Source organism: Bacillus sp. SYZHCR11 (genome assembly GCF_057196865.1).
The window spans coordinates 170,906-226,799 of sequence record NZ_JBXUND010000004.1 but is presented as its reverse complement, the minus strand read 5'-3'; the positions used below and the strand labels follow the sequence as shown (position 1 = coordinate 226,799).

59 protein-coding genes (2 of these 59 cut by a window edge) are annotated in these 55,894 nt (G+C 49.0%); 38 read left to right on the top strand and 21 right to left on the bottom strand.

What is annotated here, in order from left to right; genetic code table 11:
* The 3 genes from srfAC to AC2CGA_RS15965 form a co-directional block, all read left to right on the top strand.
* Window positions 1-488, top strand: partial view of a surfactin non-ribosomal peptide synthetase SrfAC gene (gene srfAC / locus AC2CGA_RS15975; protein ID WP_484480229.1) — the 3' end only. It extends 3,349 nt beyond the left edge of the window; the window shows 488 of its 3,837 coding nt (coding positions 3,350-3,837); its start codon lies beyond the left edge, outside the window; its stop codon occupies window positions 486-488.
* Between the two features lie 19 nt (window positions 489-507).
* Entirely contained in the window at window positions 508-1,239 is a 732-nt protein-coding gene (gene srfAD, locus AC2CGA_RS15970; RefSeq protein ID WP_014304324.1) for a surfactin biosynthesis thioesterase SrfAD, read from the top strand.
* Window positions 1,240-1,360: 121 nt separating this feature from the next.
* Window positions 1,361-2,671 (top strand): aminotransferase class I/II-fold pyridoxal phosphate-dependent enzyme, encoded by a 1,311-nt coding sequence (locus AC2CGA_RS15965; RefSeq protein ID WP_046559339.1) that lies wholly within the window; start codon window positions 1,361-1,363, stop codon window positions 2,669-2,671.
* A gap of 36 nt (window positions 2,672-2,707) precedes the next feature.
* Here AC2CGA_RS15965 and AC2CGA_RS15960 read toward each other — a convergent pair whose 3' ends face one another.
* From AC2CGA_RS15960 to bsdA, 6 genes are all read right to left on the bottom strand, one after another.
* Complete coding sequence (locus AC2CGA_RS15960; RefSeq protein ID WP_484480228.1) at window positions 2,708-3,382, bottom strand: 4'-phosphopantetheinyl transferase family protein; 675 nt, start codon at window positions 3,380-3,382, stop codon at window positions 2,708-2,710.
* Between the two features lie 98 nt (window positions 3,383-3,480).
* On the bottom strand, window positions 3,481-4,128 hold the full coding sequence (locus tag AC2CGA_RS15955) for a YczE/YyaS/YitT family protein (RefSeq protein ID WP_077723128.1): 648 nt from the start codon (window positions 4,126-4,128) through the stop codon (window positions 3,481-3,483).
* Between the two features lie 74 nt (window positions 4,129-4,202).
* Complete coding sequence (gene tcyC, locus AC2CGA_RS15950; RefSeq protein ID WP_484480227.1) at window positions 4,203-4,946, bottom strand: cystine ABC transporter ATP-binding protein TcyC; 744 nt, start codon at window positions 4,944-4,946, stop codon at window positions 4,203-4,205.
* A 12-nt stretch (window positions 4,947-4,958) separates the two neighbouring features.
* Complete coding sequence (locus tag AC2CGA_RS15945) at window positions 4,959-5,663, bottom strand: amino acid ABC transporter permease (protein ID WP_003156375.1); 705 nt, start codon at window positions 5,661-5,663, stop codon at window positions 4,959-4,961.
* On the bottom strand, window positions 5,650-6,447 hold the full coding sequence (gene tcyA / locus AC2CGA_RS15940; protein ID WP_024084878.1) for a cystine ABC transporter substrate-binding lipoprotein TcyA: 798 nt from the start codon (window positions 6,445-6,447) through the stop codon (window positions 5,650-5,652). Before tcyA ends, AC2CGA_RS15945 begins: the two co-directional genes overlap by 14 nt.
* A gap of 128 nt (window positions 6,448-6,575) precedes the next feature.
* Complete coding sequence (gene bsdA / locus AC2CGA_RS15935) at window positions 6,576-7,448, bottom strand: transcriptional regulator BsdA (RefSeq protein ID WP_003156371.1); 873 nt, start codon at window positions 7,446-7,448, stop codon at window positions 6,576-6,578.
* Window positions 7,449-7,541: 93 nt separating this feature from the next.
* Between bsdA and AC2CGA_RS15930 the strand changes: the two genes are divergently transcribed.
* From AC2CGA_RS15930 to AC2CGA_RS15915, 4 genes are read left to right on the top strand one after another with little or no spacing between them, the layout of a single operon-like run.
* A complete protein-coding gene (locus tag AC2CGA_RS15930; protein ID WP_152514784.1) occupies window positions 7,542-8,159 on the top strand; it encodes a non-oxidative hydroxyarylic acid decarboxylases subunit B in 618 nt (205 codons plus the stop codon).
* A complete protein-coding gene (gene bsdC / locus AC2CGA_RS15925) occupies window positions 8,159-9,580 on the top strand; it encodes a phenolic acid decarboxylase BsdC (protein WP_003156369.1) in 1,422 nt (473 codons plus the stop codon). The genes AC2CGA_RS15930 and bsdC overlap by 1 nt, the downstream gene beginning before the upstream one ends.
* 17 nt (window positions 9,581-9,597) lie before the next feature.
* Window positions 9,598-9,825: a non-oxidative hydroxyarylic acid decarboxylases subunit D gene (locus AC2CGA_RS15920; RefSeq protein WP_003156368.1), complete on the top strand. Its 228-nt coding sequence runs from the start codon at window positions 9,598-9,600 to the stop codon at window positions 9,823-9,825.
* Window positions 9,825-10,286, top strand: coding sequence for a hypothetical protein (locus AC2CGA_RS15915; protein ID WP_014304330.1), 462 nt, complete (start codon window positions 9,825-9,827; stop codon window positions 10,284-10,286). The genes AC2CGA_RS15920 and AC2CGA_RS15915 overlap by 1 nt, the downstream gene beginning before the upstream one ends.
* Before the next feature lie 42 nt (window positions 10,287-10,328).
* Here the strand turns inward: AC2CGA_RS15915 and AC2CGA_RS15910 are convergent, their stop codons facing one another.
* Window positions 10,329-11,807, bottom strand: a complete 1,479-nt coding sequence (locus AC2CGA_RS15910; RefSeq protein WP_043866830.1) for a peptide MFS transporter — start codon at window positions 11,805-11,807, stop codon at window positions 10,329-10,331.
* 278 nt (window positions 11,808-12,085) lie between these two features.
* On the opposite strand from AC2CGA_RS15910, the gene AC2CGA_RS15905 reads away from it, so the two are divergent.
* On the top strand, window positions 12,086-13,831 hold the full coding sequence (locus tag AC2CGA_RS15905) for a right-handed parallel beta-helix repeat-containing protein (protein ID WP_014304331.1): 1,746 nt from the start codon (window positions 12,086-12,088) through the stop codon (window positions 13,829-13,831).
* 92 nt (window positions 13,832-13,923) lie between these two features.
* On the opposite strand, the gene AC2CGA_RS15900 is transcribed toward AC2CGA_RS15905, so the two are convergent.
* Window positions 13,924-14,145, bottom strand: coding sequence for a YczF family membrane protein (locus tag AC2CGA_RS15900; protein ID WP_003156362.1), 222 nt, complete (start codon window positions 14,143-14,145; stop codon window positions 13,924-13,926).
* A gap of 121 nt (window positions 14,146-14,266) precedes the next feature.
* Here AC2CGA_RS15900 and gerKA point away from each other — a divergent pair, with 121 nt between their 5' ends.
* From gerKA to AC2CGA_RS15850, 10 genes are all read left to right on the top strand, one after another.
* The gene (gerKA, locus tag AC2CGA_RS15895) at window positions 14,267-15,907 is read left to right on the top strand and encodes a spore germination protein GerKA (RefSeq protein WP_003156360.1); all 1,641 of its coding nucleotides are present in this window, start codon (window positions 14,267-14,269) and stop codon (window positions 15,905-15,907) included.
* Window positions 15,894-17,120, top strand: a complete 1,227-nt coding sequence (locus AC2CGA_RS15890) for a Ger(x)C family spore germination protein (RefSeq protein ID WP_003156359.1) — start codon at window positions 15,894-15,896, stop codon at window positions 17,118-17,120. The genes gerKA and AC2CGA_RS15890 overlap by 14 nt, the downstream gene beginning before the upstream one ends.
* 24 nt (window positions 17,121-17,144) lie before the next feature.
* Window positions 17,145-18,263, top strand: a complete 1,119-nt coding sequence (gene gerKB, locus AC2CGA_RS15885; RefSeq protein WP_003156357.1) for an endospore germination permease GerKB — start codon at window positions 17,145-17,147, stop codon at window positions 18,261-18,263.
* A gap of 168 nt (window positions 18,264-18,431) precedes the next feature.
* Complete coding sequence (locus tag AC2CGA_RS15880; RefSeq protein ID WP_088005478.1) at window positions 18,432-19,757, top strand: LLM class flavin-dependent oxidoreductase; 1,326 nt, start codon at window positions 18,432-18,434, stop codon at window positions 19,755-19,757.
* A 13-nt stretch (window positions 19,758-19,770) separates the two neighbouring features.
* Entirely contained in the window at window positions 19,771-20,262 is a 492-nt protein-coding gene (locus tag AC2CGA_RS15875) for a GNAT family N-acetyltransferase (RefSeq protein ID WP_015388710.1), read from the top strand.
* Between the two features lie 28 nt (window positions 20,263-20,290).
* On the top strand, window positions 20,291-21,082 hold the full coding sequence (locus AC2CGA_RS15870) for an amino acid ABC transporter substrate-binding protein (RefSeq protein ID WP_014304333.1): 792 nt from the start codon (window positions 20,291-20,293) through the stop codon (window positions 21,080-21,082).
* A gap of 22 nt (window positions 21,083-21,104) precedes the next feature.
* Window positions 21,105-21,779, top strand: coding sequence for an amino acid ABC transporter permease (locus AC2CGA_RS15865; protein ID WP_003156350.1), 675 nt, complete (start codon window positions 21,105-21,107; stop codon window positions 21,777-21,779).
* Between the two features lie 13 nt (window positions 21,780-21,792).
* On the top strand, window positions 21,793-22,542 hold the full coding sequence (locus tag AC2CGA_RS15860) for an amino acid ABC transporter ATP-binding protein (RefSeq protein ID WP_003156349.1): 750 nt from the start codon (window positions 21,793-21,795) through the stop codon (window positions 22,540-22,542).
* Window positions 22,543-22,559: 17 nt separating this feature from the next.
* On the top strand, window positions 22,560-23,711 hold the full coding sequence (locus tag AC2CGA_RS15855; protein WP_024084883.1) for a M20 peptidase aminoacylase family protein: 1,152 nt from the start codon (window positions 22,560-22,562) through the stop codon (window positions 23,709-23,711).
* Window positions 23,708-25,054: an MmgE/PrpD family protein gene (locus AC2CGA_RS15850; protein ID WP_014304336.1), complete on the top strand. Its 1,347-nt coding sequence runs from the start codon at window positions 23,708-23,710 to the stop codon at window positions 25,052-25,054. Before AC2CGA_RS15855 ends, AC2CGA_RS15850 begins: the two co-directional genes overlap by 4 nt.
* Before the next feature lie 103 nt (window positions 25,055-25,157).
* Here AC2CGA_RS15850 and AC2CGA_RS15845 read toward each other — a convergent pair whose 3' ends face one another.
* Together AC2CGA_RS15845 and AC2CGA_RS15840 are read right to left on the bottom strand one after the other, a co-directional pair.
* Window positions 25,158-25,841 carry an ABC transporter ATP-binding protein gene (locus AC2CGA_RS15845; RefSeq protein ID WP_484480226.1) on the bottom strand — a complete coding sequence of 228 codons (684 nt, stop codon included), beginning with the start codon at window positions 25,839-25,841 and terminating at the stop codon, window positions 25,158-25,160.
* 14 nt (window positions 25,842-25,855) lie between these two features.
* Entirely contained in the window at window positions 25,856-27,292 is a 1,437-nt protein-coding gene (locus AC2CGA_RS15840) for an ABC transporter permease (protein WP_484480225.1), read from the bottom strand.
* Window positions 27,293-27,504: 212 nt separating this feature from the next.
* On the opposite strand from AC2CGA_RS15840, the gene yclJ reads away from it, so the two are divergent.
* The 4 genes from yclJ (at window position 27,505) to phrC (ending at window position 31,012) form a co-directional block, all read left to right on the top strand.
* Window positions 27,505-28,188 carry a two-component system response regulator YclJ gene (gene yclJ, locus AC2CGA_RS15835; RefSeq protein ID WP_003156341.1) on the top strand — a complete coding sequence of 228 codons (684 nt, stop codon included), beginning with the start codon at window positions 27,505-27,507 and terminating at the stop codon, window positions 28,186-28,188.
* Entirely contained in the window at window positions 28,175-29,608 is a 1,434-nt protein-coding gene (yclK, locus tag AC2CGA_RS15830; RefSeq protein WP_162130794.1) for a two-component system sensor histidine kinase YclK, read from the top strand. The genes yclJ and yclK overlap by 14 nt, the downstream gene beginning before the upstream one ends.
* Window positions 29,609-29,760: 152 nt before the next feature.
* Window positions 29,761-30,909: a Rap family tetratricopeptide repeat protein gene (locus AC2CGA_RS15825; RefSeq protein ID WP_014304340.1), complete on the top strand. Its 1,149-nt coding sequence runs from the start codon at window positions 29,761-29,763 to the stop codon at window positions 30,907-30,909.
* Window positions 30,893-31,012, top strand: a complete 120-nt coding sequence (gene phrC, locus AC2CGA_RS15820) for a phosphatase RapC inhibitor PhrC (RefSeq protein ID WP_003156334.1) — start codon at window positions 30,893-30,895, stop codon at window positions 31,010-31,012. Before AC2CGA_RS15825 ends, phrC begins: the two co-directional genes overlap by 17 nt.
* 149 nt (window positions 31,013-31,161) lie before the next feature.
* Here the strand turns inward: phrC and AC2CGA_RS15815 are convergent, their stop codons facing one another.
* Together AC2CGA_RS15815 and AC2CGA_RS15810 are read right to left on the bottom strand one after the other, a co-directional pair.
* Window positions 31,162-31,272, bottom strand: coding sequence for a YjcZ family sporulation protein (locus tag AC2CGA_RS15815; protein WP_369719092.1), 111 nt, complete (start codon window positions 31,270-31,272; stop codon window positions 31,162-31,164).
* A gap of 79 nt (window positions 31,273-31,351) precedes the next feature.
* Window positions 31,352-32,716: an aspartate kinase gene (locus AC2CGA_RS15810; RefSeq protein WP_014304341.1), complete on the bottom strand. Its 1,365-nt coding sequence runs from the start codon at window positions 32,714-32,716 to the stop codon at window positions 31,352-31,354.
* Window positions 32,717-33,130: 414 nt separating this feature from the next.
* Between AC2CGA_RS15810 and AC2CGA_RS15805 the strand changes: the two genes are divergently transcribed.
* From AC2CGA_RS15805 to AC2CGA_RS15790, 4 genes are read left to right on the top strand one after another with little or no spacing between them, the layout of a single operon-like run.
* Window positions 33,131-34,084, top strand: coding sequence for an ABC transporter permease (locus AC2CGA_RS15805; RefSeq protein WP_046559346.1), 954 nt, complete (start codon window positions 33,131-33,133; stop codon window positions 34,082-34,084).
* Window positions 34,074-35,021: an iron chelate uptake ABC transporter family permease subunit gene (locus AC2CGA_RS15800; protein ID WP_003156331.1), complete on the top strand. Its 948-nt coding sequence runs from the start codon at window positions 34,074-34,076 to the stop codon at window positions 35,019-35,021. Before AC2CGA_RS15805 ends, AC2CGA_RS15800 begins: the two co-directional genes overlap by 11 nt.
* Window positions 35,015-35,773, top strand: a complete 759-nt coding sequence (locus AC2CGA_RS15795) for an iron ABC transporter ATP-binding protein (RefSeq protein WP_003156330.1) — start codon at window positions 35,015-35,017, stop codon at window positions 35,771-35,773. Before AC2CGA_RS15800 ends, AC2CGA_RS15795 begins: the two co-directional genes overlap by 7 nt.
* A 21-nt stretch (window positions 35,774-35,794) precedes the next feature.
* Complete coding sequence (locus tag AC2CGA_RS15790) at window positions 35,795-36,739, top strand: siderophore ABC transporter substrate-binding protein (RefSeq protein WP_003156329.1); 945 nt, start codon at window positions 35,795-35,797, stop codon at window positions 36,737-36,739.
* A gap of 41 nt (window positions 36,740-36,780) precedes the next feature.
* Here AC2CGA_RS15790 and AC2CGA_RS15785 read toward each other — a convergent pair whose 3' ends face one another.
* The 4 genes from AC2CGA_RS15785 to AC2CGA_RS15770 all read right to left on the bottom strand — a co-directional run bounded on the left by AC2CGA_RS15785 (window position 36,781) and on the right by AC2CGA_RS15770 (window position 40,309).
* Window positions 36,781-38,205 (bottom strand): MDR family MFS transporter, encoded by a 1,425-nt coding sequence (locus AC2CGA_RS15785; RefSeq protein WP_015388705.1) that lies wholly within the window; start codon window positions 38,203-38,205, stop codon window positions 36,781-36,783.
* A gap of 17 nt (window positions 38,206-38,222) precedes the next feature.
* Window positions 38,223-39,098, bottom strand: coding sequence for a TetR/AcrR family transcriptional regulator (locus AC2CGA_RS15780; RefSeq protein ID WP_003156326.1), 876 nt, complete (start codon window positions 39,096-39,098; stop codon window positions 38,223-38,225).
* Between the two features lie 160 nt (window positions 39,099-39,258).
* Window positions 39,259-40,005: an oxygen-insensitive NADPH nitroreductase gene (gene nfsA / locus AC2CGA_RS15775; protein ID WP_003156324.1), complete on the bottom strand. Its 747-nt coding sequence runs from the start codon at window positions 40,003-40,005 to the stop codon at window positions 39,259-39,261.
* 16 nt (window positions 40,006-40,021) lie between these two features.
* Entirely contained in the window at window positions 40,022-40,309 is a 288-nt protein-coding gene (locus AC2CGA_RS15770; RefSeq protein WP_003156323.1) for a putative quinol monooxygenase, read from the bottom strand.
* Window positions 40,310-40,450: 141 nt separating this feature from the next.
* Here AC2CGA_RS15770 and AC2CGA_RS15765 point away from each other — a divergent pair, with 141 nt between their 5' ends.
* Window positions 40,451-40,765, top strand: coding sequence for an ArsR/SmtB family transcription factor (locus AC2CGA_RS15765; protein ID WP_003156322.1), 315 nt, complete (start codon window positions 40,451-40,453; stop codon window positions 40,763-40,765).
* 27 nt (window positions 40,766-40,792) lie between these two features.
* Here AC2CGA_RS15765 and gabR read toward each other — a convergent pair whose 3' ends face one another.
* The gene (gabR, locus tag AC2CGA_RS15760; RefSeq protein ID WP_024084887.1) at window positions 40,793-42,202 is read right to left on the bottom strand and encodes a MocR-like transcriptional regulator GabR; all 1,410 of its coding nucleotides are present in this window, start codon (window positions 42,200-42,202) and stop codon (window positions 40,793-40,795) included.
* 107 nt (window positions 42,203-42,309) lie between these two features.
* On the opposite strand from gabR, the gene gabT reads away from it, so the two are divergent.
* The 4 genes from gabT (at window position 42,310) to gdh (ending at window position 46,935) form a co-directional block, all read left to right on the top strand.
* On the top strand, window positions 42,310-43,617 hold the full coding sequence (gene gabT, locus AC2CGA_RS15755; RefSeq protein WP_003156320.1) for a 4-aminobutyrate--2-oxoglutarate transaminase: 1,308 nt from the start codon (window positions 42,310-42,312) through the stop codon (window positions 43,615-43,617).
* Window positions 43,618-43,722: 105 nt separating this feature from the next.
* On the top strand, window positions 43,723-45,111 hold the full coding sequence (gene gabD / locus AC2CGA_RS15750) for a succinate-semialdehyde dehydrogenase (RefSeq protein WP_003156319.1): 1,389 nt from the start codon (window positions 43,723-43,725) through the stop codon (window positions 45,109-45,111).
* A 154-nt stretch (window positions 45,112-45,265) separates the two neighbouring features.
* A complete protein-coding gene (locus AC2CGA_RS15745; RefSeq protein WP_003156317.1) occupies window positions 45,266-46,129 on the top strand; it encodes a RhaT/GlcU family sugar-proton symporter in 864 nt (287 codons plus the stop codon).
* A 20-nt stretch (window positions 46,130-46,149) separates the two neighbouring features.
* Window positions 46,150-46,935 (top strand): glucose 1-dehydrogenase, encoded by a 786-nt coding sequence (gdh, locus tag AC2CGA_RS15740; protein ID WP_003156315.1) that lies wholly within the window; start codon window positions 46,150-46,152, stop codon window positions 46,933-46,935.
* Between the two features lie 45 nt (window positions 46,936-46,980).
* On the opposite strand, the gene AC2CGA_RS15735 is transcribed toward gdh, so the two are convergent.
* From AC2CGA_RS15735 to AC2CGA_RS15725, 3 genes are read right to left on the bottom strand one after another with little or no spacing between them, the layout of a single operon-like run.
* On the bottom strand, window positions 46,981-47,592 hold the full coding sequence (locus AC2CGA_RS15735; RefSeq protein ID WP_117614491.1) for a YcnI family copper-binding membrane protein: 612 nt from the start codon (window positions 47,590-47,592) through the stop codon (window positions 46,981-46,983).
* 12 nt (window positions 47,593-47,604) lie between these two features.
* Complete coding sequence (locus tag AC2CGA_RS15730) at window positions 47,605-49,233, bottom strand: copper resistance CopC/CopD family protein (protein ID WP_014304348.1); 1,629 nt, start codon at window positions 49,231-49,233, stop codon at window positions 47,605-47,607.
* Between the two features lie 32 nt (window positions 49,234-49,265).
* On the bottom strand, window positions 49,266-49,838 hold the full coding sequence (locus AC2CGA_RS15725) for a DeoR family transcriptional regulator (RefSeq protein ID WP_014304349.1): 573 nt from the start codon (window positions 49,836-49,838) through the stop codon (window positions 49,266-49,268).
* Between the two features lie 176 nt (window positions 49,839-50,014).
* Here AC2CGA_RS15725 and AC2CGA_RS15720 point away from each other — a divergent pair, with 176 nt between their 5' ends.
* The 5 genes from AC2CGA_RS15720 to AC2CGA_RS15700 all read left to right on the top strand — a co-directional run bounded on the left by AC2CGA_RS15720 (window position 50,015) and on the right by AC2CGA_RS15700 (window position 54,015).
* Entirely contained in the window at window positions 50,015-50,356 is a 342-nt protein-coding gene (locus AC2CGA_RS15720) for a hypothetical protein (RefSeq protein WP_003156306.1), read from the top strand.
* Window positions 50,357-50,530: 174 nt separating this feature from the next.
* Window positions 50,531-51,970, top strand: coding sequence for a PTS mannitol transporter subunit IIBC (locus AC2CGA_RS15715; RefSeq protein ID WP_139885543.1), 1,440 nt, complete (start codon window positions 50,531-50,533; stop codon window positions 51,968-51,970).
* Between the two features lie 25 nt (window positions 51,971-51,995).
* Entirely contained in the window at window positions 51,996-52,427 is a 432-nt protein-coding gene (locus AC2CGA_RS15710; protein WP_003156302.1) for a PTS mannitol transporter subunit IIA, read from the top strand.
* A 1-nt stretch (window position 52,428) separates the two neighbouring features.
* Entirely contained in the window at window positions 52,429-53,550 is a 1,122-nt protein-coding gene (locus tag AC2CGA_RS15705) for a mannitol-1-phosphate 5-dehydrogenase (protein ID WP_015388702.1), read from the top strand.
* A gap of 69 nt (window positions 53,551-53,619) precedes the next feature.
* Window positions 53,620-54,015, top strand: a complete 396-nt coding sequence (locus tag AC2CGA_RS15700; RefSeq protein WP_079005217.1) for a 3-hydroxyacyl-ACP dehydratase FabZ family protein — start codon at window positions 53,620-53,622, stop codon at window positions 54,013-54,015.
* A gap of 38 nt (window positions 54,016-54,053) precedes the next feature.
* Here AC2CGA_RS15700 and AC2CGA_RS15695 read toward each other — a convergent pair whose 3' ends face one another.
* On the bottom strand, window positions 54,054-54,218 hold the full coding sequence (locus tag AC2CGA_RS15695) for a hypothetical protein (RefSeq protein ID WP_003156294.1): 165 nt from the start codon (window positions 54,216-54,218) through the stop codon (window positions 54,054-54,056).
* A gap of 127 nt (window positions 54,219-54,345) precedes the next feature.
* Between AC2CGA_RS15695 and AC2CGA_RS15690 the strand changes: the two genes are divergently transcribed.
* Window positions 54,346-55,095, top strand: a complete 750-nt coding sequence (locus tag AC2CGA_RS15690; RefSeq protein ID WP_003156292.1) for a Cof-type HAD-IIB family hydrolase — start codon at window positions 54,346-54,348, stop codon at window positions 55,093-55,095.
* A gap of 205 nt (window positions 55,096-55,300) precedes the next feature.
* Window positions 55,301-55,894 carry the 5' portion of a 5-oxoprolinase subunit PxpA gene (locus AC2CGA_RS15685; protein ID WP_484480224.1) on the top strand. 171 nt of this gene lie beyond the right edge of the window, so 594 of the gene's 765 nt are visible here — the first part of the coding sequence; it begins with the start codon at window positions 55,301-55,303; its stop codon lies beyond the right edge, outside the window.

Below are 55,894 nucleotides of genomic sequence, written 5' to 3'. Positions count from 1 at the left end.
TCGGATACTCGGCAGGCTGCACGCTCGCCTTTGAAACGGCCAAACGGCTTGAAGCCGAAGGACGTAAAGTGGAGCGGCTGATCATGGTTGATTCCTATAAAAAACAAGGCGTCAGCGACTTGGAAGGCCGCACCGTAGAAAGCGATGTCCAGGCGCTGATGAAGGTAAACCGGGATAACGAAGCGCTGAATGACAAAACCGTCAAAGAAGGTCTCGCCAAAAAAACAAACGCGTTTTATTCTTATTTCGTGCATACCGTCAGCACCGGCACGGTCAATGCGGATATAGATCTATTAACGTCAGAACCGGACTTTGCGATGCCGCCGTGGCTCGCTTCGTGGGAGGAAGCCACGACAGGTGAATACCGTGTGAAAAAAGGCTGCGGCAGTCACGCAGAAATGCTTCAGGGAGAATGTCTCGAAAGGAATGCGGCATATTTGCTCGAATTCCTAAGGAAGGAACATCCGAAGCTGACAGCTTCACGATAGAAAAGGAGGAAGCCCGCCAATGGTCCAGCTCTTTAAATCGTTCGATACCACGGAAAAAACGCAGCTTATCTGTTTTCCGTTCGCAGGAGGCTATTCCGCATCATTCCGCCCGCTCCACACCTATCTTCAAGGTGAGTGTGAGATGCTTGCCGCGGAACCGCCGGGACACGGAACAAATCAAATGTCCGCCGTTGAGGATTTTGAACAGCTTGTCAGTTTATACAAGCAGGAGTTGAATCTCCATCCTGACCGCCCGTTTGTGCTGTTCGGCCACAGTATGGGAGGCATGGTCGCTTTCAGGCTGGCGCAAAAGCTGGAGCGGGAGGGGATTTACCCGCAGGCCGTGATCATCTCAGCCATTCAGCCGCCGCATGTTGAAAGGAAAAAAGTGTCTCATCTTGATGATGAAAAATTTCTCGCCCATATTATCGAGCTGGGCGGAATGCCGCAGGAGTTAGTGGAGAATAAGGAGGTCATGTCATTTTTCCTGCCTTCTTTCAGATCCGACTACCGCGCGCTTGAAAGCTTCCGTCCGTCTGATTCTCACATGATTCAATCACCCGTCCATATTTTTAACGGGCGGAAAGATAAAAAATGTATCAAAGATGCGGACGGATGGAAAAAATGGGCCGACAATCCCGTATTTCATGAGTTTTCGGACGGCCACATGTTCATATTAAGTGAAACTGAAAAAGTGGCGGAACGAATATATGAGATTATTAACAGGAGCACTGCAGGCCAATTGTTATAGGAGATGACAGACAGCATTCGCTGTCTGTTTTTTGTAACAAAATCTGCCCGTGAGTTTTCTCATTTATCAAAAATTTTATGTTATGATTTGATGGAATATAATTTTGAAGGGATTGTCGTACATGAATGATGCAGCAAAAGAGCTGAACAGAACATTATCTGAAGAAAACCCGCACGTGCTTCATATGCTTTCTGATTTGGGCAGAGAGTTGTTTTATCCGAAAGGGGTGCTGACACAATCGGCGGAAGCGAAAGCCAAGGCCGGAAAGTATAATGCCACGATCGGGATTGCCACCTCACAAGGCGAGTCCATGCACTTTTCCCATATTCAAGAGACACTGTCCGCCTATAACCCCGATGATATCTACGATTATGCTCCGCCGCAGGGAAAAGAGCCGCTCAGACAGGAATGGCTGAAAAAAATGCGTCTCGAAAATCCTTCATTAGCCGGCAAAGACATCAGCACGCCGATCGTGACAAACGCTTTAACACACGGGCTGAGCATTGCCGCCGACTTGTTCGTCAATGAAGGGGATGCGCTGCTTCTGCCGGATAAATATTGGGGAAATTACAATTTTATTTTCGGTGTCCGGCGCAAGGCATCCATTGAGACGTACCCGCTTTTTCAGCAGGATGGGCGTTTTAATGCGGCGGGGCTGTCCGAGCTGCTGAAAAAGCAGGAAGAAAAGGCGATTGTCGTGCTGAATTTCCCGAATAATCCGACAGGCTATACGCCGGGGGAAGAGGAAGCGTCAGAAATCGTCAGCGTGATCCTGGAGGCAGCGGAGGCCGGCAAAGAGATTGTCGTGCTCGTAGACGATGCGTATTACAATCTGTTTTACGATGAAACGGCCATTCAGGAATCCATCTTCAGCAAACTCGCCCAAGTGCACGACCGGGTGCTTTGCGTGAAAATAGACGGCGCGACGAAGGAAAATTACGCGTGGGGCTTCCGCGTCGGTTTTATTACGTACAGCACAAAAAGCGAAAAAGCGCTGCGCGTGCTCGAGGAAAAAACAAAAGGGATTATCAGGGGAACGATTTCAAGCGCCCCGCATCCGTCCCAAACGTTTATGCTGCGGGCGATGCAGTCACCGGAATACGAGAAAGAAAAATCGCTGAAATATAATATCATGAAAAAACGGGCTGACAAAGTGAAAGCCGTTCTTGCAGAAAACAAGCACTATGAAGACGTATGGACGCCTTATCCGTTTAACTCGGGTTATTTCATGTGTGTCCGGCTGAAAGACATAAACGCCGGCGAATTAAGAGTGTCGTTGCTTGAAAAGAGAGGAATCGGGACGATATCCATTAATGAAACCGATTTGCGAATCGCATTTTCATGTGTTGAAGAAGAATACATCGCGGATCTGTTCGAAGAAATTTATCAAGAAGCAAAGCAGCTGCAGAAACAGGCGGAAATATCAGGCTGACAAAAAAAGGAGGGGGATACCCTCCTTTTTCTATGCTTACATCAGCTCTTCATACGTTTTCATCTCAATCCCGTCACAAAAATCGGGATGCGCCGCACAAACGGCCAGCTTATATTCCTCGTCCGCATCATATGTGCGGATGAAACAAGGTTCATGTCCGTCCGGGAGCTCAATGGACACATGGCCGTCGTCTTTGAGGCGGACGCTGAATGAATCAAGCGGAAGGGAAAGCCCTTTTCCGGCCTGCTTGATAAAGCTTTCTTTCATCGACCACAGGAGGTAAAAATAATCGGTCTGCTGATCGGGGTGTTTCGCTTGCAGATCACTGTATTCCGTCGGCGAAAAAAAACGTTTGGCGATATCAATCGTGCCGGGCTTCATTTTTTCAATATCAATGCCGATCGGTTTTGAATCAACGGCACACACGATCCAGCGCCCGGAGTGGGAAATGTTAAAGTGCATGTCCGGAAGCGCGGGGATGTACGGCTTTCCGTATTCCTGGACGCTGAATGAAATCGCGGCCGGATCAAGTCCGTAAGCCTTCGCCGCAGCGGTGCGGATCAGCATGTCGCCGATCAAGGTGCGGTGAGCATCCTCCTTATGATAAAAGCGCCGGCATTTTTCCCGCTTTTCGGCGGACACGGCCGCCATCATCCGATCCTCTTCCCCTGCAGAAAGCGGGCGGTCCATATATATTCCGTAAATCTTCATGTCCAGATCCTCCGTCTGAAAATATTGTCAAAACCATCCTACCATATCAGACGAAAGCTGTCCGAAAATAAAAAAACAAAACCGTTTCGGCTTTGTTTTTAATGAACGGACGTTGCCCGCCCGGAGATCGCGTATGTTAACAGTTTAGAGGACTGCGGCAAAGAAAAACGCAGAATCAGCCCCGTCAAAACAGCCGTAATAATGGTTCCGGCGCCGATCGGTCCGCCCATCACCCAGGCTGCGGCAAGAATCGTCAGCTCAATGCCGTTCCGCACCCATTGCACGTTCCAGCCCGTTTTTTCAGATATCAGCATCATCAGAGAGTCCCGGGGGCCCGCGCCGAGCCCTGCTGATACGTAAATACCGACGCCGCAGCCGATCAGCAGCAATCCGATAGAAAAAAACACGGCCGCTAAGGAAAAAGCGTGCGCCTCAGGAAGCAGAAACGAGAAGAAATCAATAAACATTCCCATCAGCACCATGTTTAAGATAGCGCCGATTTTCGGGAGCGTCCTCGTGAACAGGCAGGTTAAAGCCACGATGACCGCGCCGACCAAGATGGACCATTGGCCGACAGATAGCCCGAAATGCTGAAAAAGCCCATAATGAAAGGCATCCCAAGGGCTGATGCCGAGAGCTTTTCCTTTAATGGTTAACGATACCCCGAAAGACAAAATCAACAGACCGGCAAAATAAAACGTCCAGCGCATCAAGAATTCCCGCTTCAAAGAGGTCCCTTCTTTCATAACATTCATTAATTGTCATTGTAGCATAACCGCCCAAAAAAAGAAGAAGCGAAATCAGTGTTTCGCTTCTTCTCCTACAAAGGATTCAGTATACGATTTAAAAACCGCTGCGTGCGTTCTTCTTTCGGCGCGGAAAAAATCTGGGCCGGCGGTCCTTGTTCCACAATGACGCCGCCGTCAATGAAGATGACTTCATCGGCCACTTCCTGCGCGAATTTGATTTCATGGGTGACGACGACCATCGTCCAGCCTTCGTTCGCCAGATCCTTAATCACTTTGAGCACCTCGCCGACCAGCTCCGGATCAAGTGCTGACGTCGGTTCGTCAAACAGCATCAGCTCGGGCTGAATCGCAAGCGCGCGGGCGATGCCGACCCGCTGCTGCTGACCGCCGGAAAGCTGGAACGGATATAAATTCATTTTGTCTTTCAGTCCGACTTTTTCCAGAAGCTCTATCGCTTCTTTTCTGACTTGCTCCTTGTCGCGCTTTTGCACTTGAACGGGTCCTTCCATGACGTTTTCAAGCGCCGTGCGGTGAGGAAACAGATGATACGCCTGAAAGACCATGCCTGATTTGCGGCGGAGGCGGAGAATATCAGCCTGCTTCACTTTTTTGGAGAAATCTATTGAAAAATCGGAGAATGCCAGCTCGCCGCGATTGGGGATCTCAAGCGCGTTCAGACAGCGCAGAAGCGTCGTTTTTCCTGAACCGGACGGTCCCAGAATGGCGATGACTTTCCCTTTGTCTATCTCCATATCTATCTTTTTTAAAATTTCATTCTGTCCGAATGATTTATTTAATCCTTTGACGGAAAGCATATCGAAACCTCCTTATTTGGCCACATAACGGTCGAGACGCCGTTCGATCACATGCTGTACGATTGACAGCAAGAAGCAGATGATCCAATAAATAAAGGCGGCTTCAATATAGATGACCAAGATTTGATCAAGGTTTTGCGCGCCGATTTCCTGCGCTTTTCTGAACAGCTCCGCGACGAGAATCTGTGACGCGAGAGATGTATCCTTGATCAGGCTGATAAATGTATTTGATAATGGCGGAATGGACACGCGAAACGCCTGCGGCAGGATCACGCGGAACAATGTCTTGCGATAGGTCATGCCGATCGTATAACCGGCTTCCCATTGCCCTTTCGGCACGGATGAAATAGATGCCCGGATGATTTCAGAAGCATAGGCGCCCACGTTTAATGAAAACGCGATGACTGCGCTTGGGAAAGGGTCCAGCGTAATATTAAATGTCGGGAACAGATAAAAAATGATGAACAATTGAACGAGAAGAGGAGTGCCGCGCACCGCTGATACGTATACGCTGAACACCCATCTCAATGGTTTCATATTTGACATTCTGGCGAGCGCCGTAATCAGCGCGATGATCATTCCGAAAATAAAGGAAAGAATGGTAAGGGGAATCGAGTAATAGATTCCCCCGGAAAGAATCGGCCAGAATGACTGCTGCACCAAATCCCACGGAATGGCTGTTGCAATCACGGGTTCCGGCATGTTACTTAGAAACATCTTCGCCGAACCATTTTTTCGCTATTTTAGAAAGAGTCCCGTCCTCTTTCATTTCTTTTAACGCTTTGTTGACGTGAGTCACAAGTTCGCCGCTTCCTTTTCGGAATGCGAAATATGTCTGCTGCGGCTGGCCTGCTTCAAACGCGATTTTCACGTTTTTATTGCCGGACGTTTTTAAGTAGTTCAGTACGGCAAGCTTATCGTTGTAAGTCAGATCAGCGCGGCCCTGCTGAATGAGCTGAAGGGATTGCGCCATGCCTTCAACGCCTTCAATTTTCGCGCCGGCTTCTTTCGCTAATTTATTGTAATTGCTTGTTAATGACTGAGCCGCTGTTTTTCCTTTGACATCAGCCTCTTTCGCAATCGTGCTGTCTTTTTTCGTCACGACGACTGCATTTGACGTTGTGTATTTATCAGAAAAATCATATTGGTTCTCACGGCCTGTTTTGCCGACTTGGTTGGCGACGACGTCAAACCGTTTCGCGTTTAAACCGGCAAACATGCTGTCCCATTGTGTTTCTTTAAAGTCAGCTTTCAGACCGAGGCGTTTCGCGACTTCTTGAATCACTTCAACATCATATCCGGTCAGTTTGTCAGTCTTTTTATCATGGAAGGTAAACGGTTCGTACGTTCCTTCTGTACCGACGGTCAGTACGCCTTTTTTCTTGACAGAAGCCCAAAGATCGCCGTCTTTTGACTTAGATCCGCCGTCCTGTGAGTTTCCGCAGGCTGCAAGCATTGCGATGCTGACCATCATGAACAAAGCGAATAATGCTTTTTTCATCTTCTTTATTCCCCACTTTTCTGAGTAGTTTTATTGAGAAAAAATAGCTCCCAATTGTAAAGGATAACTTTTTTTTAGTATGAGTCAAGTAATTGGTTTTCATAAGCGGGAATTCATCGTGTTCCGGATCAAAATAATTCCAAAAACTGTCTGACAGGCTTCGGCAGGTAGCTGTCTTTTCTCCAGATGACGGCCGGTGTCATGACAAACGGGTTGTCTTCGATGATAACCGTTTTGACATGCGAGCGCATATGGACGGGAATCATCGTCAAAGGCAGAATTGTGGCGCCGAATCCTGATGATACAAGGCTCAAGAGCGTCGCGGAGTCATGGCATTCACAAACAACCTGGAGGTCGAGACCGTACTGTTCACAAACTTGGAGGACTTGGTCATACACACCTCTTCCATTGACGGTGCGCAAAAGGATCAGAGGCAAAGAGGCGATGTCATTCAGTTTAATCGTTTCTCCGCACAGTCGTTTTGAATGCTCGGACAGCACCAATACACACGGAATGTCTTCAAGCTCCTTCGATTCAATGCCGTCGTTTTTAATCAAGGTGGTGGTGACGGCGGCGTCAATCTGCCGGGTTTCCAGAAGCTCGAGCAGTGAGACGGGTTCATCTTCCCAAATGTTAAAGGTGAGATGCGGAAACCGCTCTTTCATCTGTGACACTTTCTCAAGCATGAGCGCTGCGCAGTAAATGGTTGACCCGACGGCAAGTGTCCCGGCCACCTCCTCCTTCAGCTCTTGTACCTCGATTATAGCGTCCTCAAACTTATGAAGAATCTCTTTCGCTCTTTTCAAAAAGACGTTTCCTTCATATGTGAGGGTCATTTGTTTCTTTTTATTGCGGTCAAACAGAATGACGCCCAATTCTTCTTCGAGCTGTTTCAACTGTCGGCTCAAAGGCGGCTGTGCCATATGGAGCTTTTTGGCGGCCGTCGTGATTTTCTGCTCTTGGGCAATGGTGATGAAATAACGCAATTGCCGAATATCCATGAGAACGCTCGCTCCTTTCTTTTATACCTTTAAGGTATGATACATAGATTTAACGAATATTTTTCATATGGATATATCAGGAGTATGATGGATTTGACACCACATTTCAAGCGTAAAGGAGGGGTCAATATGAAGCTCGTCATCGGAATGACCGGGGCAACGGGAGCCATATTCGGGATCAGGCTTTTAGAATATTTAAAAGCCGCGGAGATTGAAACCCATCTTGTCGTGTCTCCTTGGGCAAATGTCACCATTACACATGAAACCGATTATACGTTAAAAGATGTCGAGAAACTCGCATCCTATACGTATTCTCACAAAGACCAGGCAGCGGCGATTTCAAGCGGCTCGTTTGAAACGGACGGGATGATCATCGCTCCGTGCAGCATGAAATCACTGGCAAGCATCCGCACCGGAATGGCTGACAATCTGCTGACAAGGGCGGCTGACGTCATCCTGAAGGAGCGGAAAAAACTTGTGCTGCTGACAAGAGAAACGCCGCTCAGCCAAATCCATTTAGAAAATATGCTAGCGCTTACAAAAATGGGTTCCGTCATTCTTCCGCCGATGCCGGCATTCTATAACAAGCCGGCTGACATGGATGAATTGATAGACCATATTGTGTTCCGGACGCTCGATCAGTTTGGCATCCGTCTGCCGGAAGCGAAACGGTGGTACGGAATTGAAAAACAAAAAGGAGGAATCTGGTAATGGCCTATCAGGATTTTAGGGAATTTCTCGCCGCTCTTGAAAAAGAAGGGCAGCTCTTAACCGTCAACGAAGAGGTAAAACCGGAGCCGGACCTGGGCGCCGCCGCGCGTGCAGCCAGCAATCTCGGGGATAAAACCCCTGCGCTTTTGTTTAACAATATTTACGGACATCACGATGCGCAGGTGGCTCTGAATGTCATCGGCTCGTGGCCGAATCACGCGATGATGCTCGGCATGCCGAAAGATACGCCTGTTAAAGAACAATTCTTTGAGTTTGCCAAACGGTACGATGCATTTCCGGTGCCGGTCAAACGGGAAGAAACCGCGCCGTTTCATGAAAATGAAATAACGGAAGATATCAATCTATTTGACATCCTTCCGCTATTCAGAATCAACCAGGGGGACGGCGGCTACTATTTGGATAAAGCGTGCGTCATTTCCCGCGATCTTGAAGATCCGGACAATTTCGGCAAGCAGAATGTCGGTATTTACAGAATGCAGGTAAAGGGAAAAGACCGCCTCGGCATTCAGCCCGTGCCTCAGCATGATATTGCGATTCATCTTCGCCAAGCTGAAGAACGCGGCGTGAATCTTCCCGTTACGATCGCGCTCGGCTGTGAGCCGGTGATTACGACGGCTGCATCAACTCCGCTGTTATACGATCAATCCGAGTATGAAATGGCCGGCGCGATTCAAGGGGAGCCCTACAGAATCGTTAAATCTAAATTGTCTGATTTAGACATCCCTTGGGGCGCTGAAGTCGTTCTGGAAGGAGAGATCCTTGCGGGAGAACGGGAATACGAAGGACCTTTCGGTGAGTTCACGGGCCATTATTCAGGCGGCCGCAGCATGCCGGTGATCAAAATCAAACGGGTATATCATAGAAACAATCCGATTTTTGAACATTTATACTTAGGCATGCCGTGGACGGAGTGCGATTATATGATCGGCATTAATACGTGCGTGCCGCTTTACCAGCAGCTGAAGGAAGCCTATCCGAACGAAATCGTCGCCGTGAATGCGATGTATACGCACGGGCTGATCGCCATTATCTCCACGAAAACGCGCTACGGCGGATTTGCCAAGGCCGTCGGCATGCGCGCCCTGACGACGCCGCACGGACTCGGCTACTGCAAAATGGTCATTGTCGTGGATGAGGATGTCGATCCGTTTAACCTGCCGCAAGTCATGTGGGCGCTCTCAACGAAAATGCATCCGAAACACGATGCAGTCATCATTCCTGATCTGTCCGTCCTTCCGCTTGACCCGGGGTCTGATCCGGCAGGGATGACACACAAAATGATTCTTGACGCCACGACGCCTGTCGCGCCGGAAACAAGAGGCCATTATTCGCAGCCGCTTGATTCCCCGCTGACAACGAAAGAGTGGGAACAAAAACTGATGGACTTAATGAATCAATAAGAAAGGATGAGTTTACTATGAAAACATGCCCGCGCTGTGAATCGCAAAAAGGAGAAACCGTCAGCCAATCGCCGGTCAAAGGCGCTTGGGAAATATACCAATGCCAAACCTGCTTTTTTACATGGAGATCCTGTGAACCGGAAAGCATCACGAATCCGGCGGCATTCAACCCGGCATTTAAAATCGATCCGAAAGAAACAGAGACGGCCACACATGTTCCCGCTGTCCCGGAAAGAAAAGCGTAATGCTGACGGAGCACTTGCCGGAGGCGCTTTACACGCTTTTAGACGGAACGGAGCTTGAAAAAAAGCAGCACGACGCATTTGTGCTCCAATCCGTGACAAAAGAAGGCCGTCCGCACGCGGCCATGATCAGCGCCGGTGAAATCGCGGCCGTGAGCAGAACAAATCTCCGGCTCGCCTTATGGAAAAACACGACGACCGTAAAAAGCCTTCTGCATTCGGGACAAGCTCTTTTCATCGCCTGGCACGGAGGAGCCGCATATTACGTCACATTGGAATGTAAGGCGCTTCCGCCGCTGAAAGAGGCGAAACACGAGCGGGAACGGTTCAGCTGCCGCGTGATCACCGTCAAGGAAGATCGGGCGAAATACGCGGATCTGACATCAGGACCGGCCATCCAGCTCCACGAACCGGAAGATGTCCTGAAGAGATGGAGAGAAACACTTGAGGAGTTAAAACGATAGACGCACAAAAAAAGCCTGCGGACGATTCCGCAGGCTTCTCTTTTATTGTACGCCTTTCATCGCCCGTTTAATGACGGGAGACAGAAGAATTAAAATAATACCGAGAATGATCGAAACAAGACCGATTGAGCCGAAGTAGGCCGCTTCAGAAATCTTATCAAACAAACCGACTACTTTTGCGTTCAGGGCTTGACCACAGGCGTTTGTTAAAAACCACATACTCATCGTCTGCGCTGAGAAAGCTGCAGGCGCAAGTTTCGTTGTGACGGATAAACCGACCGGTGAAAGGCAAAGCTCACCAAGCACAACCAAAAGGAAGCTGAGCACAAGCCAAAGCGGGCTCACAAGCTCGCCGCTTCCGCCCATAACCGGAAGCACCATGACTAAAAATGATAATCCGGCAAGGATAATGCCGATCGCGAATTTAATCGGTGTTGAAGGCTGGCGTTTGCCGAGCTTCATCCAGATCCACGCGAACACCGGCGCGAAAATAACGATGAATAACGGGTTCAGAGACTGGAACCATGAAGACTCAAGATGCATGCCCGCAAAGGAAAGTCTCGTGCGCTGATCCGCATATAAAGCTAGAATCGTCGCGCCCTGCTCCTGAATCGCCCAGAACATTGCCGCTGCAACAAACAGCGGAACATAAGCCGCAAGCCGTGATTTTTCCGTTTTCGTCGCTTTTTTGCTTGTGAACATCACGATAAAGTAAATAACCGGAATGACAATGCCGAGGATACTGACGGTGTCAATCACACGCTGGATCGTCAGCCAGCCGGTTTGGATCAGAACGATGATAACGGCTGCTGCGATGACCACTCCGATTCCCGTGCCGATCACTGATGATTTAGAAATCGGATTCGGTACATTGGAGCCTGCTTTGCCGAGGTATTTCTTTCTCGTTAGAGCGAAAACAATCAGTCCGAGGAACATACCGGCCGCGGCGCATCCGAAGCCTAAGTGGTAGTTGTACTTCTGTCCGAGTGTTCCGACAATTAGCGGCGCAAGCAATCCGCCGAGGTTGATCCCCATGTAAAAGATGCTGAAACCTGAGTCGCGGCGCTCGTCTTCCTTCGTATATAAATCTCCGACAACGCTGGATACGTTTGGTTTAAGCAGGCCGGTTCCGATAATGATCAGAGCCATGCTGGTAAAAAACGCCGCCGTGCTGCCGGGGAAGGCAAGAGCGATGTGCCCGAACATAATTAAAATTCCGCCGTAAAATACGGTGTTTGCCGTGCCGAATACCCGGTCGGCCAGCCATCCGCCGATGACGCTCGACATATATACGAGAGATCCGTATATGGACATGATGGCAACTGCGGTCGTTTTATCAAAGCCGAGACCGCCATGAGCGACTTCCGTGTATAAATAGTAAAGCAATATGGCTCTCATACCATAGTAGGAGAAACGCTCCCAAAATTCGGTAAAAAACAGTGTGAACAAGCCGCGGGGATGACCGAAAAAGCCTCGTTGCGGCACAGTTTCTGTTATAGATTCCTTATCAATAGATGCCACCTGAGCCAACCCTTTCTTAAAAAAGTGTATTACAAAAATCATATTCTTATATAATACTTGTGTCAATATAATTTATACTGAATTCAAAAAATTCCAGAATGAAAAGATATTAAAACGGTGAATATAGACGAATTTTCCTGATTCCAATGACTTATTTTGTTATATTATCTGACTAAACTATCTTTATAAACTTTTTTAATAAAATTTAAAGTATGTACAGGCGGAGCGGGATATGGCGGAATAAGATGACAATAAGAGAGGAAGGAGGAGATTATCACTTGCCGAATCGTATATTGGATATTACGGATTGCGGTGTGGCGGCAGACGGAAAAACCGATGTGACGGGCGCCATCAACCAATGCTTGGCCAGAGCCGTCAGCGAAGGCTGTCATACGGTGTTTTTTCCGCCCGGAACGTATAAAATCAACGGCACGCTTGGCGGGGACAAAAGCCAGCCGTTTCGGAACGCCGGGATTAACGTGCCGAGCCATCTCACCATCGTTTTAGATCCGGAATGCACGATTAAAGTGGCGCCGAACAGCTCCTGGGGCTACTCGGCTTTCTATATAGGCAGGCGTGAAAATGTCACCATCACCGGCGGCCGGATCATCGGGGAACGGGATGAACACACGTATACCAATGTCCCTTTGCGGTCGACCCATGAATGGGGGTTTGGAATCTGTATTGAAGGCAGCAGCAATGTGCTGATCGAAAATGTGAAGATTTCAGATTTTACGGGAGACGGTATAATTGTCAGCCCGCTCGGGTTAAAAACAAACAGTGATTACGAAACTTCAGAACAGGTGACCATCCGCCGCTGTGAGATCAGGCAGTCAAGGCGGAACAACATTTCAATCACCGGCTGCAATACCGTTACGGTGGAAGAATGCGTGATTGAAGACGCCGGGCAAGGGAACGGAACGGCTCCGAAATTCGGAATCGATATTGAATCGTACGGAGAAGGCGATATTGATTATGAAGAAGCTCTTCATATTACGGTCCGCAACAACTTCTTTTCCGGAAACGCCGCAAGCTCAGTCACCAATTTTAACGGATATAATGTGTTAATTGAAGGAAATCATTCCGATAACACAATCAGCTACGGGTATGGGGCGCATACCGTCATTACGGGGAATGTCTTCTTTCGGTCAGACGGCGGCTCAAGGACCGCAGTCGCCGGACAAGGTGTGTCACAAGGACAGGACAGCAGCAGTGCCGTCATTTCCAACAATCTGATTACCGGGTTTTCCACCGGAATAGATGTAAGGGGAAAAAGCGTCCTCGTCACCCACAACAAAATTAATCAATTTGAAAATACGGGCATTTCCGTCTATCAGGCAGAAGATGTGACCGTTGACGGCAATGTCATTGAAAACGGACGTTCCGAAACGAGACGAAGCACGGGGATGCGGGCGACGCTTTCGGAGAACGCCGTCTTTACGAATAACACTCTGAATCAGGTGACAGACGGAATCAGCATGTCGGCCGGCAGTATCATTGTAAAACAAAATGTGCTGAAATCGTTCAGCCGGGGCATATGGGTCACAGGCGGAAATGCCGTTATTGAAGGAAATACGCTCCTTCCGAATGCGTATCAGGGCGCCGCGGAGTCCTATGCCGTATCTGTGACAAATGACGCCGGGGCTGTCATCAAAGGCAATCTCTTTAAGAACTATAAAAACTATCCCGTATTCAGTTCAACATCCTCGGGAACCTCTGTCATCAGCAACCGCTTTGAATCATCACCGCTTATCGTTACCGTGTATCTGAACTCAGGCACGCATGAAGTCATAGACAATACGCTCACGATCAACCGAACAGCGGGCAGCCCGATCGGCATCTATCTGAACGGAGCCTCCAATTCCCTCGTTTCGGGCAATACCATCAACAACCTTTCCGCCGCTTCTGCTTCCGCCATCCAAACCAGCTCCTCCGCAAGTACTAAAATCATCGGCAACCGCATTATCAAAGGCGTCATTGTGAAGCACGCGACAGATACGGAAAGCGGAAATATCGTCATCTGAGAACAATCTGCGCCGGAAAAATAAAAAGAACACATGAACTCCGAGAGAAGGAGGAATGTGTTCTTTTTTGACACAATACAGCCTTGCGCCTGTCAGGCATCTTTTTTACCTGATTTATATAAAGCGATCATTTCTCTGATTAAAAAGAGGGCGAATAAAAACAGCATCAGCCATTCTGAGAAGGTGGTCAATTTAAAAGCGGACAGGTTGTTTTGGACCGCTCCATAGAAACTGAAACCTTGCAACATATCCACCGTTACTGAAATGATCAGACAGGCAGTCAGCAAAAAGAATGAAACCCCCAATATTTTCATGCGCATCACTCTCCCTTTTTATCCTTTTCGATTACGCAGAACTTATACAGACTTTCCGCCGTGCATAATCTTTTGCCGTACAGGAAGAATATGAAAAAAACGAGGAAAGGTTTTTTGCGATATGCCGCCATTTTTTAAGCAGAGGAAACAAAAAAAAGCCGATCAAAACGACCGTGACAATGAAGGCAGAAAAGAAGCGGACAGCCAGCCGGACAAAGAGCGGGATGAGCCGATCTCCCTCAGCTTAAAGCAAAATATGAAGAAGCTGTCTGAGAGGTTCGGCAACAGTGCCGATGTCGTCATCCGCCGCCTGAAAATCGGAAAAGAAGAGCTTCCGGCCGCAATCGTGTATATCGCCGGTTTGGTAGACGAACAGCTTGTCAGCCAATCCCTTCTGGAGGATTTAATCGATATCCCGTCCGTTCAGCCGGAACAAGCAGTCTGCCTGATATACGATAAAACGCTTGCGATCGGCGGGGTGAAAGAGGAAGAAAAATGGAAAAGCCTTTATGCCGGGCTGGTGGCGGGCAGCACGCTCATTTTTGTCGACGGGGCTGACAAGGCGCTGATCGCCAGCACGGAAGGGGGAGAGCACCGGTCCATTCAAGAGCCGAGCACTCAGGTCTCTTTCCGCGGCCCGCGCCAGGGATTCACTGAATCTCTGCAAACCAATATTTCCATGATCCGCAGGTATGTAAAAACGCCTGATGTATGGGTTGAAAAAATGGAGATCGGACACGAAACGAATACGGATGTCGCGCTGATGTATATTAACGGAATTTGCGATAAAAAGCTGATTAAGGAAGTCCGCAAGCGGCTGAAGCACATTGACATCGACAGCATTCTGGAATCCGGCTACATTGAACAGCTCATTGAAGACGCGCCGTTTTCTGTGTTCCCCACCGTATATCATACGGAGCGGCCGGACGTCGTGGCGGGGAATCTGCTGGAAGGACGATTTGCGATTATCGTGGACGGAACGCCGTTCGTTCTCATCGCGCCGGCCTTATTTATTCAATTTTTTCAATCCGTTGAGGATTATTATTCACGATTTGATATCGCCACAAGCATCAGGGTGCTGCGGGTTTTGATTTTCTTCATTTCACTGGTGGCGCCGGGGATTTATGTGGCGGCGACGACCTTTCACCAGGAAATGATTCCGACGCAGCTGCTGATTGTCATCGCGGCTCAGCGGGAGACGGTGCCGTTCCCGGCCGTGATTGAAGCGCTGACGATGGAAGTGGCCTTTGAGATTCTCAGGGAGGCGGGTGTCCGGCTTCCGAGAGTTGTCGGCTCCGCCGTTTCCATAGTCGGAGCGCTTGTCATCGGCCAGGCCGCCGTACAGGCCGGCATCGTCTCCCCGGCCATGGTTATCGTCGTCGCGCTGACGGCGATTGCCAGCTTTGCGACCCCGGCTTTTGACATGGCGATATCCGCGCGGCTGATCCGGTTTCTCTTTATTCTGTCAGCGGCGGTCATGGGATTTTACGGGCTGATTCTGGGCATTATCATGATGTTCGTCCATCTGTGCGGCCTGCGTTCATTCGGTTTTCCGTATATGTCCCCGCTCGCTCCTTTGACCCCGGGCGGGCTGAAGGATTCCATCCTCCGCGCTCCGTTATGGGCGGATGAAAAAAGGCCGGAACTGCTCGTGCAGGAAAACAACAGGCGCCAAGGGGAACATCAAAGACCGAAACCGGAGACATCCAGAGGGATGGTTAATAAAGATGTAGAAGAGGGCGACGGTAATGAAAAGACGTAAATGGATACTTATCCTTTGTACGATGGTTTCCCTTATGTTTGTATCCGGATGCTGGGATAAAAGGGAGCTGACTGATTTGGCTGTGATCTCCGCCATCGGTATTGACCGGACCGAAACGGGAAAATACGTCCTTCACTTGCAAATTATCAATCCGGGAAACGTGGCCGGCGGTCTGCAGGGCGGCGGAGCGGGAGACCGGCCTCCGGTTTCCGTCTATTCGGTGTCCGGAGACAATATGACGGAAGCTTTGAGAAAAGGCTCGATGAAAGTGTCCAGAAGGCTCTATTTTGCGCATACGAATCTCGTGGTGTTCAGTGAAAAGCTGGCGAAAGAGGAAGGGCTCAGTTTTATTCTGGACAATCTTGACCGCGACACCGAATTCAGGACGACCGCAACCGCGGTGATCGCGCATAATTGCAAGGCTGAAGACATTATTAAAGTGCTGACGCCGATTGATAAAATCCCTTCCAATAAAGTGAACAAGACGCTCAGCTTCACGCAGGAACAATACGGCAGAGTCATTAAAACCAGCCTTCAGGACGTTCTGATTGATCTCGCTTCTCCGGCCGGGTCGCCGTTTATTCCGGGTTATGAAATGCACGGAGACGATAAAGCCGGTCCTACGATGGAAAATACGCAGACGACTGAACCGAAAGCAGTGCTGTCAGCGGACGGACTGGCGGTGTTCAAAAAGGATGGGAGGCTGGATTACTGGATTGAGGATGACGACAGTGTGGGGGCTGTATGGCTGCTCAATAGGATCAAGCATACGTTCATCAATGCGGATTGGAAGAATGTGAAGCACGCAATCAGTCTGCAGGTCACCCGCCAGAATACAAAGGTGACGGCCACTTTTCCGAACGGAAAACCGCATATTCACGTGCATGCTCAGGTCGAGGGGCTGGTGGACGCTGTCAGATACCCTTTCCATCTGTCTGATCCGCAAGTGCTGATGACGATGCAAAAGGCGCTCAGCGTGCAGCTTGACAAAGATATCACCAAATCAATTGAAGATATAAAAGCCCGTAAGAATGACTTCGTCGGCTTCGGAGACCTGATCTATCGGAAGCATCCGGACAAATGGAAAAAGTTCAAAGGGAAGTGGGATGAAGAATATTTCCCCAATCTCCCCGTAGATGTCAAAACGGAAGTCATTATCAGAAGAACGGGCTTGCGGAATAATCCTCTCTCAGACAAGCTTGAGCATGATTGATTTGAGGAGAAAGGAGCGAAGCGTATGGAAAATGCGAAAATCGGCACGCGTCAGCTGTTTATTATGATCATTTTGTTTGAATTGGGCAGTTCGTTATTGATTCCGCCAGGCACGATGGCCGGGCGGGATGCATGGCTGTCCGTGCTTCTCGGGTGCGTTATCGGTCTCGGACTTTTCTACGTTTATCAGGCGCTGTATCAATTTTTTCCTGAGTCTTCTCCGAGAGATTACATGAACGAACTGATCGGCAGACATCTGAGCTGGGCGGTCTCGCTTCTTTATATTCTCTATTTTTCTTATATCGCGGCCCGCGTATTGCGGGATTTTGGCGAAATGCTTGTCACCTTCGCCTACCAGGACACGCCGCTTTTAATTGTGAATGCCATGCTGATGATCGCCGCGATATTTGCGGTCAGAAAGGGTATTGAAGTGATAGCGAGAGCCGGCGAGCTGCTGTTTGGCATTATGTATTTTCTGACAGCCGTCGGGCTGATCCTCATTATCAGCTCAGGCACGATAAACCTCAGATTTCTCCAGCCCGTTTTAGCGGAGGGTGCAGGAACGGTCATTTATTCCGTGTTTAAACAGACGATGTTCATCCCGTTCGGTGAATTAATCGTGTTTGTCATGATTTTCCCTTATTTAAAAGATCGGAAAAAGGTGAAGAAAACCGGATTTCTGGCGATTATCATCAGCGGGCTGTTTTTGGCGATGTCAGTGGCGATTAATATTTGTGTGCTGGACGTCAACTTAATGCTCCGCTCTCAATTTCCGCTGCTGAGCACCATACAGACGATTAAAGTAGAAGAGTTTTTAGACCGGCTGGATGTCTTTTTCATGCTCGTGCTCGTCATCGGCGGTTTTTTCAAAGTCAGCCTTTTTACATATGCGGTTGTCGTGGGTGTGTCCACGCTGTTTAAAGAAAAAAATCCGTCTCAGCTGGCCTTTCCGGTCGGATTGGGGGTGCTGATTCTCTCCATCAGCATCGCAAGCAATTTTTCGGAACACATGAATGAAGGCTTAAACATTGTGCCGATCTATATTCATCTTCCGTTTCAAGTGCTGTTCCCCGTTTTGCTGCTTATCATTGCCGTTATTAAGAAAAAGGTCAAAGGGACCGTCTATACAGTTTCGAAGAAATAACCCGGACGGTGCGCCGGGTTATTTTTAAAATCATGATTTTTGTCTTAATGCATTGACAAACTTGCGTGACAATTGTACATTTTGATTTATTCTTATAAAATTACTAGGAAATATAGGTTTAGTGGTGTTAATATTTTCCGAACCGTATTTCAGAATAGAAGGAGATCCATCATGACAAAGAAAAAAGAAATCAAACTCGGTGTGTTTCTCGCGGGCACCGGCCATCATGTCGCTTCTTGGAGACATCCTCAGGCACCGGCGGACGCGAGCATGAATTTGGATTATTTCAAAGAACTGGCGAAAACGGCTGAGCGGGGGAAATTGGACATGCTGTTTTTGGCGGACAGTTTATCAATAGACGGCAAATCACATCCGAATGTGCTGACGCGCTTTGAGCCGTTTACGCTGCTGTCGGCGCTCGCTCAGGTCACATCCCGCATCGGTCTGACGGCGACCGCGTCTACCACATACAGCGAACCGTTCCATATCGCGAGACAATTTGCATCGCTTGATCATCTTTCCAACGGCCGAGCGGGCTGGAATGTCGTCACATCTTCGATTGAATCGACCGCGCTTAATTTCAGCGGCGAAAAGCATCTTGAGCACCATCTCAGATATCAGCGCGCGGAAGAATTCGTTGAAGTCGTCAAAGGATTATGGGATTCGTGGGAGGAAGACGCCTTTATCCGTGACAAAGAGTCAGGAGCATTTTTCGATAAAGAAAAAATGCATGAATTGAACCATAAAGGAACATATTTCTCCGTGAGAGGGCCGTTAAATGTCGCCCGCACACCTCAAGGGCGCCCGGTCATTATTCAGGCCGGATCATCAGGAGACGGAAAAGCGCTGGCCGCCAAAACGGCGGAGGTCATTTTCACCGCGCAAAATCATTTGGAGTCCGCGCAGGAATTCTATCAATCTATTAAAGAACAAGCGGCTTCTTTCGGCCGTGATCCTGAAAAAATCGCGATCATGCCGGGGATCTTCCCCGTTATCGCCGATACCGAAGAAGAAGCGCAGGCAAAATATGAAGAGCTCCAAGATCTCATCATTCCGTCTGTCGGCCTGAACATTCTGCAAAACTATCTGGGCGGCGTCGACCTTTCCGCCTGCCCGCTTGACGGCCCGCTGCCTGAATTGGATGCGGATGCGTCGAATGCCGTTAAAAGCCGGTTCAAGCTCGTTCAGGAGATGGCCAAACGCGATAACATGACCATCCGCGAGCTGTACAAATATGTGGCGGGTTCAAGAGGCCATCATATCTTTGTCGGAACGCCTGAACAGCTTGCCGATAAGATGGAAGAATGGGTCGGAAAACAAGCTTGTGACGGCTTCAACATCATGCCGCCGCTTTTGCCTGAAGGTCTCACTCTTTTTGTAGACAAAGTGATTCCGATTTTGCAAGAACGGGGCGTGTTCAGAAAAGAGTATGAAGGAACCACACTCAGAGAACATTTCGGACTGGAAAAACCGGCAAACCGATATGCCGACTAAAGGAGGGCTCATCATGTCAAGACAATACCGGCTCGCAACGGAGGCAGACGCTGATGAGCTGCTTTCACTGACACTGCGGGCGTATGAACCGATCCGCAAGCTCGGCATCAATTTTGCCGCTGCCACGGCGGATAAAGAACTCGTATTAACTAACATACAGAAAAACGCCTGTTACGTTTTGGAGGAAGACGGACGGATTCTGGCGACGATTTCTCTGCGGATGCCGTGGGGGCCGAATCCCGGGCCGTACGGTGTCCCTCATATTTGGTGGTTCGCCGTCGATCCTGAAACCGGAAAAAAAGGGACGGGCTCAGACATGCTGGAGTGGCTGGAGAATACAGTGCTCCGCGATACATTAAAAGCGCCTTTCGTGTCACTGGGCACAGCGGACAAGCATCCGTGGCTGATCGGCATGTACGAGCGGAAAGGCTACGTCCGCGCAGGCGAAAAGGATTTAGGAAAAGGCCACATCACCATCTATTTAAAAAAACAATTGCAGGATTAACATTTTAATAGGAAAAGGCGGGATTTCAATGAAGAAGAAAACATGGGCTTTGCTGCTGTCTGCCGCGCTTTTGGCGGTCTTAACAGCATGCGGAAACGGAAAAGAAAGCGAAGGCGGCGATAACGTGCTGCATGTCGGCGCCACGGGACAAAGCTATCCGTTCGCATATAAAGAAAACGGCAAGCTGACAGGCTTTGACGTGGATGTCATGGAAGCCGTAGCGAAAAAAATCAACATGAAACTGGACTGGAAGCTGCTTGAGTTCAGCGGACTGATGGGCGAGCTCCAGACCGGCAAACTCGACACCATTTCAAACCAGGTCGCTGTCACGGACGAACGCAAGAAAACGTATAACTTCACAGAACCGTATTCGTATGCGGGCACTCAAGTCGTCGTCAAAAACGATAACAAAGACATCAAATCAGTCAATGATCTGAAAGGAAAAACAGTGGCGGCCGTTCTGGGCTCAAACCACGCGAAAAACCTTGAGAGCAAGGACCCGGATAAAAAAATCAACATAAAAACATATGAAACACAAGAAGGCACGCTGAAAGACGTGGCTTACGGACGGGTTGACGCCTATGTAAACAGCCGCAGCGTCCTGATCGCCCAGATCAAAAAGACCGGTCTGCCTCTGAAATTAGCAGGAGACCCGATTGTCTATGAAAAAGTCGCTTTCCCGTTTGCGAAAGATGCGGCTCACGATAAAATCCGCAAAAAAGTAAACAAAGCCATTGAAGACCTGCGGAAAGACGGCACGCTGAAAAAGCTGTCTGAAAAGTACTTTAACGAAGATATCACAAAGGAAGCAAAGCAATAAGAAACGGCGGTGAAAATCGAGAATGAACAGCATTGATTGGGGATTTATGTTTTCAGCTTTTCCCGCGTTAATCGAAGCCTTGCCGATCACATTACTAATGGCCGTCGCGGCCATGGTATTTGCCGTGATCGGCGGCCTTATATTAGCGCTTATCACAAAAAATCGTATTCCTGTGCTTCACCAGCTGTCAAAGGTGTATATTTCATTTTTCCGGGGCGTGCCGACTCTCGTGCAGCTTTTCTTAATTTATTACGGCCTGCCTCAGCTCTTTCCCGGGATGAGCAAGATGACGGCGTTAACTGCGGCGATTATCGGGTTAAGCCTGAAAAATGCCGCCTACCTGGCTGAAATCTTCCGCGCGGCGCTCAACTCAGTCGATGAGGGGCAGCTTGAAGCCTGTCTGTCTGTCGGAATGACAAAATCCCAGGCGTACAGACGGATCATTTTCCCGCAAGCCGTCAGAAACGCGCTTCCCGCGACGGGAAATACGTTTATCGGCCTGTTAAAAGAAACATCGCTCGCTTTTACATTAGGTGTGATGGAGATGTTCGCCCAAGGAAAAATGTACGCATCAGGCAACCTCAAATATTTTGAGACGTATTTAGCCGTCGCGGTCATGTACTGGATTCTTACGATTATTTACAGTGTGCTGCAGGATCTGCTCGAACGGGCGATCAGCAAGCCTTATCGCACATAGGAGGAGGCTCAGGATGATACAAGTCAGACATATTCGAAAAGCATTTAAAGACCTTACCGTACTTGACGGGATCGATCTTGAGATCAAAAGCGGCGAAGTCACGGCCATCATCGGCCCGTCAGGCTCGGGAAAATCAACGCTCCTCCGCTGTCTGAATCTGCTGGAGCGCCCGGATGACGGCATCATTGAAATCGGCGATGCAAAGCTGAATGCAGCGTCCTATTCGCGCAAAGACGTACACAAGCTTCGCCAGCAGACGGCGATGGTGTTTCAGAATTACAACCTGTTCAAAAACAAAACCGCCCTGCAAAATGTGACAGAGGCGCTGATCACCGCGCAAAAGAAACCGAAAAAAGAAGCGGAACAGATCGGTATGGACCTGCTGCGGCAAGTCGGTTTAGAACACAAAGCGGACAGCTACCCGATTACGATGTCAGGCGGGCAGCAGCAGCGGATCGGGATTGCGAGAGCCTTGGCCGTTGATCCTCACGCGATTTTACTGGATGAACCGACTTCAGCCCTTGACCCTGAGCTTGTAGCAGGGGTGCTCCAAGTCATCAAATCAATTGCCGAAAAACAGACAACCATGATCATCGTCACGCATGAGATGGCTTTTGCGCGTGAAGTAGCCGACAAAGTTATTTTTATGGCGGACGGACGCATCATCGAACAGGGAACGCCGGAGGAGCTGTTTGACAATCCGCAGAACGAACGGACGAAAAAATTCATTAAGCAAGTGGGAGAGCCTGCCGAACTTGTCTAAGAAGGGAAGAAGAAGAAATGGCAAATGAAACGTATGAATCATTAAACAAACGTTTAATCAATATCCGCCGCGACCTTCATGAACACCCTGAGCTGTCAGGCGAGGAATTCGAAACGACGAATAAAATCCGCCGCTGGCTGGAGGAAGAAGGAATCACGGTTCTTGATGTGCCGAAACTTCAAACCGGAGTGATCGCTGAAATCAAAGGAGATAAAAGCGGCCCCGTCATCGCCGTCAGAGCGGACATCGACGCACTGCCGATCGAAGAGAAAACAAACCTTCCGTTTGCTTCGCGCAACAGCGGCGTGATGCACGCATGCGGCCATGATTTCCATACGGCATCTATCCTCGGCACGGCTTTCTTATTAAATGAGAGAAAGCATGAGCTGAAAGGAACGGTGCGGTTTATTTTTCAGCCCGCGGAAGAAATCGCCGCCGGAGCAAGACAGGTCATTGAAGCCGGCGCGCTTGACGGTGTATCGGCGATATTCGGCATGCATAACAAACCTGACCTCCCCGTCGGCACGGTCGGTCTGAAAGAAGGCCCGCTTATGGCGAGTGTCGACCGCTTTGAAATCACCGTGAAAGGAAAAGGCGGCCACGCCGGAATCCCCGACAACAGCATTGACCCGATTCAGGCGGCAGGGCAGATCATCGGCGGCCTGCAATCGATTGTCAGCAGAAACATCAGCTCGCTTCACAATGCCGTCGTCAGCATCACAAGAGTTCAGGGGGGCAGTTCTTGGAATGTCATTCCGGACCATGTTGAAATGGAAGGAACCGTCCGGACGTTTCAAAAAGAAGCGCGGGACGCTGTTCCGAAACATATGAAGCGGGTTGCTGAAGGAATCGCGGCCGGATTCGGGGCAGAGGCTGACTTCCGCTGGTTTCCTTACCTGCCGTCAGTGATGAACGACGCCCGATTCATACAGGCGGCGGAACAAACTGCTGAAAGCCTCGGACTTCAAACCGTTCGGGCAGAACAGTCGCCCGGCGGCGAAGACTTCGCGTTATATCAAGAAAAAATCCCCGGCTTCTTCGTCTGGATGGGAACAAACGGAACAGAAGAATGGCACCATCCAGCCTTTACACTCGACGAAAAAGCGCTTCCGAAAGCGGCTGAGTTTTTCGCCCGGCTTGCCGTCAATGTATTGGAGCAGACGGAATGAATACGGAAAATCTGACGGCCGGACTTGCTCAGGCCGTCATGTCGTCTGTGCCGGAAACATCCGCCGAAGCGATGAAAGAAGCGCGCAAAGGACTGCTTGATTTTACAGCGGCTGCTTTTGCGGGGAGACGGGATACAGGAGTTGAAAAGCTGGTAAAACTGGCCGAAGAAGAAGGCGGGATGCCGATAGCGCCGCTTATCGGCAGAAATCAAAAAACCACGCCGTCCCAATCCGCGCTCATTAACGGCTTCATCGCACATGCGCTTGATTTTGACGATGTTCATTCTGATGTAAGAGGACATCCGAGCGCGGTCATCCTCCCGGCTTTGATTGCAGCCGCATCAGCCGGCCGGATAGACAAGAGCCGTTTTCTCGGTGCTTATGTGACGGGAATCGAAGTGATGGCGCGGCTCGGCGAGTCAGCTGGAAGGGATCATTACGAGAAAGGCTGGCACAATACAGGAACGTTAGGTGCCATTGCGGCCGCATGCGCCGTCGGATTCGCAGAGAATCTGAATCAAACCCAATTACAGAAAGCAATCGGGTTTGCGGCTGCCCGTTCCGGAGGCATGAGAGTGCAATTCGGGACAGAAATGAAGCCGCTCCACGCCGGCCTGGCCGCTCAAGCCGGCGTGTTCGCCGTAAAGCTTGCAAAGGCCGGTTTCGGCGGCTCAGCTCATGCGCTCGACGGGGAGAAAGGTTTTTTCGGACTGTACGGCGATCTTGAACGGGCAGAAACCCTGCTTGTAAACGGGTGGGGAAACCCTTGGCGGATCGTGAGTCCGGGACTTTGGTTTAAGGTTTATCCGTTTTGCTCGGCGGCCCATCATGCGGCGGACGCCATTCTCAAGCTGAAGGCCGAACATGGTCTCACTTTCGGCCAAACGGAACGGATTGACGTGATTTATCCGCCGGGCGGGGACGCCGCATTGACAGAACGGCGTCCGAAAACAGGCGAAGCGGGTCGGTTCAGCGTAGAATATGTGATCACCTTAGCTTTGCACGGTAAGGATTTTTCAGTTGAACATTTCACATCCGAGCCGATTCCGCAATCCCTTCAAAAAGGATTTGAGCGGATTCACCGCAGCTGCGATGACCAAATTCAGCCTGCTGACAACGCCGTTCCGAAGGGCCGTTTTACAATTGTACGGGTCACGGTTTCCGGCGGTCATGTCTATGAAGCACGTATCGACTGTCCGAGGGGAGCGCCGGGAAACGGTCTTTCTGAAAAGGATATTGAAGACAAGCTCCGGCTCGCTTTGCCGGGAGAAGAGAAAAAGGCGGAAGAATTGATCAAAGCAGCCGGACAATCAAATATTGACCGTTATTTACAGCTGATATAAATAAAAAGAGCGAGGGGATGCAGCCCTGGCTCTTTTTACGTTCACTTCTATTGAATAGGGGGATATAGGGTGCGCCCCTGTCTGCGCTGGCAGGGGCGCGGTATCAGGAAACGGCCGTGCCGTTTTCTTTGACCGTGAAACTTCCTCTTGATAAGCGGATGTTGATATCAGACACTTTGGCAATTTGTTCGTCGTGCGTAACCATGATGACGCATTTGCCGCCTTTAAGCGCCAGATCCTGAAAGAGCCGGACGATTTCCTTTGACGTATCCTCGTCGAGGTTTCCCGTCGGCTCGTCCGCGCAAATCAGATCCGTATCACAGCAGAAAGCCCGCGCAATTGAAACGCGCTGCTGCTGTCCGCCGCTTAATGTCAGCACCCGCTGACGGGCCTGCTGTTCGGTGATGCCGACTTTATCCAGCATGCTGAGCGCGGACGCATCTTTGTTGTTCTCCTTAGATCCGGTAATCTCCATCGCGGTTGTGACGTTCTGGAGCGCCGTCATATACGGGATCAGATGATGAGATTGAAAGACGATAGAGACATATTGATTTCTGAATTTGGTTAATCCGATTTTGAAGATGTCTTCTCCGTTATAAAGGATGCTTCCCTCTTTAGGTGTGTCAAGGCCGCCCGCCAGAGACAGAAACGTGGTTTTTCCCGTTCCGGAGGCGCCGGCAATTGTATAAAACTTCCCTTTTTCAAAGCTGATCGTTATATCCTGAAACAGCGGCTGTGATTTATCTTGGTACCAGTAGCCGATCTGTTGAAAGGTTAATAGGCTCATTATGCTGCCTCCTCTTATTCCTGCTTGGTCAGGATCGTTTTAGGGTGAAGCCGCATGACTGATACAGACGGCAGTAATGTGGCGATGACGGCAATTGCGACGCCGATCCCGCCGAGAATCAGAAGGTCATTCAGCGAAACGTTTACCTGCATTGTACTGATGACATCTGCACCGGATGAATGCTGACCGAACATGCCGTCTCCCCGCGGCATTTCTCCTCCGCCCCAGCCGCTTGTTTGCTCCTGGGAATCATCGGCTGAGCTGACCTGCTGGGAAAGAAGCTGATTTCCGAGCTGATTCGCCACAAGGCTGCCCGTGACGGATGCGATCCCGATGGCGATAACCGCGACAATCAGAATTTCCGTTAAGAATTGTCCGATGAGCTTCCAGCGCTTTTCGCCGATCGCCATCAAGACACCCATTTCATACTTGCGTTCCCTGATCGACATCATCACGATCAATCCGAGAATGACCGCGCCCGCGATGGATACAAGGTACACCACGTTTTTAGAAAATGACGCGACATTTTCAATCGGGCCGGCCATTTGCTGATACACCTGATCATTTGTCGTCAGCGTGTAGGTTTTATCATCTATAGATGTTTTTTTCGCAGCCGCAACGAATGAGTCAATATATTTTGCATCATCCATATAATAAACGGCTGAGCTGATTCTGTTTTTGTTATCAGACCCTTTTAACGCCGCAGCTGCGGTGTAAGGCGTATAGATTTTATTGTCAGGGTTTAAGAATGAAAAATGCTCTGCCTGATCGTCTCCTGATGATGTTGTTTTATAAATTCCCACAATTTTAAGCTTTGTACTCACAGAATCATCCGCTGCTGAGGAAACTGTAATGGAGCCGCCGACCTTCAGCTTGTTTTGATCTGCCAGCGTTTCATTGATCACTGCGACTTTTGCGTCCGCATCTGTTTTTGTGATGGCGCGGCCGTCAGTGATTTTTGAGCTCCCGCCTGTGAAATCATCAAGCAGCGCCGTAGAGAGCACGCCTTCGACCGAAATATCCGCTGAAATCATCTGTCTTCCGCCGCCTTGAAAACGGCTTCCGCCGGAACTGTTATCGGCTGATTCGTCTGAGCTTTTTATCGCGTCAAAGCTTTCTGCGTTTGCTGACGCTGTCGTGAGGAAGTTGTAATTTTTAACGTGCTGTAAAGATGTAAGTTTCTTGGCATCCGAGACGGAAATCGGCGTTGATTCAAACGTCCTCTTTTCACCGTCTTTTTGCTGCTGCGCCATTTGCTTTTGGCGGTCAGCCTGGAGTGTGACGCTCCCGCCGAGCTGCTGCCTTGCCAGTTCGCTTGATTTCTTCGCCGCTGACTGGATCGTAAGACCGGACAGGACAAAAATGCAAATCACTGAAAACACAACCAGCTGCAAAAACGTTTTTCCCTTTTTTGCCTTCATGCTCCAAAAGGCTCTTTTTATAAAGTTCATGTCTGTTCCTCCGTGTGGGTGTCAGATCTTGTAAAACCAGCCTTCTTTAGAACCGGTTATCCGATATGTATATAGTAGGAGAAATGTATGAAAAAAATATGAACAAACTATTTCCGGGTGATGAAATAAAAACTAACAATTGTGAAACGCGAAAATATCCGGGTAAAATGGTGCTATTATAAGTAAAAGCGTCAAGATAAACGGAGGACCCAATGAAGATATTAATGATAGAAGACAATATAAGCGTATGCACCATGACGGAAATGTTCTTTTTTAAAGAAGGATTTGAAGCCGAATTTGTCCATGACGGAGTGGAAGGCTATCAGCGGTTCACGGAAGAGGACTGGGATTTGGTCATTCTGGATATTATGCTTCCATCTATGGACGGAGTGACGATCTGCCGGAAAATAAGAGAGACGAGCAGTGTGCCGATTATTATGCTGACCGCAAAGGACACGGAGTCTGATCAGGTGATCGGGTTTGAAATGGGAGCCGACGACTATGTCACCAAGCCGTTCAGCCCGCTGACGCTAGTAGCGCGGATTAAAGCGGTGATCAGAAGATACCGGGCGACGGGGCAGGCCGTAAAAAGCGGCGACTTGATCGAAACGGCGTGTTTTTCAATCAATAAGAAGACGCGGGAAGTGTTTCTGCATGGAAAGCCTGTCGAGAATCTGACGCCGAAGGAATTCGATCTGCTCTTTTATCTCGCACAAAATCCGCGCCAGGTCTTTTCGAGAGAGCAGCTGCTTGAGCAGGTGTGGGGCTATCAATTTTACGGCGATGAACGTACGGTTGATGTTCATATTAAACGGCTGCGCAAAAAACTGTCCAGTGACGAAAAACCGTTTTTATACACGGTGTGGGGGGTAGGATACAAATTTGATGAGGATTAAATACTTATATCAGCTGCTGTTAAGCCATGTCAGCATTTTGATTTTGGCCTTTTTCATCATCATTTCCCTGTTTTCGCACTTTGTGAAAGATTTTGCGTATCAAAATAAAGTGGATGAGCTGTCTTCTTACGCCCAGCAGATCACAAGTGAGCTGAACGGACGCGATCTTGATCTGCGCCGCCTGTATCCGTATCAGGACATGTTAAAAACGCGCGAGACCAGGTTTATTATTTTTGATGAACATCAGCGGCCGTACTTTTTTCCTGACGATATGCCGCCGCGCGAGAAGCTCAAAAGTAAAGAGTGGCACATGCTGAAGCAAGGGAAAACCGTTCAGATCAGAGCGGAGATGAACCGTTTTAATACGGAGGGCTTGGAAGTATCGCTTGTCGCAAAACCGCTTTTGATCAACGATCAATTTAAAGGCGCGGTGCTGCTCGTGTCTCCCGTCAGAGGGGTCGAGCAGATGATCAGCCAGGTCAACCGCTATATGATTTACGCGATTATCAGCACCCTTATCATCACGATTCTGCTGAGCTGGCTTTTATCTAAATTTCACGTTAAGCGGATTCAGACATTGCGGGATGCGACCGGAAAAGTGGCATCCGGGGATTACGATATTTCGCTCAAGAACAGCGGCGGCGATGAAATCGGCATGCTGGCGTCCGATTTCAACATCATGGCCAAAAATCTGAAGCAATCGAGAGAGCAGATTGACCGCCTGGAAAAACGGAGGCGCCAATTTATCGCCGATGTCTCCCATGAGCTGAGAACGCCTTTGACGACCATTAACGGACTTGTGGAGGGGCTTAACAGCAACACCATCCCGGAAAAAGATAAAGAGAAATGCTTCTCGCTGATCAGTGAAGAAACGAAGCGGATGCTCAGGCTCGTGAAAGAAAACTTGGATTATGAAAAAATCAGATCCCAGCAAATCAAACTGGACAAGCTCAGTCTGCCGCTCATCGAGGTGTTTGAAATTATTAAAGAGCATCTCAATCAGCAGGCGGAGGAAAAACAAAATCAGCTGCGGATTCAGGCGGAGGACGGCGTCAAAGTGTTAGCCGATTATGACAGGCTGATCCAGATTCTCGTCAATATCACGAAAAACAGCATTCAATTTACGCAAAACGGAGACATCACGCTGCGCGGGTATGAAGGCTATAAAGAAACGGTGATTGAGATCGAAGACACCGGAATCGGCATCTCCAAAGAGGAAATTGAGCATATATGGGAGCGGTTTTATAAGGCGGACGTGTCCCGGACGAATACGGCATACGGCGAATACGGACTCGGCCTGTCCATCGTCAGGCAGCTCGTTGAAATGCATAAGGGCACGATAGATATTGCCAGCGAAAAAGGAAAAGGCACGACGTTTACAATCCGCCTTCCGCTGAATACGAAACATGAATCATCTTGAAACCGGCAGTCCCGTCTGGCTGCCGGCTGTTTTATCTTCACTCGGAAAATTGCGCTCTGCCGAAACAAAGTTTGCGTGTTTTTCGGGATGGAAAGACACGGAAACGTGATAAAATAACTGGTAAACAGGTCTTGGATGGGGAGGGTGAAGGAATGAAGAGCGGGTTAATTCCTTCTTCAGCAGTCGGGCAGAAAATTAACGAGTGGTATCGATACATCAGAACATTCAGCGTGCCGGATGCGGAGATCTTGAAGGCCGAGATCAAACAAGAGCTTGACCGTATGGAGCCTGATTCAAACTTAGTGCTTTATTATTCCCTCATGGAATTTCGCCATCAGCTGATGCTGGACTACTTGGAGCCGCTGGAAAAACTGAAGATAGAAGACCAGCCGACCCTGTCGGAAATTCTTGATAACATTGATAACAGCCAGGCCGGCCTCAAAGGGCTTCTCGATTATTACGTCAACTTTTTCAAAGGCATGTTTGAATTTGATAAAAGAGAATTTATCTCAGCGATTACATATTATAAACAAGCTGAGAAAAAACTGGCCTTCGTATCGGACCACGTGGAACGGGCGGAGTTTTATTTTAAAGTGGCCGAAGCTTATTATCATATGAAACAAACGTATTTTTCTTTGATACATATAAAAAACGCTTATGAAATTTACGTAGAGCAGGACACATATAACGTCAGGATCATTCAATGCCATTTTGTATTCGGCGTCAATTTAATGGATGAAAGGCGCTTTGAACAGGCGGCCAAACATTTTCAGCACGCTCTGCAAATGGCCGAAAAAGAACAAAAAGCGCAGCTTGTCGGGAGGGCGCTGTATAACCTCGGACTGTGCTACTACAATCAGGACCGCATCGGCGAAGCGATTCCGTACTTTGAACGGGCGGTTGATACATTTGAATCACAAAGAATCGTCAATTCTCTTCCCCAAGCATATTTCCTAATCACACTCATTTACTTTAAACTCGGAAAAAAAGAAAAAGCGTCGGAATATCACAAGCGGGGATATGAATATGCTAAAGAAACAGACGATCCCGTTTACACGGTAAAATTCGAATGGCTGCAGGCTCTGTATCAGGCGAAACCGGATGAGGAAACAATCAGCGCATGTTTCCGTTACCTGGAAGATAAAAATTTATACGCCGATATAGAGGATTTAGCACTAGAAGCAGCTAAATATTACTATGAACAAAATTGCTTTAAGATTTCTTCTGACTATTTTCTGAAAGTCGAAGAGGCAAGGAAACAAATACAAAGGAGTGAGGGTTTGTATGAAATTGAAATCTAAATGGTTTGTTATTTGTTTAGCAGCCGCCGCGATTTTTACAGTGACAGGTGCAGGCCAGACAGATCAGGCTGAATTCCATGTAGCTGAAAGAGGAATGACGTGAGAAGAAAATAACCTGAACAAAGGAAAAGACTGCCCGGGAATGTTCCTGGCAGTCTTTTTTTTGCGCGGCCGGACTTGGACAGCGGCGGAAAACAAAAGAAAACGCCGCAGGTCAAAACCCGCAGCGTCCTCATATAGACGGAGTGATGCTTAGAAACCGCCAACATAGGCAGTACCTACAATAACCAACAGGATAAATAAAACAACGATCAAAGCGAAAGAGCTGATTCCAGAATATCCTGACATGAGCTTCACCTCCATATTGTCTATACCATACAATATGTAAAAGAAGCTGCTTTGTAAGGGATATTAGTGGACAAGAGAAAAAAGAGGCGGTGTCCTATGAGAGTAAGACTCCGGCGAAAAACTCGTCATACAGCGCCCGCACCGCTTGTTTTTCCTGTTCTTCTTTCACCCCGAACATCATGCTGACTTCCGATGACCCCTGATTGATCATTTCGATGTTGACGCCGGCTTCGGACAGTGCTTTGGATGCCCTGGCGGTTGTGCCGACATTATGGCGCATCGCTTCCCCGACGACCATAATCAGCGCCAGGTTGTGCCTGACTGTGACTTCATCTGCTTGAAGTTCCTGCTTCAGACGGGTGACGAGCCTGTGTTCCAGTTCTGAGTCCATCTGATCGTGCCGAAGGATGATCGTGATGTCGTCAATGCCGGATGGAACATGTTCATACGTCAATCCTTCTTCCTCCAAAATGTGAAGGGCTTTGCGGCCGAAACCGATTTCCCGGTTCATTAAATATTTGCTTATGTAAATGCTGCAAAAGCCCGTGTCGCTTGCGATGCCGATGACTGGCCCGTTCGTATTGTCACGGCTGCTGACGACGCGCGTTCCTTTCGCCTCCGGATTATTCGTATTCTTAATCTGAACGGGGATGCCGGCCCGAAAAGCGGGAATCAGCGCTTCATCATGAAAAACGGAAAACCCGGCATAGGAGAGCTCACGCATTTCCCGATACGTCAGTTCGTTAATCTCTTTCGGATGCCGCACGATTGACGGGTTGACGGAATAGACGGCGTCCACATCAGTAAAGTTTTCGTACAGGTCGGCTTTTAAGCCGCTGGCGAGAATGGAGCCGGTAATATCAGAACCGCTCCGGGAAAACGTCACAATCTCATGCTCCTTCGTGTAACCGAAAAATCCCGGAAAAATGATCAAGCCTTCACGGTTTCTCAGACGGTACAAATGATCATAAGACTCAGGGAGCACCTGAGCGCTTCCGGGTTCATTCGTCACAAACAGCCCCGCTTCTTTCGGGCTTACGTATTCGGCTTTCACGCCCTGCCGGCGGAAGTAGGCCGCGATCAGCTTCGCGTTGTTGTCCTCGCCGCTAGCTTTCACCGCATCCATATACTGATCGGGATTGGCTTTGCTGCTGTTTAAGAGAGCGAATAGGTCACTGCGGATTCTTTCTATAATAGAGAAATCCAGGTTCAGCTCACGCGCGATGGCGGCGTACCGTTCAATGACCGGTTCGGCAAGCTCGGGCGCTGCACCATTTTGCAAATAATGCTCCGCACAGCGGATTAACAGATCCGTCACCTTTGTATCGTCCGAGAAGCGTTTTCCCGGCGCCGATACGACGACGGCTTTCCGCGAGGGATCAGCCGTCACGATTTGAAACACTTTCTCAAGCTGGGCTCCTGACGCAAGAGAGCTGCCTCCGAATTTTACAACTTTCATGATTTACATCCCCTAATATTTAAATTTTCTCACAAATTTAATTTTTATTATCTCTCTTTCAAACATGTAAATCAAGGATTTTTTCTATGTGGGGAGAACATTTGTATTTTCATGGAGGAATTTTGCCGCTGTTTGTCAGATTTGTTTCCCGCAAGCGTGTCATCATGTGCAAAAAATGATAAGCAGCCAAATGAAGGTTATAGAAAATCCTGCAAATTCTTGATAGACTGATTGTAAGACAATTTAGTGTACGGCCCGCGGATGACCGTTTTTGAAAGCAAAACTGTATTGACTGCGCTTGGAAAGATGATAAGATTATAGTTGTCGTTGATAATGATAATCATTACGAGTGGGGATATATGGGAGTTGTTTGGCAATCAGTCATACCGTTTGTGATGGGTGCAGGGAGGCAGCATGAAGCTACGTTACTTACTTTTGCTACTGGCGGTTTTGGCGTGTACTTCTATATTTATCGGTGTAGAAGATTTGTCGCCGCTGGATATTTTTCATTTAAATAAAGAACAGGCAGGTACATTGTTTGACAGCCGGCTGCCGCGTTTGGTGAGCATTATCATCGCCGGCATGAGCCTGAGCATCTGCGGATTAATCATGCAGCAGATCAGCCGGAATAAATTTGTATCGCCGACGACTGCGGGAACGATGGACTGGGCAAGGCTCGGAATTTTGATTTCATTAATGATTTTTACGTCAGCGAGCCCGCTTGTGAAAATGTCTATCGCTTTTATTTTCGCGTTGGCGGGAAATTTCCTTTTCATGAAAATCCTCGAGAGAATCAAGTTCAATGATGCGATTTTTATTCCTCTCGTCGGTTTAATGCTTGGGAACATCGTCAGCTCAATCGCCACGTTTATCGCATATAAATACGACCTGATCCAAAACCTGTCATCTTGGCTGCAGGGAGATTTCTCACTGGTCGTTAAAGGCCGGTATGAGCTTTTATATCTGAGTATCCCGCTGGTGATCATCGCTTATGTGTATGCGGATAAATTTACGGTGGCGGGAATGGGAGAGAGCTTTTCCGTCAATCTCGGCCTGAAATACAAACGCGTCGTCAATATCGGTCTGATTATCGTGTCGCTCATCGCTTCACTGGTGATCCTGACCGTCGGGATGCTGCCGTTTCTCGGTTTGATCATTCCCAATATGGTGTCGATTTACAAAGGGGACAACCTGAGGAGCAGCCTGCCTCACACAGCTCTCTTGGGCGCTGTTTTTGTGCTGTTTTGCGACATTTTGGGAAGGGTGATCATCTTCCCGTACGAAATTTCCATCGGCCTGATGGTCGGTGTTATCGGCAGCGGCATCTTCCTGTATATGCTGTTAAGGAGAAAAGCATATGAGTCATAATAAAAAAATTACGCTGCTGGCGGCGCTCGCCATAATATGTATCGGATTCTTTCTGTTCTACGGACTGGGCAATTGGGAATACTCCCTGCCGAGACGATGCTTCAAAGTGCTTGCCATGATGCTCACAGGGGGAGCGATCGCGTTTTCAACGGTCATCTTCCAGACGATTACAAATAACCGCATACTGACACCGGGCATTTTAGGCCTCGATTCCCTGTATATGCTCATTCAGACCGTCATCGTGTTCCTGTTCGGTTCAATGAATATCGTCATGATGAACAAAAATCTTAATTTCGTCATCTCCGTCGGGCTGATGGTGCTCTTGTCACTCGTTTTGTATCAGCTCATGTTTAAAGGCGAGGGGCGGAACGTGTTTTTCCTTCTGCTTGTCGGCGTCGTGTTCGGCACGCTGTTCAACAGTCTGTCATCCTTTATGCAGATGCTGATTGATCCGAATGAGTTCCAGGTTGTTCAGGACAAAATGTTTGCCAGCTTTAACAATATCAACACCGATCTTTTAGGATTTGCCGGTGCTGTCTTTCTTCTGACAGGCATTTATGTCTGGCGGTTCACGCGGTTTTTTGACGTGCTGTCGCTCGGCAGGGAGCACGCCGTCAACCTTGGGATTGATTACGATAAGCTTGTGAAACAGATGCTCATCGTCGTCGCCATTCTTGTGTCTGTCTCTACGGCTCTTGTCGGGCCGATTATGTTTTTAGGACTGCTTGTCGTCAATCTGGCGAGAGAGTTTTTAAAAACCTACAGGCACACGTATTTAATCGCGGGTTCCGTCCTGATCAGCATCGTCGCGCTCGTCGGGGGCCAGTTTGTCGTGGAGAAAGTGTTCACGTTTTCCACGACGCTGAGCGTCATCATTAATTTTGCCGGCGGGATTTATTTTATCTATCTGCTGTTAAAGGAGAATAAATCATGGTAGAGGTCAAAAATGTAAGCAAACAATACGGAGGGAAAACCGTCCTTGAGAAAACGTCTCTATCCATTCAAAAGGGCAGGCTCACCTCGTTTATCGGTCCGAACGGCGCGGGAAAAAGCACGCTGCTGTCTATCATGAGCCGGCTGATTAAGACGGATTCCGGAGAAATCACGGTCGACGGGCAAGAGATCGGGGCCTGTAAAAGCAACGATCTGGCGAAAAAAATCAGCATCCTGAAGCAGACGAACCAAATCAATATCAGACTGACGATTAAAGACCTGGTCAGCTTCGGCAGATTTCCGTATTCCCAGGGGAAACTGACGGATGAAGATTGGGTGCATATCAACCAGGCCCTCAGTTATATGAAGCTGGATGACTTAAAGGATAAATACCTCGATCAGCTCAGCGGAGGCCAGTGTCAGAGGGCGTTTATCGCGATGATCATCGCTCAGGATACGGACTATATTTTTCTCGATGAGCCGCTGAACAATTTAGATATGAAGCATTCCGTTGAAATGATGAAGCTGTTGAAGCGGCTTGTGGAAGACTTCGGAAAAACGGTCGTCGTAGTGATTCACGATATCAACTTCGCATCCGTATATTCAGACCATATCGTCGCACTGAAAAACGGACGGATCGTCAAAGAAGGGCCGGCGGAGGAGATCATTGAAACCTCCGTGCTTGAAGATATTTATGATATGACCATCCCGATTCAAGAGATTGACAGTCAGCGGATCGGTGTGTACTTTTCTTAAAAACCAGATGAGGTGAAAGTCATGAAAAAATTCGCATTGCTATTCATTGCGCTAGTTACGATTTTTGTTGTTTCTGCATGCGGAAACGGGGACAAAACATCAGGCAAATCAAAAGAAACAATCACAATCAAAGATGATCTGAACAAAGAAGGAGTCAAAGTGCCGAAGAATCCGAAAAAAGTCGTCGTATTCAACTTCGGAATGCTGGATACGATGGATGAACTCGGTTTACAGGATCACGTGGCGGGACTTCCGAAACAAAACCTTCCAAAATACTTATCTTCATATAATAGTGATAAATACGCCAATACCGGCGGTTTAAAAGAACCGGATTTTGAAAAAGTCGCGGATATTGATCCGGATTTAATCATTATCGCCCACAGACAATCTGATTCTTATAAAGAGTTCTCAAAAATCGCGCCGACGATTTATCTTGATGATGACTATACAAACTACGTTGACAGATTCAAGCAAAACACTGAAGTGATCGGCAAAATCTTTAACAAAGAAAATGAAGTGAAAGATAAGCTTGCGAAAATCGACAAATCCATTGCCGATCTGAAGAAAAAGACAAGCAGCACGGATAAAAACGGGTTAGTGGTGATGGCGAACGACGGCAAAATCAGCGCGTTCGGATCTAAATCAAGATACGGCTTCATTCATGATGTGTTCGGCGTCAAACCGGCTGACAAAAACATCGAAGCCTCACTGCACGGACAAAGCATTTCCTATGAATATATCGCCAAAACAAACCCTGATTACATGTTTGTCGTTGACCGCGGAACAGCGATCGGCACAAAATCTTCAACAAAACAAGTGGTTGAAAATGATTATGTAAAATCGGTGAAAGCCGTGAAAAACAACCATGTTGTCTACCTTGATTCAGCTACATGGTATTTATCAGGAGGCGGCCTGGAATCCATGGCGCAAATGGTGAAAGAAGTAAAAGACGGAATCGAGAAGTAAAAAAAGAACCCGGTCACATACGTGATCGGGTTCTTTTTGGTTTACCGCGTAACGGCCTGCTGCTGCTCGGGCTGACGCGGTTTTTTCTTCAATGTAAAAGATAGGAGGAAGCCGGCCAGCGCGATGCAGGCGGCTACGACAAAGGCCGCATTCATGCCGTGCAGGGCGGCGTTTGCCGGAGTTGACGCATTGGCGTGCGCGGCCTGGCTGCTCATCACGGAAACCAGCAGCGCCGTACCGATAGAACCGCCGACTTGGCGGACGGTATTGTTCATGGCTGTGCCGTGCGGAATTAAGTGGCGCGGCAGGGCGTTGATTCCCGCTGTCGTCACCGGCATCATAATCATGGCTGTTCCCAAAAGCCGCGCGGTATAAACGACGACAATCCAAATGAGAGACGTCGAGTCCGTCAGATTCATAAACGGCAGGGACGTGAGCAGGATGATGAAGAATCCGGTCATCGCAAGGCCTTTTCCGCCGATTCTGTCAAACACCCGGCCGATAAACGGAGACATCATCCCCATCACAATCGCGCCCGGCAAAAGCATTAATCCGGTATCAAACGCGGAGACGCCCCGGACTTTTTGCGTGTAAAGCGGGAGAATGGTTTCCGTTCCGATCAGCAGCGCGAAAACAAGCGTTCCGAGCAGGGTGGTCAGGCTGAAAATCCCGAAAGAAAACACACGGAATTCCAGCATCGGTTTTTTGAGCTTCATCTGTCTTGCGATAAAGAAAATCAGCGCGGCCGCTCCGACAAGCAGCGAAGTCAGCACTTCAGTACTGGTCCATCCTGAGGAACCGGCGCTTGAGAAGCCGTAAAGCAGCCCGCCGAATCCGAGGGTCGATAAGATCACGGATAAAATATCAATCTGTGTTTCTCGTAATGTCGTGACGTTTTTCATCAGAATAATTGCTAAAAGCAAATCGATGACTGCGATCGGGAAGATGATATAAAACAAAGACCGCCAAGAGAATGCTTCGACCGCCCATCCGGAAAGCGTCGGGCCGATCGCCGGCGCGAACGAAATAACCAAGCCGACCATACCCATGGCGCGGCCGCGCTTTTCCATCGGGAAAATCGTGAGAAATACCGTCTGCATGAGCGGCAGCATAATTCCGGCGCCGGCCGCCTGAATAATTCGGGCCGTTAAGAGCACCGGAAAGTTCGGGGCGAATGCGCCGACAATGGTGCCCGCCGTGAAAATACTCATAGCGGAAATCAGGAGGGTGCGGCTCGTAAATTTCTCTATTAAAAATGCGGTAATCGGAATCAAAATCCCGTTTGTCAGCATAAACGACGTTGTCAGCCATTGCGCTTTGTTGGCATCTATATTGAAGTCATTCATAATGTGCGGCAGCGCCGTGATAAGCAGTGTCTGGTTCAAAATGGCGACGAACGCTCCCGCCAAAAGAATCCCGACAATGACAGAGCGGTTGTATGGTGCAGTTTTAATACTCTTATTCAAGCTGATTCCTTCTTTCTTTATAGTTTGAGCAATGTTTTAACGGCTGCAAGCGGCTGGTGCAGCGGTCCGGCCTGCTCCAAATAACCGATGAGCGCTTTTATAAGAAAATCCCGCGGCTGTTTGTCCGCTGATTCTTTCTCCAGCATAACCGCCGCGGAAGCGAGTCCTGCGGCATCATATTTTTCCTCCGGAAGGGCTGAGACGGCTTCTTTCAGTTCCTTCAGGCTTTCAGCCAGCAATACGGTTTTGTCTTTTGGCTCAAATGAGGAAGCGGAGGCGGTATAAAGGTCAATCATCTCCTGAGGCAAAGCCGTTTCGGTTTTCCTGTTTTCGACGATGAGATTGAGATGGCGGATGATAAAGTCCGTGAGCGGCTCCAGGGCGAGCGGTTCTTTTTCCAGCTTAATCAGCGTGATGCATTCTCTCAGGAGCCCCTGCAGGACGATCACCAGCTCCCATACATAAGGAATAATGTCTTCGCCGTACGTCTGAATCAGTGAATCGCGATGCCAGCAGATAAAGGTGGAGCGGGCCCTGTGAATATGCCGTTTTACCCGCTCATTAATGGAAGAGGGGCTTCCGTACATCAGCATATTAAAAAACTGCTGGTTGCGCCTGAAGCCTTCAAGCTCAGCCATCAGTTTTTTGGCAAACCGTTCCTCAGGGGAGAGGCTCGTTTCTTCATTTAATAATGAAGCGGCCGCTACCATCTGTTTCTGGTTAAAATCGAGCAGCTCCAGGAGCAGGTCTTCCTTTGATTCAAACAGCTTATACAAAGATGCTTTGGAGACTTTGCACTCCTCTGCGATCGCCTGCATCGAGACCGACGAAAAGCTTTTCCCGGAAAAAAGCTTCCTTGCCGCCAGCAGAATATCCGTTTTCTTATCATTCATAAGCCCAGATTCCTTCTTTCGTCACAATAGAAAACCCATCGGTTCACAGAAAACCAATGAGTATATGATGAAAATATTAACAAAAATTTTTACATAGTGTCAACGCTTTTGTTTGAGAAATAGAAAAAACCTGCCGGAGTGTTCCGACAGGCTGATACGTTTATTTATCCGTCTTAAATCCTTGTTTTTCAAGCATTTCACGAATGTGAGGATAATAAACCTGCTTATAGTAGGAAGTGATGCCTTGTGACCAGTTTCTTGTTTCCTGTCCGTCGGTGCGTTTTTTCATGTATTCGGACATCTGCTTGTCATAGGCCTCGATATGGGTTCTTAAATCTTCTTCTTGATACGTTTCATGATGCAGAACGGCTGCTTGCGGCAGACGCGGTTTTTTCGCGGAGCGGTCTGCCGGATGGCCGATGACGAGACCGGAAATCGGGAAAACGTATTTCGGAAGTTTCAGCAATTCAATGATTTCGTCAGGCTTGCCGCGCACGGCGCCGATCGGCACAGTGCCGAGTCCCATTGATTCAGCCGCAGCCGTTGCCGTACCCAGCGCAATCCCGACATCTACGGCTCCGACTAGAACGGACTCTAAACCGTTCGTGATCTCAAGCGGTGTATCATTATATTCTTCAAGCGCAATTTTAGCGCGGTTAAAATCAGCGCAGAATAAAAGGAAAACAGGCGCTTGGTCAATCCACGGCTGGCCGCCGGCCAATTCGGATATTTTTTTCTTCCGCTCCTTATCTTTCACCGCAATAACGGTAAATTGCTGGCCGTTAATGGAAGTCGGCGCTGCCTGAGTTGCTTGGATGATAAGGTCCAACTGCTCATCCGATACGGGTTCATCTGTGTAGCTGCGGATGGAACGGTGGTCTGTTAATATTTGAAGGACTTCGTTCATGTCATTCATCCTTTCGTTACTCTGACAGTTCTGTGCGGACGACGTCAAGCGGCGCACTCAGCACTTCTTTTGCTTTTGCCACGAATCCTTGGAAATGGTCAGTTGCGTTGTGGAATTTCATCGCTTCTTCATCTTTCCATTGCTCAAGCATAACGAATGTATTTTCCTCACCGACTTTTTCGAAAAGATCGTATTGCACATTTCCTTCTTCCGCGCGTGAATGCTGAACAAGTGATTGTGCTTCTCCTAAAAATTCCTCGCGTTTATCCGCTTTTACTTTCATGTAAGCCTGTAAGACGATCATTGTTATTCCTCCTGATTGGGTTTATTTGTTATAGTTCGAATATTATCGAACTAACTGTAACATGTTTCGCAGTGAATGGTAAAGGAAAAACCCTCACCGCCTAAATTGTCACCCGCCGCTTTTATGTGTTACATTTGACTCATGAACATTCCAAACCATCCTGAAACCGACCGCTTACAGCTGACAAAGGTTCTTCATGCTCTGAGTGATCCGCTCCGCTTAGAGCTGGTCAAACAATTGGCGGAAACAACAGAAAAAACGTGCGGTACCTGCGCTGATGTCCGGGTCGCCAAATCAACGCTGTCCCATCACTTCAAAGTGCTGCGGGAAGCGGGTATCGCCCAAGTGCGCATAGACGGGAAGCACCGTTATTATTCCCTGCGCAAAGATGATTTACAAGCGGCGTTTCCCGGCCTGCTGGAGGCGATTTTGCAGACAGAACCGGACCGCTGGTAAATAAGTCCCCGAATTCCGGGGGTTTTTTTATGCGCCGAAAACCGCCCGGTAAAGCCTGAGGACGCCTTCTTGAATATCGCTCTCCTTCAGGCGGGCGAACCCCAGAATGAGCTGCGGCTTATTTGAATCGCCTCCCGCTTTCAGACGGAACCGGCTCATCGCAAACAGATCGAGCTGTTCTGCATCCGCCCGTGCCAATATCTCTTTTTCTGAACGGGCGCAGTCAAACTCAGTGACAAAATGAAGCCCCGCATTGGCGCCCTTTACACTGATTCTTTCTCCGAATGTTTCTTCCAAAGCCGAAATGAGGCGTTCCCGCATGTTCTTATAATGCTGCTTCATCTTTTTAATATGTTTCTGATATTCACCTGAGTCGATAAATTCTTTCAGCGCGAGCTGGGCAAGCGTGCTGCACGTATGCAGGTCATACGTTCTCTCTTTGAACGTCCGCAAAAGCCCGGGCGGCAGAACCATATAGCTGATGCGCAGACCTGGGAAAAGGGATTTTGAAAAGGTCCCCATGTAGATGACATTTTGAAACCGGTCAAGGCTTTGAAGCGCCGGTATCGTATCGGCGTCATATTTAAATTCACTGTCATAATCATCTTCAATGATGAAGCGGCCGTTCTGTTCGGCTGCCCAGTTTAAAAGCTGAATCCGCCGGGAAGCGGGCATGATCACGCCTGAGGGGAATTGATGGGAAGGCGTGGTGATCAATACACAGGGCCGGCGTTTTTCAATTTCAGCCATGGACATGCCTTTTTCATCAAGGCTGATCGTCGCAACCTTTTTCCCGAGGTTTTGCAGCAGCCGGTACATCCTCATATATCCCGGGTTCTCCATGGCGTACAGCGCGTCTTTTGGCAGCAGTTCCGTCAGCAGCTGCGTCAGCATTTGCGTGCCCGCCCCGAGCACGATTTGTTCCGGGCGGCATGTAACGCCTCTTGTCAGGGAAATAAGCCGCGAAATGGTTTCACGGACTTCATATAAGCCTTGCGGATGGACGAGTTCTCCGAGTGTATGAAATGAACGGGCGGCTGCTTTATGCTCACAGCGGAACCAGCTTTTCAAGGGAAAATGCGCCGTATCCACGCTCATATGAGAAAACGAAATCCAGCCGCTCTTATCCGGCTCCCGCTCTTTTAAATCTTCAGGCAATGAGAGCGAAGGGGTTTCTTCATGATAAACCGTATCAATTTCCTCCACGAAAAAGCCTTTTCTTTCGACTGCATATAAATAACCTTCCGAAAGCAGCTGCTGATAAGCTGAATTCACTGAATTCACGCTGACCTTCAGCGTCTCGGCAAGCTCCCGTTTAGACGGCACCTTTGTATGAGGCATCAGGCTGCGTTTCAAAACGGCCGCTTTTATGTGCTGATAGATCTGCTGATAGATATAATCCGCCGTTTCCGAATGATCAATGGAAATCGTCAGCATCCAGACCCTGCTCCTTTCTGATACCATGGATAAATTGATTTTGGTACTTTTCATCATACCAAAAAGAAGACAGAATGATAAGAAAACAATATAGGGGGATGGAATCTATGAGTCGAACAGCATCATCGGAAGTGACAACTGCCCAGTGGCAGCAAAAACGGGATCAATTCGTTTCCAAGGGGGTCGGCAACGGAAACCGCAGCATGGCGGTAAAAGGGGAAGGGGCGCTTTTGTACGATTTGGACGGCAGACGATTCATTGATTTTGCCGGAGCGATCGGAACGCTGAATGTCGGCCATTCTCATCCGAAAGTGGTGGAGGCCGTGAAGAAACAGGCGGAGGATCTGATTCACCCGGGATTTAACGTCATGATGTATCCGTCTTATATTGAGCTGGCCGAAAAACTTTGCGCCCTTGCGCCGGGAGATCATGCGAAAAAAGCGATTTTTCTCAATTCGGGGGCGGAAGCGGTGGAAAACGCCGTGAAAATCGCCAGAAAATATACGAAGCGCCAGGCTGTCGTGTCATTTACAAGAGGGTTCCACGGCCGCACGAACATGACGATGAGCATGACGAGCAAGGTGAAGCCTTATAAATACGGTTTCGGCCCGTTTGCCTCAGAGGTGTATCAAGCGCCGTTTCCTTACTATTATCAAAAGCCGGCCGGCATGAGCGACGAGCAGTATGACGACTTTATCATCAGCGCTTTCGAGGATTTCTTTATCGCCGCAGTCGCACCGGAAACCGTCGCCTGTGTCGTAATGGAGCCGGTTCAGGGAGAAGGCGGCTTCATCATTCCGTCAAAACGTTTCGTGCAGCACGTCGCCGCTTTTTGTAAAAAACACGGTATCGTTTTTGTAGCGGATGAGATTCAGACCGGTTTTGCCAGAACGGGAACGTATTTTGCGATTGAGCATTTCGAAGCCGTTCCGGATTTGATCACCGTATCCAAATCACTTGCGGCCGGATTACCTCTGAGCGGTGTCATCGGCCGGGCGGAAATGCTTGATGCCGCCGCGCCGGGGGAACTCGGTGGCACATATGCGGGAAGCCCGCTCGGCTGTGCGGCTGCGCTCGCGGTCCTGGATATTATTGAAGAAGAAGGGCTGAATCAGCGTTCCGAAGAGATCGGCCGGATCATCGAGCGTCAAGCGCTCGAGTGGAAAAAAGAGCATGCCTGCATCGGAGAAGTGCGCAGACTCGGCGCGATGGCGGCCATCGAAATTGTCAAAGATCCGCACACGCGGGAACCGGATAAAGCAAAAGCCGCGGCGATCGCTAAAACGGCGAACGAGAACGGACTGCTGCTGCTGACGGCCGGCATTAACGGCAACATTATCCGATTCCTGACGCCGCTTGTCGTGACGGATGAGCAGCTCAAAGAAGGCCTTTCCATTATCGAAGCAGCTCTGTGAGTTCAATTATTGGAATCCCGCCGGATGTGTCTGCTATCATGAAAGTGTGAGATACATCAACAAGCATTCAATGGTTTTACTATAGGAAAGAAAGGAATGTTCAATATGCCAGAACAATTAACAGTGTACAACCCGGCAACGGGAGAGGCGATCGAAAGCATCCCCCAGCAGACGGCCGAAGATGTTGAAAAAGCGATTGAACGTTCACATCAAGCGTTTCAATCATGGTCCAAAACATCAGCGGGAGAACGTGCCTCACTTTTGAGAAAATGGTATGAGCTGATTGTTGAAAATAAAGAAGAACTTGCGGAATTAATTACGAAAGAAAACGGCAAACCGTACGAAGAAGCGGTCGGAGAAGTTTTATACGGCGCCGGCTATATTGAATGGTTCGCCGAAGAAGCAAAACGGATTTACGGCAGAACCGTACCTGCGCCGACAACGGGCAAACGGATTGTCGTCACCCGTCAGGCGGTCGGCCCGGTAGCCGCGATCACGCCGTGGAATTTCCCGAATGCGATGATTACAAGAAAAGCCGCGCCCGCTTTGGCGGCAGGCTGTACGTTCATCATCAAACCGGCGGAGGATACGCCGCTTTCCGCTTACGCCCTTGCGCGTCTCGCATATGAAGCGGGAATTCCGAAGGACGTGCTGCAAGTGGTGATCGGTGACGGAGCCGAAATCGGAAACGTCTTCACCAGCAGCCCGAAAATCCGTAAAATTACCTTTACCGGCTCAACGCCTGTCGGCAAAATCCTGATGAAAAACAGCGCCGACACCGTAAAACATATGTCAATGGAGCTTGGCGGACATGCGCCGCTGATCGTGGATGAAGACGCTGATCTTGATCTGGCGGTAGCCCAAACAATGGCCTCTAAATTCAGAAATGCCGGCCAAACCTGCGTCTGTGCGAACCGGCTGATCGTACACGAATCCGTGAAAGACGAGTTTGCGAAAAAACTGAGTGAAGAAGCTGCGAAACTCAAAGTCGGAAACGGTCTTGAAAAAGGCGTAAACGTCGGCCCTGTCATCAACAAAAAAGGCTTCGATAAAATCGTCGGCCAAATTAATGACGCCGTGGAAAAAGGTGCAGAAGTGCTGACGGGCGGAACGTATGACCAAAACGACGAAAAAGGATGCTATTTCGTGACGCCGACCGTGCTTTCAAATGTAGATACATCCATGAACATCATGCATGAAGAAACATTCGGCCCGGTTGCGCCGATCGTTACGTTCTCAGATATTGATGAAGCGATCAAGCTTGCGAACGATACGCCGTTCGGGCTTGCGGCTTATTTCTTCACAGAAAACTACCGCCGCGGCATCTATATTTCTGAACAGCTTGAATACGGCATCATCGGCTGGAATGACGGCGGTCCGTCCGCGGTTCAAGCGCCGTTCGGAGGAATGAAAGAAAGCGGCATCGGCCGTGAAGGCGGTACGGAAGGCATTGAACCGTACCTGGAAACCAAATACATGTCTATCGGACTTTAATGAGCCGAAAAGAAAGCCCCGCTTCTAAGCGGGGCTTTTTTTATTGAGCGGTCTGCCGGTGAATATCGCCGGCAGGCTTTTTTGATATTGCGGGAATAATCGGTTCGATTCCAGACAAAATAACAGCAAATACGATTGAAAGAAGGTCGCCATCATGGATATATTACTGGCTCTTCTCCCGGCTTTATTTTGGGGGAGCATCGTGTTATTTAACGTCAAATTAGGCGGCGGGCCTTACAGCCAGACGCTGGGAACGACAATCGGGGCGCTCATCGTTTCGTTTGTGCTGTATCTGTTTGTCCATCCGGTGCTGTCCGGGCGCATTTTTATTGTCGGCATCATCTCGGGGCTGTTTTGGTCGCTCGGCCAAAGCAATCAGCTTAAAAGCATACAGCTGATGGGCGTTTCAAAAACGATGCCGATATCAACGGGAATGCAGCTCGTCTCGACTTCTTTGTTCGGTGTGATCGTATTCAAAGAATGGTCAACCCCGATCGCGATTACGCTGGGTATTCTCGCCCTTATTTTTATCATCATCGGGATTGTGCTCACATCTTTAGAAGATAAAAAGGGGCGGGCGGACGGAGAACCGGGAAACTTAAAAAAAGGCATTGTCATCCTGCTGATCTCCACGCTCGGCTATTTGGTCTATGTCGTCGTCGCCCGGCTGTTCGGTGTATCCGGATGGTCAGCGCTTCTGCCGCAGGCGATCGGGATGGTCATCGGCGGACTGCTCCTGACGTACAAGCATAAACCGTTTAATAAGTACGCCCTCAAGAACATTCTGCCGGGAATCATCTGGGCGCTCGGGAACATGTTTCTGTTCATCTCACAGCCGCGCGTCGGAGTTGCGACAAGTTTTTCCCTCTCTCAAATGGGGATCGTCATCAGCACGCTCGGCGGAATCTTCATTCTCCGTGAGAGCAAAACGAAGCGTCAGCTGGTCGCCATTGCTATCGGGATTATCCTGATCATTGTAGCCGCGGTATTCTTAGGCGTTGCGAAATCAAATTCATAACATATGCAGGAGGTTTGAACATGTACACGGATTTAAAAGGAAAAGTCGTTGCCATTACGGGAGCTTCATCAGGATTAGGAAAAGCGATGGCGATCCGCTTCGGACAGGAGCAGGCGAAAGTCGTGGTTAACTACTATAGTAATGAAAAAGACGCCCAAACCGTTAAAGAAGAGATTCAAAAAGCGGGAGGCGAAGCTGTCATCGTTCAAGGAGACGTCACAAAAGAAGAAGATGTCAAAAACATCGTGCAGACCGCAGTGAAGGAATTCGGCACATTGGATGTCATGATCAATAACGCCGGCATGGAAAATCCGGTTCAGTCGCATGAAATGCCGCTTAAAGACTGGAACAAAGTTATCAATACCAATCTGACCGGCGCTTTCTTAGGAAGCCGCGAAGCCATAAAATATTACGTAGAGAATGATATTCAAGGAAACGTCATTAACATGTCAAGCGTACATGAAATGATTCCGTGGCCGCTGTTTGTCCACTACGCGGCGAGTAAAGGCGGCATCAAATTGATGACGGAAACGCTGGCGCTTGAGTACGCGCCGAAGCGCATCCGTGTTAACAATATCGGACCGGGCGCCATCAATACGCCGATCAACGCGGAAAAATTTGCCGATCCCGTTCAGAAAAAAGATGTGGAAAGCATGATTCCGATGGGATATATCGGTGAGCCGGAAGAAATCGCGGCTGTCGCCGTCTGGCTTGCTTCAAAGGAATCAAGCTATGTGACCGGGATTACGCTGTTTGCTGACGGGGGAATGACCAAATATCCGTCTTTCCAGGCAGGCCGCGGATAAGAAAAAAAGCGATCGCAGGCTCTTTAGAGCCGGATCGCTTTTTGCTTACGCGCGTTTTTTCTTTACAAGCGCCGCGATGGAAAGGATAATCGCCGCAGCTGACAGAACGATGGCTGCAATATCAAGCGCTGATACGCCGGATTTGCTTTCTTCGTTTGACTGTTCAGCTCCGTGCGCATCCGTCACGCTCGCCGATTTCGTGATTTTCGTAATCGAGTGAGGCGTGTCGGCTTTCTCATCACCCGTCCATTCTACAATGCTGCCGTCTTTGTAATATTGGTAAGCGTCCCAAGCGGCATCTCCGCTCTTTTCAGGATTTTTCGCAACGAATGTGAACTGCTGGAATTGGCCGGGCTGAATGCCGCCGTCCTTTGCTTCCCAAGTGACGGAGACCGCTTTGTCATTATGTTTGGATACGGATGTTTTCCAGCCCGGAATTGGCTGATACTGCTGAAATTCAACGCCGGCGGGCATTTTCAGCACGACTTTCGTTGTCGGCTCATTCTTTTCCACAGGCACTTTCATCGTGTACGTTTCCCAAGAACCGGCCGCGGATTCCGCCGGTTTGACTGAGACGTGGGCGCTTGCTGTCGCCGTAAAACCGACGAGTGACAGGGTCACGGCGGATATGAATAATAAAGCCTTTTTTTTCAACATGAGATACACTCCTTAGTTTGTCGTTGAGAATATTTGGTTGATTTCATTAAAATCGTTTGTCAGCCCGTGGACTTTGATCTTCCAGTTTCCCTTTTCGGTGATGGACAGGTTGGCGGCTTCGAATGTGCCTTCCTTCGTCTTCTTCAAATCAAAGGTGCTTTCATGCTGTTTGCCGCTGAAGCCCGTCTGGTAAACAGTGACCGTAAATTGCTGAATGTCTTTTACTAAGCTGCCGTTATGATCGGTGACAATGACTTGAAATTCATTTTTACCCGGCTGGTTCGGCGTAATGTGCAAGGATAGGGTCTCCCCGTTTCCGATCGTTTCTGAGCCGTTAAAAGGCAACGGCGCGGGCGGAGGCGGACTGGGCAGGCTTGTGAAGACGGCGGTTGTGAATAACACCGCAATGCCTAGTGCCCATTCGGCCTTTATCGTTGCGCTGATGCTCCTTTTTCTGCTGAACTTCGTCATCCATACGTGAACGGCGCCGAGCGCAAGCATGATGACAAACAGTCCGATTTTCAAAAGGAGCGTCTTGCCGTAAGCGGTGTGAAAGAGTGAATCGAACGAGCGGATAATGAAAAATCCGTTCAGCACTCCTGAAAATAACAGCACGCCGACAGAGGCGAACGCCCAAGGAGAAAACCGTCTGACCGTTTCCCAAGCGATGGTTTTATCGGGTTTTCTCCACTCTGATGAAAGAAGCAGCACAAGCGCGGCGATACCGCCCATCCATACAGACGCGGCCGATAAATGGAGAAAGTCCATTGCGATGCCGACCGCTTTTTCGTCGATAACGGCCGCATGCCCGGCGAATGCTTTTGCCAAAAGCGAAGCGAAGAAGAATAACAGCGGCGCCGTCCAGTACGCAAATGACCGGAATGCTTTCTTCTTCAGCAGCGGGATCATGGACAGGGCGAGCAGGATAAATAAGCTGATCTGGATCATCCAGACGTACCCGCCTGCCGTTTTCAGAAGCGTTTCTTTTACATAGTCCGGCTGAAACGCGGCGCTCCAAGCGCCGCCCGCGTTTTCTTTCGTCTGGATCGGGAGCTGGCACACGAGCGCGAGCCCCGTTAAACATAAAGAAATCACGAGCAGCTTTACAGTTCGTTTTGCTTTTGATGAATCTTCATTATTTCTGTACCAAAACAGATGGAAAAAAGCCGTGCCGATAAACAGGGAGAGAGCGGTGTACAAAATACCGCGGTCGATGGCCGCTTCGGGATGAAGCGCCGCTTGCGATGATGTCTGCTCCTGAAGTTCTCCGCCGGCTTTTCCGATGCTGAAAGGGATGACGCCGGATACCGGATGTCCGTCGGCCGATACCGCGTTCCATTCCGCTCTGTAAATATCATGCGGCAGATTTTTTTTCAATGCCGCGGTCATGATGCGGGCATTATTTTTTTGAATCACCGTTTTGCCCGCGTCAACCCGTTCACCGGATGAATTATAGACCTTAATGGAGTGGAAGCCTTCTTCAATCTGTTCATTAAACTCAATTTCAATCTGCTTCGGCGCTTGTTTTAATTCGCTGTTCTCACCCGGATTTGAGTTTGTGATGTAGGCGTGGGCGAAGCTTGTTTTCGGAATCAAAACAAGGAACAGCAAAAAGACGAGCCAGCGTTTGTTCTGTCTCATGGATGATGACACCGCCTTCCGGTTGGTTGTTGTTATGTCTTGCTGCAGGTGCATCCCTTCTGCCTGTCGTGTAAGATGATGTCCGCCGCCTCGTCAAAGGTGCAAATGACCCCGCCGAATCCTTTTTGAAACCGTTCTGCGTAATCAAGCGTTGAGAAGGGAATCGCCTGAGGCCGGCAGCAGTGAAGGTCAATATCGGCATGGACTAAAAAGTATGCGGAAGCTGCCGTCAGCGTCGTCTGAAGAAGAAAATCCTTACAAATGACGTGGGACACTTCATCCTTTTTATCCTCATACCGCAAAATCGCGCAATGAATGCAGCACATCTGCTCAACGGTTTGTGAAACGGTAATAAGCTGAACAGAATACGAATGCTGAATCGGCCGCAGGCAATAGCCGCATTGATTGGCGCTTCGTTCTGAAGCGGGAGGGAGCGTAATGCCGCCGGGTGTCCGGATAATCCGGTTTGCATCCGCCAGCTGATTGACGTCTCTGTACACGGTCATCTCGGAGACGCCGAATCTCTCGCTTATGTCAGAGATTTTCAGCGCGCCCTCTTCTTTCAGCCATTCAAGCAAGGTTTGCTGTCTGTGAATCGGAAGCAATTCTGCATCCTCCTTTTTATGCGAATGAGTGATGAACCTCCCTCTAAGAGTAGATGTTTTCACAAATGCACACAAGAGCCTGATGATAAAATATGTGAAAAAATGTTGAACAATCACAAATGTAAAACACGCAGTCAGACTCTGTTATAATAGAAGAGTTGAATGGAGGAATAAACATGAAAGAAACGACCTGCCCGAACTGCGGCAAGCCGATTACAGGCGACATGGTCAGATCATCGATGATCCCGTGCCAGTTTCAGTGCGGGCATTGCCATGTGAAATTGCGTGAATATAAAGTATCAGCTCCGATTATGGCTGCGGCCATTGCGATCACGGTGCTTTTGATTTATCTTGTGCAGATGGCCAGAACCGCCGTCATGCCGATGTTTCCGGCAGCGCGGTATGTGCCGGCCGCCATTTTCGCGCTCGTATGTGCGTATCCGGTGTTTATTGTCAGTGAGCGGCTCATTGCCAAGCTCGTCGTCACAAAAGGACACATTATATACAGAAAGCGGTAAGACACCTTTGATGAGGTGTCTTTTTTTGTTAAGGATTTGTCACAGTCTCTGTGCCAAACTCCTCTTTACTTTTCATTGAATGAGGATTGTAAGCGTTTTATGATGAAGACACAGGGGAGAGAGAAACCCCGTGTCTTATTTATTTTCATCTGAAGGCAGGCAAACAGGGAGGGAATGAACATGCAGCAAGAACAGCAAGCTGGCATGAAAGTGAAGATACAGCGGTTCGGCAGTTATTTAAGCGGTATGATCATGCCGAATATCGGCGCATTTATCGCATGGGGAATTATCACCGCGCTGTTTATTCCGGCGGGATGGTTTCCGAATCCGCAGCTGAATACATTGGTAAGCCCGATGATTACGTATCTTCTGCCGCTTTTAATCGCATATACGGGCGGAAAAATGATCTATGATCACCGCGGGGGAGTCGTCGGAGCGACGGCCGCCATCGGAGTCATTGTCGGAGCGGACATTCCGATGTTCTTAGGGGCAATGATTATGGGACCTTTGGGCGGTTATCTCATTAAACAATTAGACCGTCTGTTTAAAGATAAAGTCAGACAGGGTTTTGAAATGCTGATCAACAACTTCACGGCGGGAATTATCGGCGCGGTGCTGACGATTATCGCGTTTTATGCGATCGGCCCGGTCGTCCTGTCTCTTAACAAATTGCTGGCGGCGGGTGTGGAAGTCATTGTTCACGCGAATTTGCTGCCGATTGCAAGCGTTTTCGTAGAGCCGGCGAAAGTCCTGTTCCTGAATAACGCGATCAACCACGGCATTTTAAGCCCGATCGGAATCGAGCAGGCCGCCAAAGCGGGAAAATCCATTCTGTTCTTAGTGGAAGCGAACCCCGGACCGGGACTCGGTATTTTACTGGCCTATATGTTCTTTGGGAAAGGCTCTTCAAGATCGACAGCTCCGGGAGCGGCGATCATTCATTTCTTCGGGGGGATTCATGAAATCTATTTCCCTTACATTTTAATGAAACCTATGCTGATCCTCGCGGCGATCGCCGGGGGAGCGAGCGGACTGCTCACATTCTCGATCTTTAACGCGGGTCTTGTCGCCGCATCATCTCCGGGAAGCATCATCGCCATTTTGGCGCTGACGCCGAAAGGAAGCTATCTCGGCGTGCTGGCGGGCGTCATCGTTGCCGCGGCCGTATCGTTTATCGTCTCGGCGCTTATTCTGAAATCGTCTAAAGCGGGCGAAGAAGATTTGACAGCCGCGGCGGAAAAAGTGCAGGAAATGAAAGGCAGGAAAAGTGAAGCGGCGGCCGCATTGGCAGACAAAGAGGAAGAGCCGGAAAACAGCGCCGCTGATATTTCCGCTGACCAAGTCAGCCGCATTATCTTCGCATGTGACGCGGGTATGGGATCGAGCGCAATGGGCGCCTCCATTTTAAGAAACAAAGTGAAAAAAGCAGACCTGGATATTGATGTGACAAATACGTCGATCAATAATCTTCCGAATGACGCGGATATCGTCATTACGCATAAGGACCTGACTGACCGCGCGAAAGCGAAGCTGCCGCAGGCGGTGCACATTTCGGTTGATAATTTCTTAAACAGCCCGAAATACGATGAACTGATTGAAAAGCTTAAAAACTAATCAAACAGAAAGAGGGATCTTCATCATGGAAGTATTGGCTAAAGCGAACATCAAACTGAACCAGACAGTGAACTCAAAAGAGGATGCCATCCGCCTGGCGGGACAGACGTTGATTGATAACGGTTACGTGAAGAACGGCTATGTGGAAAAAATGTTCGAACGTGAAGAAACATCATCCACGTTTATGGGAAATTTCATTGCGATCCCGCACGGAACGGAAGATGCGAAGGATGAGGTGCTTCATTCAGGCATTTCCGTCATCCAGATTCCGAACGGTGTGGAATATGGTGAAGGCAATACGGCAAAGGTCGTTTTCGGTATCGCCGGAAAAAACAATGAACACTTAGACATCCTGTCAAACATCGCCATCATCTGCTCAGAGGAAGAAAACATCGAACGGCTGATCAGTGCAAAGACGGAAGAAGAACTGGCCGCTATTTTCAGTGAGGTGAACTGACATGATTGCCCTTCATTTCGGAGCGGGAAACATCGGGCGGGGCTTTATCGGCGCCCTGCTCCATCATTCCGGCTATGACGTAGTTTTCGCTGATGTGAATGAAACGATGGTCAGCCTTCTCAATGAAAAGAAGGAATATACCGTGGAGCTTGCCGACGGCGGCAGGCAGACAGAAATCATCGGCCCCGTTTCAGCCATCAACAGCGCGGTGCAAGAACAAGAGCTGTACGGGCTGATCAATGAAGCGGCGATCATTACGACGGCGGTGGGCCCGAACGTTCTCAGACTCATCGCCCCGTCCATCGCGGAAGGTCTGAAGCGCAGAACGTCCTCTGAGCCTCTCAATATCATTGCCTGTGAAAATATGATCGGCGGCAGCAGTTTTCTGAAAAAAGAAGTTTTCGGACATTTGACGGAAGCGGAGCGGGAACTCGTGAACCGGACAGTCGGCTTCCCGGATTCTGCGGTAGATCGGATCGTGCCGATTCAGCACCATGAAGATCCGCTGAAAGTATCCGTAGAACCGTTTTTTGAATGGGTCATAGACAGAACCGGCTTTGCCGGCGATCAGCCGGTACTTAAAGGCGCGTTGTTTACGGATGATCTTACGCCTTTCATTGAGAGAAAGCTGTTTACCGTCAATACCGGGCATGCCGTCACGGCGTATGTCGGCTATCAGCGCGGATTAAAAACCGTCAAAGAGGCCATCGGCCATCCGGAAATCCGGCGTGTCGTGTACGATGCACTTTCAGAAACGGGCGAGTACTTGGTGAAAGCGTACGGCTTTAAGCAAGCCGAACACGAGCAGTACGTGAAAAAAATCATCAGCCGCTTTGATAATGAATACATCACGGATGATGTGACAAGAGTCGCCAGATCACCGCTCAGAAAACTCGGAGCGAATGACAGATTAGTAGGGCCGGCCAAAAAAATAAAAGAACCGAATGCGCTGGCGGAAGGTATCGCCGCCGCCCTGCGCTTTGACTATCAGGATGATCCGGAAGCGGTTGAGCTGCAAAAGCTTATCGCGGAAAAAGGCACGAGCGGCGTTCTTCAAGACATTTGCGGTATTCAGCCGCATGAACCGCTGCACGGCATCGTGCTCAAAAAGCTCAATCAATAAAAATGAACCCGCGTCGGGGGGACGCGGGTTTTTTCTTGCGTTATAATGAGAGGGAAGGGAGGCTGCGTGATGAATCAGAAGCTATTGCCCCATCGTTTTCCGTTTCTTTTGATTGACGGCACGACGAACAGTGAAGCCGGAAAATGGGCGGCTGCTTACAAAAACATCAGTGAAAATGACTGGTTTATAACTGAATACCAAAGAGAGATGCCATTTTCGCTCGTCGTTGAAGCAATGGCCCAAACGGCGGCTTGCGCGGGAATTACCGGCGGTGACGGTCTCGGTCTCTTATCCGCGGTGAAGAAAGCGGAAAGGTTAGGTGCCGCTTTGCCGGGAGACCGTCTGGATCTTTTTTTTGAGGTCACGCGAATCAGACGCGGTTTTGTGTTCGGCCGGGCGAAAGCGTCCGTTGCCGGGAAGCCTGTGGCGGAAGCGGAGCTCAGCATATTTATCCAGCCATCGTAAAAAAAGCCGCCTCCACCGGCGGCTTTCGGACAAGCGTGTTATTTTGTATCATAATCTCTCTCACTTTGTGAATTGTCCCTCTGGTCATGTTTGTGTTTTTCGTCATTGGCGTTTTCCTTCAGCTCTTCCAGCGGAATCGGATCCGTTAAATCATGATGTTCAGGATTTTCATTCGGTTTGTTCTTTTGTTTTCTTTCTTTCATCCTCCATCACCTCAATATTTCTTTTCCTCAACGCTCGCCCCGCCAAACGCAGGAAGCGGTTTTTTGTTCCTGTGGGTCATATGTATTAAAATAGAGACGACTACAATATAAAAAGTGAGGTACATATATGCCGATACAAAGAGAAGACGCAGATATTAAACTGATCGCGATTGATATGGACGGAACCCTGCTCAATGACGAGCAGCTCATCCCGGAGGAAAACCGGCGGGCGATCAAGGAAGCGGAGGCGAAAGGAATTCACGTCGTCATCAGCACAGGACGCACGCTGATGACCTGCCGCGAACTGGCTGAGTCTCTCGAGCTGTCATCCTTTTTAATCACGGCAAACGGCAGCGAAATCTGGGATTCCAACTTTGAGCTGGTTGAGCGCAAGCTTCTTCATACCGATCATATTCAAAAATTATGGGATCTGAGGAATAAGCACAACACGAATTTCTGGGCCTCTACCGTCGATAGAGTGTGGAGAGGGGAATTCCCGGAAACGATTACGGATCATCAGTGGCTCAAGTTCGGGTTCGAAATCGAGGATGATGAAGTGCGGAATGAGGTGCTGAAAGAGCTCAAGGAATACAAGGAGCTCGAAATCACAAACTCAAGTCCGATCAACATCGAAGTCAATGCCCTCGGTATCAACAAAGCGGCTGCGCTGGCGAAGGTATCGGAAAAACTCGGCTTCACGATGGAAAATGTGATGGCCATGGGTGACAGTCTGAATGACATTGCCATGATCGAAAAAGCGGGTGTCGGCGTCGCCATGGGGAACGCGCAGGACATCGTGAAAGAAACAGCTGACTGGGTGACTGATGTCAACACGGAAAACGGGGTCGCCAAAGCGATCCGCCACTGGGTGTTATAATAGAAAAAAGAGAGAGTCTCAGCATGAGGCTCTCTTTTTTTGTTTTGTCAGATTTGTGACTAGGTCCATGGTAGGTTTTCTGACAAAAGGATGTTCAAACTTGTCAGAATTAAATATAATGAAGAGAAATCCAACAATTCGGAATAGTCGTTCCAAATATCGGAATGATAATAAAATAAAACGTTTACAATACAGGAGGGAGCTTATGTTTCAGATTGACATCAATTGTGATTTAGGAGAGAGTTTCGGTGCTTATAAAATCGGACTGGATGAAGAGATTTTGGATTATGTGACATCTGCAAACATCGCCTGCGGCTTTCATGCGGGTGATCCCAGCGTGATGCGCAAAACGGTTGCGCTTGCGGCGGAAAAAGGCGTGAAAATCGGCGCTCATCCCGGGCTGTTCGATCTGCAGGGATTCGGGCGGCGGCAGATCGCGATTACGCCCGAGGAAGCGTATGATCTGACGCTGTATCAAATCGGCGCGCTGTCAGGGTTTTTAAAAGCGGAAGGTGTCGAGATGCAGCATGTGAAGCCGCACGGCGCTTTATATAATATGGCCGCCGTCAATCCCGGCCTGTCAAAAGCCATCGCTCAGGCGGTCTGTCATTTTGATCCCGGGCTTATTCTTTTCGGGCTTTCCGGAAGCGAGCTGATTAAAGCGGGAGATCGAATCGGACTGAGGACGGCAAGCGAAGTGTTTGCGGACCGCACCTATCAGGAAGACGGCACGCTGACGCGGCGTTCAGAGCCGGATGCGCTGATTCAGGATGACAAAAAAGCGGTCGGTCAAGTGATT

Excerpts from the sequence above, each read along its gene's own strand:
- srfAD (WP_014304324.1), top strand. The coding sequence starts at position 508 with ATGGTCCAGCTCTTTAAATCGTTCGATACCACGGAAAAAACGCAGCTT.
- AC2CGA_RS15965 (WP_046559339.1), top strand. The coding sequence starts at position 1,361 with ATGAATGATGCAGCAAAAGAGCTGAACAGAACATTATCTGAAGAAAAC.
- AC2CGA_RS15960 (WP_484480228.1), bottom strand. The coding sequence starts at position 3,382 with ATGAAGATTTACGGAATATATATGGACCGCCCGCTTTCTGCAGGGGAA.
- AC2CGA_RS15955 (WP_077723128.1), bottom strand. The coding sequence starts at position 4,128 with ATGAAAGAAGGGACCTCTTTGAAGCGGGAATTCTTGATGCGCTGGACG.
- tcyC (WP_484480227.1), bottom strand. The coding sequence starts at position 4,946 with ATGCTTTCCGTCAAAGGATTAAATAAATCATTCGGACAGAATGAAATT.
- AC2CGA_RS15945 (WP_003156375.1), bottom strand. The coding sequence starts at position 5,663 with ATGTTTCTAAGTAACATGCCGGAACCCGTGATTGCAACAGCCATTCCG.
- tcyA (WP_024084878.1), bottom strand. The coding sequence starts at position 6,447 with ATGAAAAAAGCATTATTCGCTTTGTTCATGATGGTCAGCATCGCAATG.
- bsdA (WP_003156371.1), bottom strand. The coding sequence starts at position 7,448 with ATGGATATTCGGCAATTGCGTTATTTCATCACCATTGCCCAAGAGCAG.
- bsdC (WP_003156369.1), top strand. The coding sequence starts at position 8,159 with ATGGCCTATCAGGATTTTAGGGAATTTCTCGCCGCTCTTGAAAAAGAA.
- AC2CGA_RS15920 (WP_003156368.1), top strand. The coding sequence starts at position 9,598 with ATGAAAACATGCCCGCGCTGTGAATCGCAAAAAGGAGAAACCGTCAGC.
- AC2CGA_RS15915 (WP_014304330.1), top strand. The coding sequence starts at position 9,825 with ATGCTGACGGAGCACTTGCCGGAGGCGCTTTACACGCTTTTAGACGGA.
- AC2CGA_RS15900 (WP_003156362.1), bottom strand. The coding sequence starts at position 14,145 with ATGAAAATATTGGGGGTTTCATTCTTTTTGCTGACTGCCTGTCTGATC.
- gerKA (WP_003156360.1), top strand. The coding sequence starts at position 14,267 with ATGCCGCCATTTTTTAAGCAGAGGAAACAAAAAAAAGCCGATCAAAAC.
- AC2CGA_RS15890 (WP_003156359.1), top strand. The coding sequence starts at position 15,894 with ATGAAAAGACGTAAATGGATACTTATCCTTTGTACGATGGTTTCCCTT.
- gerKB (WP_003156357.1), top strand. The coding sequence starts at position 17,145 with ATGGAAAATGCGAAAATCGGCACGCGTCAGCTGTTTATTATGATCATT.
- AC2CGA_RS15875 (WP_015388710.1), top strand. The coding sequence starts at position 19,771 with ATGTCAAGACAATACCGGCTCGCAACGGAGGCAGACGCTGATGAGCTG.
- AC2CGA_RS15870 (WP_014304333.1), top strand. The coding sequence starts at position 20,291 with ATGAAGAAGAAAACATGGGCTTTGCTGCTGTCTGCCGCGCTTTTGGCG.
- AC2CGA_RS15865 (WP_003156350.1), top strand. The coding sequence starts at position 21,105 with ATGAACAGCATTGATTGGGGATTTATGTTTTCAGCTTTTCCCGCGTTA.
- AC2CGA_RS15860 (WP_003156349.1), top strand. The coding sequence starts at position 21,793 with ATGATACAAGTCAGACATATTCGAAAAGCATTTAAAGACCTTACCGTA.
- AC2CGA_RS15855 (WP_024084883.1), top strand. The coding sequence starts at position 22,560 with ATGGCAAATGAAACGTATGAATCATTAAACAAACGTTTAATCAATATC.
- AC2CGA_RS15850 (WP_014304336.1), top strand. The coding sequence starts at position 23,708 with ATGAATACGGAAAATCTGACGGCCGGACTTGCTCAGGCCGTCATGTCG.
- AC2CGA_RS15845 (WP_484480226.1), bottom strand. The coding sequence starts at position 25,841 with ATGAGCCTATTAACCTTTCAACAGATCGGCTACTGGTACCAAGATAAA.
- AC2CGA_RS15840 (WP_484480225.1), bottom strand. The coding sequence starts at position 27,292 with ATGAACTTTATAAAAAGAGCCTTTTGGAGCATGAAGGCAAAAAAGGGA.
- yclJ (WP_003156341.1), top strand. The coding sequence starts at position 27,505 with ATGAAGATATTAATGATAGAAGACAATATAAGCGTATGCACCATGACG.
- AC2CGA_RS15825 (WP_014304340.1), top strand. The coding sequence starts at position 29,761 with ATGAAGAGCGGGTTAATTCCTTCTTCAGCAGTCGGGCAGAAAATTAAC.
- phrC (WP_003156334.1), top strand. The coding sequence starts at position 30,893 with ATGAAATTGAAATCTAAATGGTTTGTTATTTGTTTAGCAGCCGCCGCG.
- AC2CGA_RS15815 (WP_369719092.1), bottom strand. The coding sequence starts at position 31,272 with ATGGAGGTGAAGCTCATGTCAGGATATTCTGGAATCAGCTCTTTCGCT.
- AC2CGA_RS15810 (WP_014304341.1), bottom strand. The coding sequence starts at position 32,716 with ATGAAAGTTGTAAAATTCGGAGGCAGCTCTCTTGCGTCAGGAGCCCAG.
- AC2CGA_RS15805 (WP_046559346.1), top strand. The coding sequence starts at position 33,131 with ATGAAGCTACGTTACTTACTTTTGCTACTGGCGGTTTTGGCGTGTACT.
- AC2CGA_RS15800 (WP_003156331.1), top strand. The coding sequence starts at position 34,074 with ATGAGTCATAATAAAAAAATTACGCTGCTGGCGGCGCTCGCCATAATA.
- AC2CGA_RS15795 (WP_003156330.1), top strand. The coding sequence starts at position 35,015 with ATGGTAGAGGTCAAAAATGTAAGCAAACAATACGGAGGGAAAACCGTC.
- AC2CGA_RS15790 (WP_003156329.1), top strand. The coding sequence starts at position 35,795 with ATGAAAAAATTCGCATTGCTATTCATTGCGCTAGTTACGATTTTTGTT.
- AC2CGA_RS15780 (WP_003156326.1), bottom strand. The coding sequence starts at position 39,098 with ATGAATGATAAGAAAACGGATATTCTGCTGGCGGCAAGGAAGCTTTTT.
- nfsA (WP_003156324.1), bottom strand. The coding sequence starts at position 40,005 with ATGAACGAAGTCCTTCAAATATTAACAGACCACCGTTCCATCCGCAGC.
- AC2CGA_RS15770 (WP_003156323.1), bottom strand. The coding sequence starts at position 40,309 with ATGATCGTCTTACAGGCTTACATGAAAGTAAAAGCGGATAAACGCGAG.
- AC2CGA_RS15765 (WP_003156322.1), top strand. The coding sequence starts at position 40,451 with ATGAACATTCCAAACCATCCTGAAACCGACCGCTTACAGCTGACAAAG.
- gabR (WP_024084887.1), bottom strand. The coding sequence starts at position 42,202 with ATGCTGACGATTTCCATTGATCATTCGGAAACGGCGGATTATATCTAT.
- gabT (WP_003156320.1), top strand. The coding sequence starts at position 42,310 with ATGAGTCGAACAGCATCATCGGAAGTGACAACTGCCCAGTGGCAGCAA.
- gabD (WP_003156319.1), top strand. The coding sequence starts at position 43,723 with ATGCCAGAACAATTAACAGTGTACAACCCGGCAACGGGAGAGGCGATC.
- AC2CGA_RS15745 (WP_003156317.1), top strand. The coding sequence starts at position 45,266 with ATGGATATATTACTGGCTCTTCTCCCGGCTTTATTTTGGGGGAGCATC.
- gdh (WP_003156315.1), top strand. The coding sequence starts at position 46,150 with ATGTACACGGATTTAAAAGGAAAAGTCGTTGCCATTACGGGAGCTTCA.
- AC2CGA_RS15735 (WP_117614491.1), bottom strand. The coding sequence starts at position 47,592 with ATGTTGAAAAAAAAGGCTTTATTATTCATATCCGCCGTGACCCTGTCA.
- AC2CGA_RS15730 (WP_014304348.1), bottom strand. The coding sequence starts at position 49,233 with ATGAGACAGAACAAACGCTGGCTCGTCTTTTTGCTGTTCCTTGTTTTG.
- AC2CGA_RS15720 (WP_003156306.1), top strand. The coding sequence starts at position 50,015 with ATGAAAGAAACGACCTGCCCGAACTGCGGCAAGCCGATTACAGGCGAC.
- AC2CGA_RS15715 (WP_139885543.1), top strand. The coding sequence starts at position 50,531 with ATGAACATGCAGCAAGAACAGCAAGCTGGCATGAAAGTGAAGATACAG.
- AC2CGA_RS15710 (WP_003156302.1), top strand. The coding sequence starts at position 51,996 with ATGGAAGTATTGGCTAAAGCGAACATCAAACTGAACCAGACAGTGAAC.
- AC2CGA_RS15705 (WP_015388702.1), top strand. The coding sequence starts at position 52,429 with ATGATTGCCCTTCATTTCGGAGCGGGAAACATCGGGCGGGGCTTTATC.
- AC2CGA_RS15700 (WP_079005217.1), top strand. The coding sequence starts at position 53,620 with ATGAATCAGAAGCTATTGCCCCATCGTTTTCCGTTTCTTTTGATTGAC.
- AC2CGA_RS15695 (WP_003156294.1), bottom strand. The coding sequence starts at position 54,218 with ATGAAAGAAAGAAAACAAAAGAACAAACCGAATGAAAATCCTGAACAT.
- AC2CGA_RS15690 (WP_003156292.1), top strand. The coding sequence starts at position 54,346 with ATGCCGATACAAAGAGAAGACGCAGATATTAAACTGATCGCGATTGAT.